This window comes from Aliivibrio fischeri, assembly GCF_009727955.1.
In the GTDB taxonomy this organism is placed as follows: Bacteria; Pseudomonadota; Gammaproteobacteria; order Enterobacterales; family Vibrionaceae; genus Aliivibrio; species Aliivibrio fischeri_A.
In genome coordinates this window covers 1-57671 of the sequence record NZ_WOBR01000005.1, presented here as the reverse complement: position 1 = coordinate 57671, position 57671 = coordinate 1, and the positions used below count along the sequence as shown (strand labels likewise).

49 protein-coding genes, 6 tRNA genes and 1 riboswitch (1 of these 56 running past the window's edge) are annotated in these 57671 nt (G+C 37.8%); of the genes, 29 read left to right on the top strand and 26 right to left on the bottom strand.

Annotated features, from left to right (window positions below):
• The 3 genes from pflB to GNP81_RS10105 form a co-directional block, all read left to right on the top strand.
• Positions 1-494 carry the final stretch of a formate C-acetyltransferase gene (pflB, locus tag GNP81_RS10115; protein ID WP_005419853.1) on the top strand. It extends 1783 nt beyond the left edge of the window, so only the last 494 of its 2277 coding nucleotides appear in the window; its start codon lies off the left edge, out of view; it ends in the stop codon at positions 492-494.
• A gap of 159 nt (positions 495-653) precedes the next feature.
• Positions 654-1391 (top strand): pyruvate formate lyase 1-activating protein, encoded by a 738-nt coding sequence (gene pflA, locus GNP81_RS10110; protein WP_155674606.1) that lies wholly within the window; start codon positions 654-656, stop codon positions 1389-1391.
• A 65-nt stretch (positions 1392-1456) separates the two neighbouring features.
• Positions 1457-2605, top strand: coding sequence for a cupin domain-containing protein (locus tag GNP81_RS10105; protein WP_196587426.1), 1149 nt, complete (start codon positions 1457-1459; stop codon positions 2603-2605).
• Positions 2606-2709: 104 nt separating this feature from the next.
• Here the strand turns inward: GNP81_RS10105 and oppF are convergent, their stop codons facing one another.
• The 5 genes from oppF to GNP81_RS10080 form a co-directional block, all read right to left on the bottom strand.
• Entirely contained in the window at positions 2710-3705 is a 996-nt protein-coding gene (gene oppF / locus GNP81_RS10100; protein WP_155674610.1) for a murein tripeptide/oligopeptide ABC transporter ATP binding protein OppF, read from the bottom strand.
• Positions 3705-4670, bottom strand: a complete 966-nt coding sequence (gene oppD, locus GNP81_RS10095; RefSeq protein ID WP_005419857.1) for an ABC transporter ATP-binding protein — start codon at positions 4668-4670, stop codon at positions 3705-3707. The genes oppF and oppD overlap by 1 nt, the downstream gene beginning before the upstream one ends.
• Positions 4671-4720: 50 nt before the next feature.
• Positions 4721-5623 carry an oligopeptide ABC transporter permease OppC gene (gene oppC, locus GNP81_RS10090; RefSeq protein WP_012533085.1) on the bottom strand — a complete coding sequence of 301 codons (903 nt, stop codon included), beginning with the start codon at positions 5621-5623 and terminating at the stop codon, positions 4721-4723.
• A 14-nt stretch (positions 5624-5637) separates the two neighbouring features.
• Entirely contained in the window at positions 5638-6558 is a 921-nt protein-coding gene (gene oppB, locus GNP81_RS10085; protein WP_005419859.1) for an oligopeptide ABC transporter permease OppB, read from the bottom strand.
• 105 nt (positions 6559-6663) lie between these two features.
• Positions 6664-8328 carry an ABC transporter substrate-binding protein gene (locus GNP81_RS10080; RefSeq protein WP_155674612.1) on the bottom strand — a complete coding sequence of 555 codons (1665 nt, stop codon included), beginning with the start codon at positions 8326-8328 and terminating at the stop codon, positions 6664-6666.
• Positions 8329-8943: 615 nt separating this feature from the next.
• Between GNP81_RS10080 and GNP81_RS10075 the strand changes: the two genes are divergently transcribed.
• Positions 8944-11481 (top strand): glycosyl hydrolase family 18 protein, encoded by a 2538-nt coding sequence (locus tag GNP81_RS10075; RefSeq protein ID WP_155674614.1) that lies wholly within the window; start codon positions 8944-8946, stop codon positions 11479-11481.
• Between the two features lie 86 nt (positions 11482-11567).
• Here the strand turns inward: GNP81_RS10075 and GNP81_RS10070 are convergent, their stop codons facing one another.
• Both GNP81_RS10070 and cysS read right to left on the bottom strand, forming a co-directional pair.
• Positions 11568-12146, bottom strand: a complete 579-nt coding sequence (locus tag GNP81_RS10070; protein ID WP_005419864.1) for a thymidine kinase — start codon at positions 12144-12146, stop codon at positions 11568-11570.
• Positions 12147-12227: 81 nt separating this feature from the next.
• Positions 12228-13613 carry a cysteine--tRNA ligase gene (cysS, locus tag GNP81_RS10065; protein WP_155674616.1) on the bottom strand — a complete coding sequence of 462 codons (1386 nt, stop codon included), beginning with the start codon at positions 13611-13613 and terminating at the stop codon, positions 12228-12230.
• Between the two features lie 148 nt (positions 13614-13761).
• On the opposite strand from cysS, the gene GNP81_RS10060 reads away from it, so the two are divergent.
• The 4 genes from GNP81_RS10060 (at position 13762) to GNP81_RS10045 (ending at position 16771) form a co-directional block, all read left to right on the top strand.
• Positions 13762-14259 carry a peptidylprolyl isomerase gene (locus tag GNP81_RS10060; protein WP_005419869.1) on the top strand — a complete coding sequence of 166 codons (498 nt, stop codon included), beginning with the start codon at positions 13762-13764 and terminating at the stop codon, positions 14257-14259.
• A 59-nt stretch (positions 14260-14318) separates the two neighbouring features.
• On the top strand, positions 14319-15044 hold the full coding sequence (gene lpxH, locus GNP81_RS10055) for a UDP-2,3-diacylglucosamine diphosphatase (protein WP_155671667.1): 726 nt from the start codon (positions 14319-14321) through the stop codon (positions 15042-15044).
• A 113-nt stretch (positions 15045-15157) separates the two neighbouring features.
• Positions 15158-16360 carry an EAL and HDOD domain-containing protein gene (locus GNP81_RS10050; RefSeq protein ID WP_155671665.1) on the top strand — a complete coding sequence of 401 codons (1203 nt, stop codon included), beginning with the start codon at positions 15158-15160 and terminating at the stop codon, positions 16358-16360.
• Positions 16361-16372: 12 nt separating this feature from the next.
• Positions 16373-16771 carry a YchJ family protein gene (locus tag GNP81_RS10045; RefSeq protein WP_063655777.1) on the top strand — a complete coding sequence of 133 codons (399 nt, stop codon included), beginning with the start codon at positions 16373-16375 and terminating at the stop codon, positions 16769-16771.
• Positions 16772-16829: 58 nt separating this feature from the next.
• Here the strand turns inward: GNP81_RS10045 and GNP81_RS10040 are convergent, their stop codons facing one another.
• A complete protein-coding gene (locus GNP81_RS10040) occupies positions 16830-18254 on the bottom strand; it encodes a sodium-dependent transporter (protein WP_026029373.1) in 1425 nt (474 codons plus the stop codon).
• Positions 18255-18560: 306 nt separating this feature from the next.
• On the opposite strand from GNP81_RS10040, the gene cls reads away from it, so the two are divergent.
• Positions 18561-20015: a cardiolipin synthase gene (cls, locus tag GNP81_RS10035; RefSeq protein WP_005419878.1), complete on the top strand. Its 1455-nt coding sequence runs from the start codon at positions 18561-18563 to the stop codon at positions 20013-20015.
• A gap of 90 nt (positions 20016-20105) precedes the next feature.
• Here the strand turns inward: cls and folE are convergent, their stop codons facing one another.
• A complete protein-coding gene (gene folE / locus GNP81_RS10030) occupies positions 20106-20759 on the bottom strand; it encodes a GTP cyclohydrolase I FolE (protein ID WP_155674618.1) in 654 nt (217 codons plus the stop codon).
• A gap of 154 nt (positions 20760-20913) precedes the next feature.
• Here folE and moeA point away from each other — a divergent pair, with 154 nt between their 5' ends.
• From moeA to GNP81_RS09985, 9 genes are all read left to right on the top strand, one after another.
• Entirely contained in the window at positions 20914-22158 is a 1245-nt protein-coding gene (gene moeA / locus GNP81_RS10025) for a molybdopterin molybdotransferase MoeA (protein WP_155671663.1), read from the top strand.
• 10 nt (positions 22159-22168) lie between these two features.
• The gene (moeB, locus tag GNP81_RS10020; protein ID WP_155674620.1) at positions 22169-22918 is read left to right on the top strand and encodes a molybdopterin-synthase adenylyltransferase MoeB; all 750 of its coding nucleotides are present in this window, start codon (positions 22169-22171) and stop codon (positions 22916-22918) included.
• A 257-nt stretch (positions 22919-23175) separates the two neighbouring features.
• A complete protein-coding gene (locus GNP81_RS10015; RefSeq protein ID WP_063644824.1) occupies positions 23176-23997 on the top strand; it encodes a phosphate ABC transporter substrate-binding protein in 822 nt (273 codons plus the stop codon).
• Between the two features lie 75 nt (positions 23998-24072).
• Positions 24073-24999, top strand: coding sequence for a phosphate ABC transporter permease subunit PstC (gene pstC, locus GNP81_RS10010; RefSeq protein WP_011262177.1), 927 nt, complete (start codon positions 24073-24075; stop codon positions 24997-24999).
• Between the two features lie 4 nt (positions 25000-25003).
• Positions 25004-25861, top strand: coding sequence for a phosphate ABC transporter permease PstA (gene pstA, locus GNP81_RS10005; RefSeq protein WP_155656697.1), 858 nt, complete (start codon positions 25004-25006; stop codon positions 25859-25861).
• A gap of 64 nt (positions 25862-25925) precedes the next feature.
• On the top strand, positions 25926-26675 hold the full coding sequence (gene pstB, locus GNP81_RS10000) for a phosphate ABC transporter ATP-binding protein PstB (protein WP_005419893.1): 750 nt from the start codon (positions 25926-25928) through the stop codon (positions 26673-26675).
• A 154-nt stretch (positions 26676-26829) separates the two neighbouring features.
• Positions 26830-27420 carry a porin family protein gene (locus tag GNP81_RS09995; RefSeq protein WP_196584573.1) on the top strand — a complete coding sequence of 197 codons (591 nt, stop codon included), beginning with the start codon at positions 26830-26832 and terminating at the stop codon, positions 27418-27420.
• 91 nt (positions 27421-27511) lie between these two features.
• Entirely contained in the window at positions 27512-28141 is a 630-nt protein-coding gene (locus GNP81_RS09990) for a YccT family protein (RefSeq protein ID WP_155674622.1), read from the top strand.
• A gap of 24 nt (positions 28142-28165) precedes the next feature.
• Positions 28166-28726 (top strand): type II secretion system protein, encoded by a 561-nt coding sequence (locus GNP81_RS09985; RefSeq protein ID WP_155674624.1) that lies wholly within the window; start codon positions 28166-28168, stop codon positions 28724-28726.
• A 43-nt stretch (positions 28727-28769) separates the two neighbouring features.
• Here GNP81_RS09985 and GNP81_RS09980 read toward each other — a convergent pair whose 3' ends face one another.
• Together GNP81_RS09980 and torS are read right to left on the bottom strand one after the other, a co-directional pair.
• Complete coding sequence (locus tag GNP81_RS09980) at positions 28770-30410, bottom strand: methyl-accepting chemotaxis protein (RefSeq protein ID WP_155671653.1); 1641 nt, start codon at positions 30408-30410, stop codon at positions 28770-28772.
• Positions 30411-30542: 132 nt separating this feature from the next.
• Positions 30543-33419: a TMAO reductase system sensor histidine kinase/response regulator TorS gene (gene torS, locus GNP81_RS09975; RefSeq protein WP_196587430.1), complete on the bottom strand. Its 2877-nt coding sequence runs from the start codon at positions 33417-33419 to the stop codon at positions 30543-30545.
• A 73-nt stretch (positions 33420-33492) separates the two neighbouring features.
• Here torS and torT point away from each other — a divergent pair, with 73 nt between their 5' ends.
• Complete coding sequence (torT, locus tag GNP81_RS09970) at positions 33493-34491, top strand: TMAO reductase system periplasmic protein TorT (RefSeq protein WP_155671649.1); 999 nt, start codon at positions 33493-33495, stop codon at positions 34489-34491.
• 96 nt (positions 34492-34587) lie between these two features.
• Positions 34588-35043 carry a methylglyoxal synthase gene (locus tag GNP81_RS09965; protein WP_005419907.1) on the top strand — a complete coding sequence of 152 codons (456 nt, stop codon included), beginning with the start codon at positions 34588-34590 and terminating at the stop codon, positions 35041-35043.
• 52 nt (positions 35044-35095) lie between these two features.
• Here the strand turns inward: GNP81_RS09965 and helD are convergent, their stop codons facing one another.
• Entirely contained in the window at positions 35096-37159 is a 2064-nt protein-coding gene (helD, locus tag GNP81_RS09960) for a DNA helicase IV (protein WP_155674629.1), read from the bottom strand.
• Positions 37160-37352: 193 nt separating this feature from the next.
• Between helD and yccS the strand changes: the two genes are divergently transcribed.
• Positions 37353-39536, top strand: coding sequence for a YccS family putative transporter (gene yccS / locus GNP81_RS09955; RefSeq protein WP_336495409.1), 2184 nt, complete (start codon positions 37353-37355; stop codon positions 39534-39536).
• A 129-nt stretch (positions 39537-39665) separates the two neighbouring features.
• Complete coding sequence (locus GNP81_RS09950; protein WP_011262188.1) at positions 39666-40163, top strand: glycine cleavage system transcriptional repressor; 498 nt, start codon at positions 39666-39668, stop codon at positions 40161-40163.
• Between the two features lie 56 nt (positions 40164-40219).
• Here the strand turns inward: GNP81_RS09950 and GNP81_RS09945 are convergent.
• From GNP81_RS09945 to torR, 9 genes are all read right to left on the bottom strand, one after another.
• A tRNA-Gly gene (locus tag GNP81_RS09945) sits at positions 40220-40295 on the bottom strand.
• Positions 40296-40327: 32 nt separating this feature from the next.
• Positions 40328-40414: transfer RNA gene (locus GNP81_RS09940), tRNA-Leu, on the bottom strand.
• Between the two features lie 77 nt (positions 40415-40491).
• Positions 40492-40567, bottom strand: a tRNA-Gly gene (locus GNP81_RS09935).
• Between the two features lie 33 nt (positions 40568-40600).
• Positions 40601-40687 (bottom strand) — tRNA-Leu (locus GNP81_RS09930).
• 112 nt (positions 40688-40799) lie between these two features.
• Positions 40800-40875, bottom strand: a tRNA-Gly gene (locus GNP81_RS09925).
• Positions 40876-40889: 14 nt separating this feature from the next.
• Positions 40890-40963, bottom strand: a tRNA-Cys gene (locus tag GNP81_RS09920).
• 127 nt (positions 40964-41090) lie between these two features.
• Positions 41091-42035 carry a 23S rRNA pseudouridine(2604) synthase RluF gene (rluF, locus tag GNP81_RS09915; protein WP_155672184.1) on the bottom strand — a complete coding sequence of 315 codons (945 nt, stop codon included), beginning with the start codon at positions 42033-42035 and terminating at the stop codon, positions 41091-41093.
• 112 nt (positions 42036-42147) lie between these two features.
• A complete protein-coding gene (locus GNP81_RS09910) occupies positions 42148-43593 on the bottom strand; it encodes a V-type ATP synthase subunit I domain-containing protein (RefSeq protein ID WP_155674568.1) in 1446 nt (481 codons plus the stop codon).
• 179 nt (positions 43594-43772) lie between these two features.
• On the bottom strand, positions 43773-44471 hold the full coding sequence (torR, locus tag GNP81_RS09905) for a two-component system response regulator TorR (RefSeq protein WP_005419814.1): 699 nt from the start codon (positions 44469-44471) through the stop codon (positions 43773-43775).
• A 237-nt stretch (positions 44472-44708) separates the two neighbouring features.
• Here torR and torD point away from each other — a divergent pair, with 237 nt between their 5' ends.
• The 3 genes from torD to tfoY all read left to right on the top strand — a co-directional run bounded on the left by torD (position 44709) and on the right by tfoY (position 47723).
• Positions 44709-45356, top strand: coding sequence for a molecular chaperone TorD (torD, locus tag GNP81_RS09900; RefSeq protein WP_155651566.1), 648 nt, complete (start codon positions 44709-44711; stop codon positions 45354-45356).
• A 280-nt stretch (positions 45357-45636) separates the two neighbouring features.
• A complete protein-coding gene (gene purR, locus GNP81_RS09895; RefSeq protein WP_012532934.1) occupies positions 45637-46650 on the top strand; it encodes an HTH-type transcriptional repressor PurR in 1014 nt (337 codons plus the stop codon).
• Between the two features lie 274 nt (positions 46651-46924).
• Positions 46925-47007, top strand: a riboswitch (cyclic di-GMP riboswitch).
• Positions 47008-47135: 128 nt separating this feature from the next.
• Complete coding sequence (gene tfoY / locus GNP81_RS09890; RefSeq protein WP_155674569.1) at positions 47136-47723, top strand: DNA transformation protein TfoY; 588 nt, start codon at positions 47136-47138, stop codon at positions 47721-47723.
• A gap of 83 nt (positions 47724-47806) precedes the next feature.
• Here the strand turns inward: tfoY and GNP81_RS09885 are convergent, their stop codons facing one another.
• A complete protein-coding gene (locus tag GNP81_RS09885) occupies positions 47807-48544 on the bottom strand; it encodes a VP0952 family biofilm-associated protein (RefSeq protein WP_155674570.1) in 738 nt (245 codons plus the stop codon).
• Positions 48545-48652: 108 nt separating this feature from the next.
• Here GNP81_RS09885 and GNP81_RS09880 point away from each other — a divergent pair, with 108 nt between their 5' ends.
• Positions 48653-48955, top strand: a complete 303-nt coding sequence (locus tag GNP81_RS09880; protein ID WP_155674571.1) for an MGMT family protein — start codon at positions 48653-48655, stop codon at positions 48953-48955.
• A 29-nt stretch (positions 48956-48984) separates the two neighbouring features.
• Here GNP81_RS09880 and GNP81_RS09875 read toward each other — a convergent pair whose 3' ends face one another.
• Complete coding sequence (locus GNP81_RS09875) at positions 48985-49491, bottom strand: YbaY family lipoprotein (RefSeq protein ID WP_155674572.1); 507 nt, start codon at positions 49489-49491, stop codon at positions 48985-48987.
• A gap of 232 nt (positions 49492-49723) precedes the next feature.
• Between GNP81_RS09875 and tesB the strand changes: the two genes are divergently transcribed.
• On the top strand, positions 49724-50587 hold the full coding sequence (gene tesB / locus GNP81_RS09870) for an acyl-CoA thioesterase II (protein WP_012534167.1): 864 nt from the start codon (positions 49724-49726) through the stop codon (positions 50585-50587).
• A 61-nt stretch (positions 50588-50648) separates the two neighbouring features.
• Here the strand turns inward: tesB and GNP81_RS09865 are convergent, their stop codons facing one another.
• Complete coding sequence (locus tag GNP81_RS09865) at positions 50649-51116, bottom strand: Lrp/AsnC family transcriptional regulator (protein WP_005419827.1); 468 nt, start codon at positions 51114-51116, stop codon at positions 50649-50651.
• Between the two features lie 119 nt (positions 51117-51235).
• Between GNP81_RS09865 and GNP81_RS09860 the strand changes: the two genes are divergently transcribed.
• Positions 51236-52300, top strand: coding sequence for a PLP-dependent cysteine synthase family protein (locus GNP81_RS09860; RefSeq protein WP_155674573.1), 1065 nt, complete (start codon positions 51236-51238; stop codon positions 52298-52300).
• A gap of 129 nt (positions 52301-52429) precedes the next feature.
• Entirely contained in the window at positions 52430-53113 is a 684-nt protein-coding gene (gene queC / locus GNP81_RS09855) for a 7-cyano-7-deazaguanine synthase QueC (protein WP_155674574.1), read from the top strand.
• A gap of 75 nt (positions 53114-53188) precedes the next feature.
• Here the strand turns inward: queC and vexH are convergent, their stop codons facing one another.
• Together vexH and GNP81_RS09845 are read right to left on the bottom strand one after the other, a co-directional pair.
• Positions 53189-56299, bottom strand: a complete 3111-nt coding sequence (vexH, locus tag GNP81_RS09850) for a vibriobactin export RND transporter permease subunit VexH (RefSeq protein WP_155658505.1) — start codon at positions 56297-56299, stop codon at positions 53189-53191.
• 2 nt (positions 56300-56301) lie between these two features.
• A complete protein-coding gene (locus tag GNP81_RS09845; protein WP_005419837.1) occupies positions 56302-57348 on the bottom strand; it encodes an efflux RND transporter periplasmic adaptor subunit in 1047 nt (348 codons plus the stop codon).
• Positions 57349-57671 lie beyond the last annotated feature (323 nt).

Here is a 57671-nt window from a genome sequence, read left to right as displayed (position 1 = left end):
ACGCTATCCCAACTCAATCTATCCTTACTATTACATCTAACGTTGTATACGGTAAGAAAACTGGTAATACTCCAGATGGTCGTCAAGCAGGTGCTCCTTTTGCTCCTGGTGCTAACCCAATGCACGGCCGTGATGAGAAAGGTGCTGTAGCATCTCTAACTTCAGTAGGTAAACTACCGTTTGCTGATGCACAAGATGGTATCTCTTACACATTCTCTATCGTACCTAACGCTCTAGGTAAAGACGATGACAACCGTCGTTCTAACCTTGCTGGCCTAATGGATGGTTACTTCCACCACGAAGCAAACATCGAAGGCGGTCAACACTTGAACGTTAACGTTCTTAACCGTGAAACTCTAGAAGACGCAGTTAAGCACCCAGAGAACTACCCACAACTAACTATCCGTGTATCGGGTTACGCTGTGCGTTTTAACTCTCTAACTACTGAACAACAAAAAGACGTAATCGCACGTACTTTCACTGAATCACTATAATTCAGCGTTAATTAAGTAGAATTAAGCCCTACCATTTTGGTGGGGCTTTTTTATTACCTTAAATTAAAGTTTCTCTCCCCTTTCTCTTCTTCATTACTACTTAATTGACCGCTTTTGTAATAAAATAACCGCATAATTATAGTTCGGAGAAATGTCGTCATGTCTGTAGGTCGTATTCACTCTTTTGAAACATGTGGAACTGTTGATGGTCCTGGTATTCGCTTTATTGTTTTCTTACAAGGCTGCTTAATGCGTTGTATGTATTGCCACAATCGTGATACTTGGGATACACATGATGGTAAAGAAGTGACCGTTGCTGAATTGATTGAAGAAGCAAAAAGCTACCGTCACTTTATGAAAGCTTCAGGAGGCGGTATTACCTGTTCAGGCGGTGAAGCAATGCTACAACCTGAATTTGTACGTGATTTTTTCCGTGCAGCTCAAGCAGAAGGCATCCATACTTGTTTAGATACCAATGGGTATATTCGTAAACACACTGATGTAATTGATGAAGTCTTGGAAGCATCAGATCTTGTTATGCTTGATCTAAAACAGATGAAAGATTATATCCATAAAGAATTCATCGGTGTATCAAATACTCGAGTTCTTGATTTTGCACGTTACCTTCATAAGATTGGTCAAAAAACATGGATCCGTTACGTTATTGTTCCGGGCTATACTGATGATGAAGAATCAGCACACCTTCTAGGTAATTTTATTAAAGATATGGATAACATTGAAAAAATAGAATTACTTCCATATCACAAATTAGGTGCTCATAAATGGGAAGCATTAGGTCATGACTACCCTCTTGAGGGCGTAAACCCTCCATCAAAAGAAACGATGGAAAAAATGGTCGAAATCCTAAGCCAATATCACAACAACGTAAAATATTAATTACGTCGTTCCCTTTTTAAGCAACACAAATGCCCGATCTTCGGGCATTTTTATTGGAAAAAATAATGTATCAATTAAGTTTTTCGCTACAAGAATTCCTATCTGAATATTGGCAAAAAAAACCTGTGATTATCAAAGGTGGATTTGAGAACTTTCAAGATCCTGTTACTCCAGAAGAACTAGCAGGACTTACCTTAGAAAACGATGTCGATTCTCGATTCATTTCTAATGCTAATAACGAATGGAAAGCAGAACACGGCCCTTTATCTGAAGAGCTCTATGAAACACTTGGCGAAACCAATTGGTCTATTATCGTTCAAGCAGCTAACCATTGGCACGAAGGTGCAGCAGCATTGTTTACACCTTTTAAACAAATACCAAATTGGTTATTTGATGACATCATGATCAGCTACTCAGTACCTCATGGCGGTGTTGGTCCACATATTGATCAATATGATGTGTTTATCATTCAAGGTCAGGGAAAGCGCCATTGGCGTGTTGGCGATATCGGAGAATATCAAGAAGAGCATAGACATTCTGCATTGAAACAAATTACTGGATTTGAACCGATTATCGATCAAATTCTCGAGCCCGGTGACATTCTTTATATCCCACCAGGCTTCCCGCATGATGGCTATGCCTTAGAGCCATCTATGAGTTATTCAGCAGGTTTTCGTTCACCAAAAGAACAAGAGTTAATCAGCAATTTTGCTGACTTCATTATTGAAAATGAAAAAGGCGATGTTCATTACCATAATCCAGATCTTCCTGCACAAATTCACGGTAGTGAAATTACAACAAAAAGCTTTGAAGACTTAAAAGCTATGATGTTAAGTGCAATGTCAGATGAGCAAACACTAAAGCAGTTTATGGGAGAGTACTTAAGCAATTCTCGTCATCATTTAAATATCATTCCAGATTCAGAAAAATGGACAACTGAAGAGCTGCTTAGTTACTTACAATCAGGTCAAGTATTAACTAAAGTGGCAGGCGTTCGTTCGTTTTACCATGAAGTGGAATCATGTAAAGAAAACATGACTCTTTTTATTGATGGTGAAAGTTATGTTTTCCCATTAAAAATAAAAAATGACGTGATTCGTTTATGTGAATCTAGTGAGGTTACTTTTCAAGATATTGAAAACCTCTTAATGAATCCTCACTCCGTCGCTAATTTATTGCAACTGGTCAATATCGGTTATTTTTACGCGGAATAGAGACAAAAAAAGCGCGATATAAATTGCCTATCGCGCTTAAGCCTGTCACAGGCTGAATTAAAATACATTTTTTAACCCATCATAAATATTATGATGGGTTTTTATTAGATATCTGCTACCGCCAAACACGATACCGCGTGTACATCATTACCTTTTAATTCAGGCTTTGTTTCTGCACATGCATCTGTTGCTTGAGGACAACGTGTACGGAACACACATCCAGATGGTGGATTAATTGGAGATGGTAAATCCCCTTCTAGCATTTCAATCGTTTTTGCTCTTTCTAGCTTTGGATCAGGAATAGGAACTGCTGACATCAAGGCTTTTGTATAAGGATGCTTAGGATTACTAAATAACGCATCAGATTCACCAAGTTCCACTTCGTTACCTAAATACATCACTAATACACGATCTGAAATATGCTTCACAACCGATAAATCGTGAGCAATAAAGACTAAACTTAAGCCAAGCTCTTTTTGCAACTCTTTAAGTAAGTTTACTACCTGTGCTTGAATCGATACATCTAGAGCAGATACAGGCTCATCACAGATGATCATCTTTGGTTTTAGAATAAGCGCTCGTGCAATACCAATACGTTGACATTGTCCGCCAGAGAATTCATGAGGGTAACGGTTGATTACATTAGGTAATAATCCAACTTTAGCCATCATCTCTTTAACTCTATCCTTCACCTCTTCTTTCGTTAGCTTTGGATAAAATGTTTGTAATGGCTCAGCAATGATATCACCGACTGTCATACGAGGATTCAATGATGCTAAAGGATCTTGGAATATCATTTGTATTTCTTTGCGTTTTTGACGAAGTGGTTCGTCTTCTAATTTGGTTAGGTCTTCACCCAACCAAACTACTTCACCATCTGTCGCCTCAACTAAACCAATAATTGCACGAGCAAATGTTGATTTACCGCAACCAGATTCACCAACAACCCCCAGTGTTTCACCTTCGTATAGGCGAACATTAACACCATCAACGGCTTTTAAGTTTGCAGGTTTAGCCCAAGGCCATACTGATTTTGCTGCAATGCTAAAATGCACTTTAAGATTCTTTACATCTAGAATTAATTTTTTATCTACTGACATTACCACGTCTCCTGATCAGAAAAACAAGCACGTAAACGATCTTGACCAAATGGCAATAAGATCGGAGCTTCTTGCTTACAACGGTCCATAACACGATGACATCGTTCTTGATAAGGACAGCCCGTAGGTAAACGAAGTAAATTAGGCGGATTACCTGGAATAGTCGGTAATATTTCACCTTCTGTATCTAAACGAGGAATCGCTTTTAATAGACCCTCAGCATAAGGATGACTTGGTTCGTAAAATATTTCATTTACTGTACCGTATTCCATAGTACGACCAGCATACATAACAAGCACTTTGTCACAAGAACCAGCGACAACACCAAGATCGTGAGTAATCATGATAATTGCTGTATTAAATTCACTTTTCAGCTCATTCAATAATTCCATAATTTGCGCTTGTACCGTTACGTCTAATGCTGTGGTTGGCTCATCAGCAATAAGGAGCTTCGGACGACAAAGCAGTGCCATTGCAATCATCACACGCTGGCGCATACCACCGGAAAATTCATGTGGATACATAGTGATACGTTTACGAGCTTCTGGAATTTTAACTGCCTCTAACATTCGAACAGACTCTTCAAATGCTTCCGCTTTACCCATGCCTTTATGCAGCATAAGCACTTCCATTAATTGCTCACTTACTTTCATGTATGGGTTAAGTGACGTCATTGGATCTTGGAAGATCATCGCCATCTGTTCAGCACGAATACTATTTAGCTCTTTTTCTGGAAGATTGAGGATTTCTTTTCCTTCGAACTTTGCGCTACCAGTAATAATACCGTTTTTAGCCAATAAACCCATTAAGGCAAATACAGTTTGTGATTTACCTGAACCCGATTCACCAACAATACCTAGCGTCTCACCTTGTTTTAGTGAGAAGTTTAAATCATTTACTGCCGTTACATTACCATCCTGTGTGGTGAATTCTACGCGCAGATCTTTTACATCTAATAAACTCATAATTCTTTCCTGCTTAAATTTGTTTAATAATTAACTGCCCACACAGAGGATTATCTGTCTTTTGGATCCAGCGCATCACGTAAACCATCACCTACATAGTTAAAGCAGAACAAGGTAACGACCATAAATAAAGCTGGGAAAGTTAACTGCCAAATAGCCACTTCCATTGTTTGAGAGCCTTCTTGAAGTAAAGCACCCCAACTTGTCATCGGTTCTTGAACACCTAGACCAAGGAAAGATAGGAAAGATTCAGTTAGGATCATACTTGGGATAAGTAATGTCGAATAAACAGCAACAATACCTAGTACGTTTGGCACGATATGGCGAGTGATGATACCCCACTTACTCACACCACATACGTGTGCTGCTTCAATAAACTCTTTACTACGTAAGCTCAATGTTTGACCACGAACAATACGAGCCATATCAAGCCAAGCAATAGCACCAATAGCCACAAAGATAAGTACGATATTACGCCCAAAAAATGTCACTAATACGATAACCAAAAACATAAAAGGTACGGCGTATAGAATTTCAATAAAACGCATCATGACTCGGTCAACTTTGCCGCCAACAAAGCCTGATGTTGCACCATAAAGCGTACCAATAAGTACGGCAACTAATGCTCCTAAAATACCAACCATCAATGAGATTCGTCCACCGACTAAAGTACGAACAAATAAATCACGACCTAAGCTATCCGTTCCAAATAAGTGTGCCATACTTGGGCCTTGGTGTAGCGCATACCAATCTGTATCATCATAAGCATATTGACTGAACATCGGCAGAAAAATCACAGCCAACGTCATCAAAGTAAGGATAAACAAACTGATCATTGCCGCTTTGTTTCGCATAAATCGGATTCGAGCGTCTTGCCATAAACTGCGACCCTCTATCTCCAAGCTCTCAGAGAATTTTTCGATCGCTTCTAAATTTTCTTTTTTCGTTAACATGCGTCCATTCCCTATTAATAACGAATTTTCGGGTCGATAATTGCTAGTAATACATCAACAATTGCGTTGAATAAGATAAATAGGAAACCAATCAAAATGGTTACCCCCATTACTAACGAATAATCACGGTTAAATGCTGCATTGACAAAAAGCTTACCAATTCCCGGTAGACCAAAAATCGTTTCAATAACAACAGAACCTGTAATAATGCCGACAAATGCTGGCCCCATATAAGAAACAACAGGCAACATCGCAGGCTTTAGTGCATGTTTAATAATAATGTAACGATAACTTAATCCCTTCGCACGAGCGGTTCGAATAAAGTTACTGTTTAATGTTTCAATCATGCTGCCACGAGTAATACGTGCAAAAGTAGCAACATAAAGAAATGACATACCTAGAATGGGTAAGAACATGTATTTAAATGAACCATCATGCCAACCACCAGCAGGAAACCAGCCAAGCTCAATAGAAAAGAGATAAATAAGTGCAGGAGCCAATACAAAGGATGGCATAACCACCCCCACCATGGCGGTGGACATAATCGTATAATCAAGCCATGTATTTTGCCTTAATGCAGCTAAGGTACCGACAGTAACACCAAGTATCACAGTGAAAATAAACGCAAAAAAACCAACTTTAGCTGACACTGGTAATGCCGCTTCAACCAATTCGTTTACTGTATAATCTTGATATTTAAATGAAGGACCGAAATCACCTTGTAAAATATTACCAAGATAAGTCGTATATTGTTCGAATACCGGTTTATCTAAACCGTATTTTGCATTGATATTCGCCATAACTTCCGGTGGAAGTGGACGTTCTGTTGAAAATGGATTGCCAGGGGCGAATCTCATTAAGAAAAAAGAAATGGTGATCAAAACCAACATTGTTGGAATTGCTTCAAGTATCCGTTTGATAATGAATTGAAACATAATTCACTCTTCCAGTCTGTGACAAAAAATATTAAAAGATGGATCTAGTCACTACACGCTATCCTGCGTGTAGTGACATTTTTTATAGTTTTATTTTGCTAATAATTACTTAGCTTTGATATATAGGTCTTTCGAGTAGATTTTTTCTTCCGCATTGCCCGTTGGGAAGCCACCTACTTGTGGGGATAGTAAACGTGATTTAACATATTGATAGATTGGAGCAATTGGCATATCTTTAGCTAGAAGTTTCTCAGCTTCTAAATAGATAGCATTACGCTCTTCTTCAGAAGTTGATGCTAATGCTTTTTCAATTAATGCATCATACTCTGCACTACCATAGTGTTGACCACCAGTCGTGTTCTTACTTACCATTAATGTTAGGAAAGCTGACGCTTCATTATAATCGCCACACCAACCCGCACGAGCGACTTCAAACTGACCTTGATCTTTAGAATCTAGGTATGTTTTCCACTCTTGGTTTTCTAAAACAACTTCTAGACCCAGTGTCTTTTTCCACATTGAACCCGCTGCAACAGCGATCTTCTTATGGTTTTCAGACGTGTTGTATAGCAGTGTAAATTTAAGTGGATTCTCAGGACCAAAGCCCGCTTCTGTTAATAAACGTTTTGCTTCTGCATTACGCTCATCTTGAGTCATTTTGCCATAAGCAGGAAGTTCAGGATTGAAGCCAGCAGTAATTTCAGGTGTTAAGAAATAAGCTGGTTTTTGGCCTTGGCCTAGAATTACATCTGAAACAATAGAACGATCAATAGCGTAAGAGATCGCTTTACGCACACGAACATCATCAAACGGCTTTTTCTTAGTATTAAACGAGTAATAATAAGTACATAAGCTACCTACAACAGAAACTGAATCAGGCTCTTCTTTTTGTAGACGTTTAAAGTGCTCAACTGGAAGTTCATTAGTAAAGTCTAACTCTCCAGATAAGAAGCGGTTCATTTCTGAAACCTGATTTTCGATAGGTAAGAACGTAACCTTAGTTAATTTAGTATCTTTGTTGTCCCAGTAATGCTCATTACGAACAAGCTCTAAACGTTCATTTACAACCCAGTTATTAACAACGAATGCACCATTACCTACAAAGTTGCCAGGTTTAGTCCATTGATCTCCAAATTTTTCAATTGTTGCTTTATGAACAGGCTTCACTGTCGTGTGACCCATCATTTTTACAAAATAAGGAACAGCAGTATCAAGTTGAACTTCTAGAGTATGTGCATCAATCGCTTTAACACCAAGTTCACTCTTATCTTTTTTACCTGCAACAATGTCTTTTGCATTTGCCATCTTAGTATATTCCATATACCAAGAGTATGGTGATGCTGTCATTGGATCGACTGCTCTTTGGAAACTGTATACAAAATCATCAGCAGTTACAGGATCACCATTTGACCATTTAGCATCTTTACGTAAATGGAATACAAATTTTTTGTTATCTGTTGTTTCCCAACTTTCAGCAACACCTGGGATCGTATTACCGTCAGCATCTTGGTTTACAAGACCTTCTAATAGATCGCGGATAACGTGAGATTCAGGAACACCTTGAGATTTATGAGGATCTAAAGTCGCAACCTCAGTACCATTACCACGAACCAACTCTTGTACATCGGCATATACGACTTCAGTTGATTCAGGTTTTTCAGCAGGTTTCGTTTGTTTGACAGGTTGCTCTGCGGTTTTATCTCCACAGCCAGCAAGTGCTAGTGACAGGCCACCAAGCAAAATCGCTTGTGTAATTTTATTCTTATACATGCATTAACTCCAATACATTCAATTTGCATCCATGACATCCTTCGGGCAAAACGACTCGCCAATCATTTAAATCTAAAAAACGTTAAATACGCCTAAAAAAGATTAAATCCTTCGAAGAATTGTGGGCAACATTATCAATCATTGAAGTAATTTGCCACATTTTTGTCACAAAACACCCGATAATTTTTAAAATCATCACAAATAACCGAATAATTAACCAGATTATTTATCCTTTGTGGATTGAACGAATAGAAAGCTTAATAAAGGTAGAATCCCCTACTATTTTGTCTAGTTTCTCATCAATAAACCAAATATTAAACCAACAATTCCATAACAAAAAAATATAATATCGATGACATTTTAAACAAAAAAACCTTAAACACTAAATTCAAAGCGCAAATAAACATCTATTTTTATAAAGCAATAAAAAAATGACATTCTTTAGGGCTATAAAACATTCTTTTTTTGTAATTGCATTTAAAACATGTGAATACCTAAGGTTGATGCCAAACTAAACACTTCTTCTGGCAATTTATAAATTATAAACAAAGATAATATGGATGCTGTTATTTCAGCAGTAATCCAATTTGGATTAATTTATCAAGGATGTTATTTATGTTTAAAAAGAAACTTGGACTGTGCTCTGCTGCAGTTACTCTTGCTCTTTCTGCTCCTACTTTTGCCGCACCTCCGGGGCAAGCGATCATCTCTTGGATGGAAACCGACTTTTCAATTATTGAGATCGACCAAGCAGCCACCTCATACAAAAGTCTGGTAACCGTAAAAGATTTTGCTGAAGTTCCTGTTACATGGGATCGCTGGTCTGGTGAGCCTGCTGAAAAATGGCGTGTGCTATTAAATGGTGTTGTTGTGCATGAAGAAGCGGTTTCTCCAGCAGCTTCACAAAAAGCATCAACAACTCTACAAGTTCGTCAAGGTGGTCAGTATGAAATGACAGTGCAACTTTGTAATGGTTCTGGTGCAGCAGAAGAATGTAGTACAAGTGATCCAAAATCAATTGTTGTAGCAGATACGGATGGTAGTCACTTAGATCCTTTACCAATGAATATTGACCCTGCAAATGGTAATTACACTACACCTGCAGGTATGGTTTCAGGTGCCTATTTTGTTGAATGGGGTGTTTATGGTCGCAAATTTGCTGTTGACCAAATTCCAGCACAAAACCTTACTCACATTCTTTATGGTTTCATTCCAATCTGTGGCCCTAACCCATCATTAGGTGAGATTGAAAATGGAAACAGCCTAGCAGCTCTTAACCGTGCTTGTGCTGGCACTCCTGATTATGAAGTTGTTATTCATGATCCATGGGCAGCAATTCAAATGCCACAACCTCAATCTGGTCACGTTCATAGTACTCCTTATAAAGGGACTTACGGCCAAATGATGGCACTTAAGCAACGTTATCCAGACCTAAAAATTGTTCCATCAATTGGTGGCTGGACATTATCTGACCCTTTCTACAATTTTGTTGATAAATCAAAACGAGACATTTTCGTTGCTTCAGTTAAAAAATTTCTTAAAACATGGAAGTTTTATGATGGTGTAGACATTGATTGGGAATTCCCTGGTGGTGATGGTGCAAGTGCAACCGGTGGTGATCCGGTGAATGACGGCCCTGCTTATGTTGCATTAATGCAAGAGCTAAGAGCAATGCTTGATGAATTAAGTGCTGAAACAGGAAAAACCTATGAGTTAACATCAGCAATTGGTGCTGGTTATGACAAAATTGAAGATGTTGACTACGCTGCTGCATCACAATACATGGACTATATCTTTGCAATGACATACGACTTCTACGGCGGTTGGAATAACGTTGTAGGTCACCAAACTGCACTAAATTGTGGCTCACATATGTCTCAAGGCGAATGTGATGGTACAGGGCTTGATGATAAAGGCGAACCAAGAAAAGGACCAGCATACACAATAACTAACGCGATTGACCTGTTATTAGCTCAAGGTGTTGACGCTAAGAAACTCGTTGTTGGCGCCGCTATGTATGCTCGAGGTTGGACTGGCGTTACACGTGAAAGTATGACAGATCCAACAAACCCTATGACAGGTGTTGGTAATGGTAAAGTAGCAGGTTCATGGGAAGCTGGCGTTATCGATTATAAAGATGTAGTAACTCGCTACGTGAATAAAGCAGGTGTTGAAGTTGGTTATGATGAAATAGCTCAAGCGGCTTACGCTTATGATCCAAGCAATGGTGATCTTGTTACTTACGATAATAAGAAATCAGTATTAGCTAAAGGTGAATATGTTCGTTCATTGGGCTTAGGTGGTCTATTTGCATGGGAAATCGATGCCGATAATGGTGACATTCTAAATGCAATGCAAGAAGGTCTTGCTGGCGACGGTACGGTTACACCTCCTGCAAACAAAAAACCTGTAGCGAATGCAGGGGTAGATGTTTCAGTTATAGCTCCTGCTTCTGTACAACTTGATGGTTCATTATCATCAGACAGCGACGGTTCTATTGTTTCTTATGCATGGACACAAGTTTCTGGGCCAAATGTAACATTAGGTGGCGCAGACTCTGTTAACCCAAGCTTTGCTACAGATACTTTTACTCAATCTGAAACACTTCAATTCACACTAACAGTAACAGACGATAAAGGTGCTACTGCATCTGATTCAGTCGCTGTATCAGTAACCGTTGAAGGAACAGAACCAGTAAATACTCCACCAGTAGCTGTTATTGTTGCTCCAACATCAGTAAACAAAGGTGATGTTGTTACACTTGATGCATCAACATCTACTGATGCAGACAATGATCCATTAACCTACTCATGGGTAATCCCTACAGGTGTTGATGCTACTGTTGTTGGCTCAAAAGTAACCTTTACAGCAGGGTCTTACACCGTTGATACGCCTTTTACTTTCTCTGTAACAGCAAACGATGGTCAAGCATCAGACACTGCAAATGTTACTGTTACTGTCCTTAAAGATGCTGGTGAACCACCAGTAACTTGTGATAACGCATGGGATGCTTCAACAGTCTATACTGGTGGTGACCAAGTTTCTCAAGCAGGTAAGGTATGGGAAGCGAAATGGTGGACAAAAGGTGATGAACCATCAAAATCTGGCGAATGGGGAGTATGGAAAGAAGTAGGTATTTCTACTTGTAACTAATCCTTTTCATTTAAAATAAAAAGGCCAAGTTCATTTAGTTGAACTTGGCCTTTCATTTCAAACCGTACAAGCTAATTAAATAAACTCTATTTACCTAACGCTTCTTTGTAATGACGTCGACAAACAGAAACATACAGCTCATTACCACCGATAGCCACTTGATCGCCATCAGCAATTGCTACACCATGTTCATCCGTACGAATCACCATGTTTGCTTTGCGGCCACAGTGACAAATAGTTTTCAATTCAACCAGTTTATCAGCCCAAGAAAGTAAATACTTACTGCCTTCAAATAACTCACCTAAAAAGTCAGTTCGCAATCCGTAACAAAGCGCTGGAATATTTAATTTATCAACAACTTCAGTGAGCTGATATACTTGTTCTTTCGTTAAAAACTGACATTCATCAATTAAAACACAGTGAAGTTTTTCTGCTTCATGCAGATCTTTAATTGCATCGAACACATTAGTTTCTTTATTAAATAAATGCGCTTCTGCGTGTAAACCAATTCGAGAACTAACTTTACCAACACCATAACGGTCATCAATCGCTGCTGTGAAAATAGCAGGATTCATACCGCGCTCTTGATAGTTAAATGATGATTGAAGAAGTGTTGTTGATTTCCCCGCATTCATTGCAGAGTAATAAAAATACATTTGTGCCACAAATGTGTCCTCTATTAAAGTTTAAAAATTTGGTAATAAAAAAGGCTGGAAATACCAGCCCTTTATATAAAACTGTTTGTATTACTTACGGCGCCACGTTGTTCCTTCAGGGCCATCTTCTAATACAATATTTAATGCAGCAATCGCATCTCGAGCAGCATCTGCTGCTGCCCAATCTTTTGCTGCACGAGCATCATTACGCGCTTTAATTAATGCTTCGATTTCCGCAACATCATCATTGCCGCTTCCACCTTGCAAGAATGCTTCAGGCTCTTGTGATAATAAACCTAATACATCAGCTAGTTCACGCATTAATGCACCTAATTTAGATGCAGTGTCTATATTTTCAGTTTTAAGACGGTTCACTTCGCGAGCCATTTCAAATAATACTGAATACGCTTCTGGTGTATTAAAGTCATCATTCATCGCTGTAGAGAAGCGACCAACAAACTCTTCACCACCAGCAGGAGTCACTGATAGATCAAGACCACGTAGCGATGTGTATAAACGCTCTAATGATGCACGAGCTTGATTTAGATTCTCTTCACTGTAGTTTAATTGACTACGATAGTGACCCGACATTAAGAAATAACGAACCGTTTCTGAATCGTAATGAGCAAGAACGTCGCGAATGGTAAAGAAATTACCTAATGATTTAGACATTTTCTCACGATCAACCATTACCATTCCGCTATGCATCCATGTATTTACATATTGCGTATCATGCGCACAGCAAGATTGTGCAATTTCATTTTCGTGGTGTGGGAACATTAAATCAGAACCACCACCATGAATATCAAAATGATCACCTAAAATAGATGAGTTCATCGCAGAGCATTCAATATGCCAACCTGGACGGCCTGGGCCCCATGGAGATTCCCATGTTGGTTCACCTGGTTTTGACATTTTCCATAAAACAAAATCCATACCGCTACGTTTTACGCTTGCTTCTTCTAATGTAACACGAGAGCCCGCTTGAAGTTGTTCAAGATCTTGACGAGAAAGACGACCATATTCATCGTATTTTTTCACTTCGAACATTACATCGCCATTCGATGCAACATAAGCAAAGCCACGCTCAATTAATCGCTCAACTAATGCAATGATTTCTTTAATGTACTCTGTTGCACGAGGTTCCACATCTGGGCGCTTCATGTTTAACGCATCAAAATCTGCGTGCATGTCAGCAATCAAACGCTCAGTTAATGCATCACATGTTTCACCATTTTCAGCGGCACGTTTAATGATTTTGTCATCAATATCGGTGATGTTACGAACAAAAGTTAAATCGTAACCAAGAAAACGTAAATAACGAGAAATCACATCAAAAGAGACAAATGTACGACCGTGGCCGATATGACACAAATCGTAAATGGTAACCCCACACACATACATACCGACTTTACCTTCGGTAATTGGTTTAAATTCTTCTTTTTGACGTGTAAGTGAGTTATATATTTTCAACATGCTCTTTTTTTACTCATTATTTGTTTAAAGGATATATATAAGCTATTAGACCTATATTAAGTGCTGATAGCAAGAAAATTCCCTGTAGATTCTGATTAATCTTAGGTAAAATCAAATTCTATTTAAATACAATTACAAAGGTAATTCCATGATCATCCTACATACATCATTTGGTGACATCACAGTTAAACTTCATGAAGACAAAGCACCAGCAACTTGTGCTAACTTCCTACAATACTGTAAAGATGGTTTCTACGACAACACTCTTTTCCACCGTGTAATTGATGGTTTTATGGTTCAAGGTGGCGGCATGACTTCAGGTCTTGAAGAAAAAACTGGCCGTGCAACTATCAAAAACGAAGCAAACAATGGCCTAAGTAACAAAGTAGGTACATTAGCAATGGCTCGTACTATGGAACCGCATTCTGCAAGTTCTCAATTCTTCATCAACGTTAACGACAACAAATTCCTAGATTTCAAATCTGAATCTCTAGATGGTTGGGGTTACTGTGTATTTGCTGAAGTTGTTGAAGGCATGGACGTAGTAAACAAAATCAAAGGTGTTGCTACGGGTAACTACGGTTACGTACACCAAGATGTTCCTGTTGAAGAAGTATTCATCACAGGCACAACAATCACAGAATAATTCTGTTTTTTGCCAGCTTTATTCAAAGCTGGCATTTTCTCATTACCAATAAAGAATTTATGACTATCTTATTTATTTCTGATCTTCACTTATCCCCTCTTCGCCCTGACATCACAGACTGTTTTATTGATTTTATGCAGAATGAAGCCATTCATGCTGAAAAACTCTATGTATTAGGTGATTTATTTGAGTTTTGGATTGGTGATGATGATAATTCTCCATTTAATGTTTCAATCAAAAATGAGTTTAAGGCATTAACGGAAAAAGGAGTCGAATGTTACTTTATTCAAGGTAATAGAGATTTCCTGCTTAATAAACGCTTTTGTAAAGAAACAGGAGTTGAACTTTTAGACGATCACACGGTTATCGAACTTGATGGTGAAAAAGTTCTTATTATGCACGGTGATACCTTGTGCATTGATGATATAAAATACCAAGAATTTAGAGCTAAAGTGCACAAGCCATGGCTTCAATGGGTCTTCAACCGAATTCCACTTTTCATTCGCCAGCGTATAGTAAAAAACGTTCAGGATAAGATTAAAGAGAAAAAACAAACTAAAACTCTGTGCATCATGGATGTTACTCAAAGTGAAGTTGAACGTGTAATGCAAGAAGAAGGTGTTCAACGTCTTATTCATGGACATACTCACAGGCCAGATACACATACCTTTATGAGCAATAATAAAGAGATGACTCGCATTGTATTAGGTGACTGGTATAGCCAAGGTTCAATTCTTGAGTATTCAGATAAAATCTACTCACTTCACAAAAAAGAGTTTAAATAATTATTTTTAATCGTTTGCCTTTAAATGTCTCAAACAAGAAACATAGTTTTTTTACTGTAAAGCGTTTATTATGAGCGCAGTTCCGATTCAACACGCTGTAGAGAAAAGTTGTTATGTACACATATGTTGCTCGTCAACCAATCTTAGACCTAAGTAAAAATACGATTGGTTACGAATTATTATTTCGAGACGGTCCAAAAAACACTTTTCCACTTGTTGAAGCAGAAGAAGCAACGAGCCGACTTTTATCCGATCATTTTTTAAGCTCATACTGCAATGCAACAAATGATAAATTAGGCTTTGTTAATTTCCCTCAACAAAGCTTATTAAATCTAGTTCCTACGCTTTTTAATCCAGATAATTTAGTAGTTGAAATACTAGAAGACTGCATTCCAAGTCCTGAATTATTACTAGCAATTAAACGTCTTGCGAAGCTAGGTTACAAACTTGCTCTTGATGATTTTGAGCCAAACCCAGATTGGACCCCTTTTCTACCGTACATTGATATCATCAAGTTTGATATGCGTACAATGCCAATTCTAAAAGCAAAGCTATTCATTCGTCATTGTGAGAAATACAATATTAAGTTTTTAGCTGAGAAAGTAGAAACTTACGAAGAATTTGAGCAGGCAAAAGAAGCTGGCTTTACTTATTTCCAAGGCTATTTTTTCAGTAAACCTGAAATGCTTCAGCAACGAGCAATTCAACCAAATCAACTTGCGATTATTCAGTTATACCAAGAAATCTCTGCACCTAGTGTCGATTTCAATACCGTAGAAAAATACATCACTCAAGATGTTTCACTTTCTTATAAACTGCTGCGATTTGTTAATTCATCTTCTATTATTGACAAGCCAATCACCTCTTTTAAGCAAGCATTAGTCTATTTGGGTGAAACTAAACTTCGTCAATTTGTATCATTAGTAGCAGTTGCTCATGCAACTCAGCACAAACCACAATCTCTATACACGTTATCAATCCACCGTGCTAGATTGTGTGAGTTAATCGTAACTAAAACTGATATTGAATTAGAACCTAGCCAAGCTTTTTTAGTTGGACTGTTTTCTTTACTTGAGCCTTTACTAGATCAACCGCTTGAAACACTGATTCAGCATTTACCTATTTCTATTGAAATAAAACAAGCGCTCACTGAACGTAAAGGATTATTAGGAAAGCTGATATTAGCCATCGAGAGCTATGAAAAAGCAGATTGGAGCGTCGTTGCCGAATGTTGTCGATCTCTAAATATTACAGAAAAAGAATTTACCGCTTGTTATAAAGAATCTGCCAAATGGGTAGATGAGATAGCAAAATAGAGGCGTCTGAATATGTCAAAATCAAATCATTGCCCTTGCGGTACAAAAAAAAATTATTCTGTTTGTTGTGAGCCTATTCATAACAATCATTCATTAGCGATAACTCCTGAACTGTTAATGCGTTCTCGTTACAGTGCTCATGTGAAAGAATTAGTGCAATATATTATTGATACCTACCACCCTTCTTGTAATGCGGAAGAGTTTAGAGAAGGTATTATTGACTCTGTAGAGTTAGATTGGCGTAAACTTAAAGTTATCGCTTCTTCATTATCAAAAGAAAATGCTAATGAGGGTTTTGTGACATTTAAAGCGACCTATTCAGAAGGTGGCCAACTGCATCAATTAAAAGAATGCTCTCGCTTTGTCAAAGAAGATGGAAAATGGTTCTATATTGATGGTGATGTGGAGTAATAATTAAAAAACGAGAGCCTTTTGCTCTCGTTTTTATTTTAAGTACTAATTTCTTAAATTAGAATTTTTTCGATATTAACGCAGCACCTGCAATAATACCTACACCAAGCAACATAATAGCTCCCTTGCCGCTATCAAATCCTGATGAAATCCCCATAAAGGCAACAATTGCGATTGCTACAGGGATGATAAACTTAACTAAAACATACCATAGACCAAACAATGGGAACTTAACTTCACCACCGTTTGTGATCTCATCTTCTAGATCTTCACGTTTCAATCTCCAACCTGCGAAGATACATACCAACATACCGCCGACCGCTAAGAAGATCTTATCTGTTAACAAGTCAAAAATATCAAAAGCACCAGTATCAAATAATGTTGGTCCTACGCCACCTAAAGATAGAGAAGCAAAAATACATAGAACAGCCATTACCGAACTTGCTGTAATCACCGCTTTAACACGTGATAACCCTTTTTCATCAATTAAGTAAGACACAACAACTTCTAATAAAGAAACAGAAGATGTCAGTGCAGCAACACTTAAACCAATAAAGAACATAAGAGCTAAAAGAAGACCGATAATTCCACCCATTTCAGCAAATAGCTGAGGTACCACAACAAATACAAGACCCGGCCCTGCTGTTGGAGCCATACCAAATGCAAACATTGCTGGGAACATTGCTACACCTGCAAGGATTGCGACGCCAGTATCCATTGCAGTAACCATTGCTGTTGTTTGTACTAGATTTTCTTTTTTCTTCAAATAAGAACCGTACGTCATCATACAACCCATACCCAAAGATAATGAGAAAAAGGCTTGGCCTAAAGCAGCCAAAATAACGTTACTATCAATTTTTGAAAAGTCAGGACTAAATAAAAACTCAAGGCCCGCCATTGAACCTGGAAGCATTAACCCTTTTACTGAAACAATAATCAGGATAATGAAAAGCAGTGGCATTAATATTTTACCTGCTTTCTCGATACCGCCAGAAATACCTTTCATTACAATGACGATATTTAAAAACAGATAAAAAGCCATCCACATTAATGGTTGAATTGGATCAGAAATAAATCCACCAAAACTATCGCCAATCGCTTCTGGAGCACTTAATAAACCTGTACCAACTTTAGCGATGTAAGCAATCGCCCACCCACCGACTACAGGGTAGAACCCCATGATCAATAGACCACTTGTTACACCGATAACACCAGCGAAGGTCCAACGGCGATCTGTAGATTTAAAAGCACCTACTGCTGATTTTTGTGTTCGACGACCAATAGCAAACTCAGTCAGCATCACACTAAAACCAATAAAAATGACGAAGAACAGATAGATAGCAACAAATGCACCACCACCATTATCTCCTGCTGTATATGGAAATTTCCAAATATTACCCAAACCAACAGCTGATCCTGCTGCTGCCATGACAAACCCTAATTTTGAACCCCAATTGTCGCGGGGCTTTGTAGAAGCGCTCATACCCACGTCTATCTCCAAACTATCCATGCTGTGTTAATAAATTTACGCCAAAAAAGTTGTGTACATATTTTTGTACATTCTAAAAATTTGGAATGGCGTACCATCAATTGCAAGTAAAACAGTTTAAGAATAAAATTGGAACCCCACAGTTGCATTTTTTTAACATATGACACCTTTTTGTGCCTTATATGTTTACAATTTCATCAATAATTTTTATTTTGTAAATTTTTGCATTCCTATCTACTCTTTTCTTATCACTCCTGATTTAATAGAGATCCTCTTACTTTTTTCACTGATAGAGCGCTAATGGATAAATTTTATCAAGCACTTACAATTGTTAGCTTCGTTTTATATTGGCTTCTTGTAGCCGGCGTAACAATTCGTGTTGTTTTCAAACCAAGACCCGTAGGCGTATCATTAGCTTGGCTTATGATTATTTACATTCTTCCTGTTATTGGGGTCATGGCTTATTTTTTAATTGGTGAGCTTAACTTAGGTCGAACTCGTGGTGAACGTGCACGCGCTATGTTTACGCCTTATGAACAATGGTTCGCACAAATTCATCATTGCCAATATCATCAACCACACTCGATTTCTCATCGTATCTCAGCAATTCATAATTTATGCTCTAACCGTCTCGGTATTCCGGCATTAAGTGGCGATACACTCTCGTTATTAAATACGCCTTCAGAAATCCTTAATGCGATTATTTCTGATATAGAAAAAGCCGAACATGAAATAAATATGGAGTTTTATATTTGGCATCACGGTGGATTGGCAGACAGCGTTGCCAGTGCGTTAATTGGGGCTGCAAAACGAGGCGTAACTGTAAATGTCCTTCTTGATTCTGCTGGTAGTATGGATTTCTTTAAAAGCCACTGGCCTAAATTACTCAAACAATCCGGTGTCAACATTGTAGAAGCACTAAGCGTAAGTCCATTTCGTATGTTCTTTCGACGCTTAGATTTACGCTTACATCGAAAAATTGTTGTGATTGATAACCGTATCGCTTATACCGGCTCAATGAACCTAGTTGATCCGCAATACTTCAAACAAAACTCTGGTGTTGGCCAATGGATTGACGTAATGGTTCGCCTTACAGGGCCTAATGTCGCTATTTTAAATACAATTCATGCGTGGGATTGGGAAGTTGAAACGGGTATTCGCGAGCTGCCTCATTTGCCAGAATGCCCTGCGTCTATTGACCCATTTAATCACACGACCCAAGTAGTCCCTTCTGGTCCTGGTATGCCAGATGACATTATTCAGCAAGTACTTATTACTGCCATTTGCCAAGCAAGAAAATCCATCACCATCACCACACCTTATTTTGTGCCAAGTGAAATTTTATTGCACACCTTAAGAACCACTGCACACCGCGGTGTTGAAGTAAAACTAATATTGCCTAAGAAAAATGACTCATTAATGGTGAACTGGGCATCAAAATCTTTTTTTGAAACCCTCTTAAAAGCCGGAGTTCAAATACATGAATTTAATGGTGGCTTATTACATACAAAATCAGTCGTGATTGATGAAAGCCATTGCATTATTGGAACCGTAAACCTAGATATGCGTAGCTTCTGGCTCAACTTTGAAGTAAGTTTGATCGTCGATGATCCTGAATTTACAAAACAATTATCATGGGTTTTAGATGGCTACCTAGAACAATCAACTCAAGTCTGTTTTGATACATGGCGTCACAGAAGCTGGGGAAATCGCTTTACCGAGCGATTCTTCTCCATGTTCAGCCCGTTACTCTAAAAGCACATAAAAAAAGCCAGTGACTTCTTTACAAAGGTCACTGGCTTTTTAGTGCTTATTTTATTGTGGTATTTAATAAGATGGCTTTACTTAGCGAATTCCGCTTAAAAACTCATGTCTTGTCGCTGGGTTTCTCTTAAAGATCCCACCAAGTGCAGTCGTTGTTGTACTGCTTGTTGCATCCATTACACCACGAGATTTAACGCAATAGTGCGTCGCTTCCATGGTAATCGCTACATCGTCACTACCTAATAAGCTTTGTAAAGCCACAAGTATTTGCTGAGTCATGCGTTCTTGTACTTGTGGACGTTGAGCGAAGAATCGAACAATGCGGTTAATTTTAGATAATCCGATGATCTTTCCACGAGGAATATAAGCAACCGTCGCTTTACCATCAATCGTAACTAAGTGATGCTCACAAGTACTGGTTAGCGTAATATCATTCACACGCACCATTTCATCACAGTTCATCTTATTTTCAATCACTGTAATTTTAGGGAAATTCGCATAATCTAGCCCAGAGAAAATCTCATCCACATACATTTTAGCAATACGGTGCGGCGTTTCTTCTAAACTATCATCACTAAGATCAAGACTTAATAGTGTTAGGATCTCGCGCATATGCTCTTCAATGCGCTCTTTTTTCTCTTCTCGACTAACACCGTTTTCTTTCATTGGCGTCTCAAGACCACGTGCAACAAGGGCATCACGCACTAATATGGCTGATTCACTAAGCGATGACATCGTATACTCCAAAATTCCATAATCAATTGAACTTCGCTAAGGATACCTCCTCTATCAAATAAATACACCCTGATTTTATTAGGTCTATTAGATGTTAAAGGGCAAAATATGGTAATGTTCAGTCATTATTACGATTAATGTAGAGAGTACCCTAATGGATTGCTGCGCAACTCAAGGTTTAATTCCAGTAGAAACCGCTTTAGAAACCTTATTATCTCAAGTTTCTCCGGTATCAAAGACCCATTCTTTAGCCCTTGCTGATGCCATTGGCTTCGTGTTAGCTGAAGATATTCGTTCTCCTATTAATGTTCCTCCATTTGCTAATTCGGCAATGGACGGTTATGCCGTACGAATTGCTGATTTAGAACAATCTTTAACATTACCCGTTGCTGGTAAATCTTTTGCAGGCATTCCTTTTGAAGGTGAATGGCAGCCACAAACCACTGTTCGTATTATGACTGGCGCTAAAATCCCTGAGGGTTGCGATGCGGTTATTATGCAAGAGCTAACCACTGAAACAGATACAGGTATTACCTTCGAATTAAACCTTGCTGATGTAAAACCGCAAGCAAACATCCGTCCGATTGGCGACGATGTTTCTCAAGGCCAAACTGTGCTAGCTAAAGGTCACCGTTTAACACCACGTGATATCCCGTTAATTGCATCATTAGGTATTAATGATATTCCGGTAGTAAATAAGCCAAAAGTCGCTTTCTTTTCTACTGGTGATGAACTTAAGCCCCTTGGTCAACCATTAGAAGATGGTCAAATCTACGACAGTAATCGCTACGGTATTAAAGTATTAATTGAACGTTTTGGTTGCGAAGCGATCGATCTTGGTATTATCCCTGACTGCCCTGAAACACTAAAAGAAGTGTTCTTAAAAGCAGATAAAGAAGCCGATGTGGTAATTACTTCTGGCGGTGTAAGTGTTGGCGAGGCGGATTATACTAAAGACATTCTAGATGAATTAGGTCAAATCGGCTTTTGGAAATTAGCCATTAAACCGGGCAAACCTTTTGCTTTTGGTCAATTACCAAACTCTTACTTCTGCGGTTTACCTGGAAACCCAGTATCGGCAATGTTAACCATGTATGTGCTTGTACAACCAATGCTTGCAAAGCTTGCGGGCCATACAAAGTGGGAAGCGCCAAAATCAATTCCTGCAAAAGCAACATCTACATTTAAAAAACACCCTGGCCGTACTGACTACCAACGTGGCATTTATTCTATTAATGCACAAGGCCAATTTGAGGTATCGACGACCGGTAATCAAGGTTCTGGAGCCTTCAGTTCAATGAGTATTGCCAATTGTTTTGTTGTATTAGAGCGTGAGCGTGGCCGCGTTGAATCTGGTGAAACAGTTAACATCGAACTGTTCAACGCATCACTATACTAAGAGCTTATTCATGAGTGAATTAACTGATAATGAAATGCTTCGCTATAACCGTCAGATCATCTTACGTAATTTTGATTTTGATGGCCAAGAAGCATTAAAAGCAAGCTCCATACTGATCATTGGTGCAGGTGGACTAGGTTGCGCTTCAAGTCAATATTTAGCAGCAGCGGGTGTTGGTACTCTAACACTTGTTGATGATGACACGGTTGAACTTTCAAACCTACAGCGTCAAGTATTGCACTGCAATGAAAGTATCGGTGTAAAGAAAGTCGTGTCAGCTAAAATGGCGTTAAATAGAATTAACCCTAATTGCCACATCAATACCGTAGATAAGCGTTTATCTGATGATGAGTTACGCTCATTAATTGCATCTCATGATCTAGTACTTGATGGTACTGATAATGTTGATACACGTAACCAATTAAACCGCTTATGTCACGAGTCTAAGACGCCATTAGTTTCTGGTGCAGCTATTCGTATGGAAGGCCAAGTAAGTGTATATACGTATCAAGATGATGAACCTTGCTACCAATGCTTGAGCAGTTTATTTGGTCAACAAGCATTGACCTGTGTCGAAGCTGGAGTGATGTCTCCTGTTGTCGGCATTATTGGTTCCGTCCAAGCATTAGAAGCAATAAAAGTATTAACTAACTATGGTCAACCTTTAATCAGCAAACTTCTTATTCTTGATGCCCTATCGATGAATTGGCGAGAAATGAAGTTGGCTAAAATGCCTAATTGCTCTGTTTGTAGCCACTAAAAACACGTTTAATTATTTATTTTTAGGCGATAAACCCATAAGGTTTATCGCCTTTTTTGTATGTAAAAAAATAGAAATTATTCAATAAAAACAATTACAAAAATAAAATATCATCCTCTTAATTCTAAAAATCAGTCCTCAAATTTCTCCCCATGTAATACACATTTAAGAAAAGTGAAATATAACTGTCACATAACTTTCCTAAAGTGACCTCGTCAACTTAATTACGGCATGAATGCCAGACAAAGGAAATGAAAATGAAAAAGTCAGTAATCGGCGCACTAGCAATTATTAGTTCAGTAGTAGCAGCACCAACTTTAGCAAAGGAAACCATTTCTGCTGTTGGTTCAAGCAGTGTAACTCCACTTATGGAAGTGTTTTCTGAAACATACATGAAAGACCATTCAAACGTATTTATCGAAGTTCAAGGCCCGGGCTCTTCTGCTGGTGTTAAAGCGGCAAAAAATGGTTCTGCTGATTTAGGCATGTCTTCTCGTAACTTAAAATCAGATGAGAAAGATCCTGCGCTTAAAGAGCTTATTGTTGCTCACGACGGCATCGCTGTTGTTGTAAACCCAAATAACAAGCTTAAAGGTTTAACATCAGAGCAAGTAACGGCTATCTATAAAGGTGAAGTTAAAAACTGGAAAGAAGTGGGTGGCGCAGACAAGCCTGTTGTTGTAATTACTCGTGATACGGCATCTGGTACTCGTGGCGCATTTGAAGACATCATGAGCCTGAAGAAAAAAGTATCAGGCATGAAAGTATCAGCGATTTCACAACGAGCTCAAGTTGCTAACGGCAACGGTGCTCTAAAAACAATGGTAGCAAGTAACCCATACGCAATTGGTTACATCTCTTTAGGTACTGTTGATAGCTCTGTACACGCACTAGCAATTGATAACGTAGAACCAAGTGTTGCTGACATCAAAAACGGCACTTACAAAGTATCTCGTCCATTCCTTGTTCTATACAAAGAAGGCAAACCATCAGCTGAAGCTCAAAAATTCCTTGATTGGATGACAGCTGAAACCGCTCAAAACCTTGTTGAAAAGAAAGGCTACATCTCAGTTAACTAATTTCTACCCTATTGCCTGACCTGCGAAGGTTGGGCATTTTTCCATTTCGAATTTTTCGACATGTGAGTATTTATTATGACCATCGCAATGAATAATCAAAGCACAGAAAATCAAGTAAAACCATCTAACAATCCACTACGAGAAAAAAAGCGCGTGGATTGGAGAGAACGTATTTTTCACGGTTTATTTTTAAGTTGTGCTGTTATTGGTATTGTTTCACTAGCGACTATCGCTTACTTCATCATTAAAGAAAGTATCCCTGCATTTCAACAAGCTGGCGTAAGCGGAATTGTATTGGGCCAAGATTGGCTGCCGCCAGCATTATATGGTGTATTCACCATGATCGTCGCGTCAATTGTATCGACTTTTGGTGCGGTATTAGTTGGTGTTCCTGTTGGGATTTTAACGGCTATTTTTATTGCAGAAATAGCTCCGAAACAAGTCGCTGATATTATTCGACCTGCCGTTGAACTATTAGCTGGCATCCCATCGGTTGTATACGGCTTCTTTGGCTTAGTTATCATCGTTCCATTAATTCAAGACATATTCCAAGTTCCTGCAGGTAATACCATTCTTGCTGGTATTATCGTTCTTGGTGTAATGATCCTTCCAACGGTAATCACCGTATCAGAAACGTCTATTCGTGCTGTACCGTCAACATACCGAGAAGGTTCACTGGCACTTGGCGCTTCTAAAATATTCACTATTTTCCGAATTCTGCTTCCTGCTGCTCGTTCAGGTATCATGACTGGCGTTATTCTTGGTATCGCTCGTGCGTTAGGCGAAACCATGGCAATCATCATGGTAATGGGTAACGCCCCAGCCATGCCTGAAGGAATTTTAGATTCAGCACGAACATTAACCGCAAACATCGCAATTGAAATGTCATACGCAAGTGGCATTCACGCCAACGCTCTGTACGCGACCGGCGTAGTATTGCTTGTATTTATCATGTCTCTTAATGGCATTCTTCTTTACTTAAACCGTGAAACGGCGAAATAAGATCATGAATAAATTAAAAAAACAGCGTCAAATTAAAGACCAGATTGCTTCAGGCTTCATTTGGTTATCTGCTGCGATTACTGTCGGCTTCCTATTTTGGATCATCTGGTACATCCTTTCGAATGGCATGCAACACGTAAGCTGGTCATTCATTACAGATAACTACACTCGAACAGGTGAAGAACACGGTATCTTCCCTATGATAGTTTCAACGTTATACATGGTACTTGCTTCAATTGCTGTTGCTGCCCCGCTTGGGATCATGACGGCAATTTACCTAACCGAATATGCAAAGGTAGGCAGTAAACTGGTTAAAGTGATTCGCTTTTGTACTGAATCGTTAGCGGGTATTCCATCGATTATCTTTGGTTTATTCGGTATGACTTTCTTTGTTGGTATTCTAGGTCTTGGATTCTCTATCCTATCTGGCGCTCTGACACTGAGTATTTTGATACTACCAGTAATAATTCGTACAACAGAAGAAGCGTTAATGGCTGTGCCTCAAACGTTTCGTGAAGGTTCATACGGACTTGGCGCATCAAAAATTTATACGATTTGGCGCTTAATTTTACCAAGTGCAATGCCAGGTATTTTAACTTCCGTTATTTTAAGTATTGGTCGTGTTATCGGTGAATCTGCGCCTGTATTTTTAACGGCTGGCATGGTTGCACGTATTCCCGATTCATTACTGGATTCAGGTCGTACGCTAACCGTTCACCTTTATAAGCTAACCACTGAATTATTTACTATCGACGAGTGGAACCAAGCTTACGGAACTGCAACCGTACTTATCGTTCTTGTTCTTGTCATTAATATGCTAACCAAGCTATTGGCTCGAAAAATTAATAAAGCATCTTACTAAAATATAACGTTATCAAATTGAATCAGTGGCACGACAATAAGTTGCGGCTGATAAGGAAAATACAATGAACAAATTTAATATTGAAAATTTAGATCTTTTTTACGGACAAAACCAAGCACTTAAAAACATCAACTTACCAATTCCAGCAAAACAAGTAACGGCACTAATCGGCCCTTCTGGCTGTGGTAAATCAACATTGTTACGTTGTTTAAACCGAATGAATGATTTGATTGAAGGCGTAAAAATCACGGGACTTGTTAACCTTGATGGTAACGATATTTACGGAAACATTGATGTAGCAGATCTTCGTATCAAAGTCGGCATGGTATTCCAAAAAGCAAACCCATTCCCAATGAGCATTTATGAAAACGTTGCTTATGGCCTAAAAGCTCAAGGCGTAAAAGATAAGAAAGTGTTAGATGCCGTCGTCGAAAAATCATTACGTGGTGCTGCACTATGGGATGAAGTGAAAGATCGTCTTAAATCTCACGCTTTTGGTCTGTCTGGTGGTCAACAACAGCGTCTTTGTATTGCTCGTACTATTGCAATGGAACCAGATGTTATCCTAATGGACGAACCAACCTCTGCTCTTGACCCAATTGCAACGCATAAAGTGGAAGAGTTAATGGAAACACTCAAAAAAGATTACACCATAGTTATCGTAACCCACTCAATGCAGCAAGCTCGTCGTATTTCAGATAAAACAGCCTTCTTCCTAATGGGTGAACTTGTTGAGCATGATGACACACAAATCATTTTCTCTAATCCAAAAGATGACCGTACACAAGGTTATGTAAACGGTGACTTTGGTTAATTAATTTAAAGAATAATAACAAAGCGATGGAAACTCTTGCCCCTCTAGTTAGGGGCTTTTTTGTTAAAATATGTAATAAACCTGTTATTTTATTAGACTTATTATATCAAATATGAATAATAACCATAACTACATTGAAATTACGGATAATTATATGAAGTTATTGAGTTTTCTATTATTTATTTTCTTTTCTATTTCAGCTCACGCTGACAAGTCAGGGTATTACATAACGACTAACCTAGAAAATTCTTCTGTTACTTTTCTTGGCGTTCAGACCGATCTCGATCAGGGTTATAACATTAAAGGAGGTTATGACTTTCCGATTAGTGACACCTTTTATATGTCTGTTGAATTAGAATACAACAACATGGGAGCCTTCGATTACGATTGGGCTGATGATAACGAATTTGCTAAAAGTCATATTGATGCGCACTTCTTCGGTGCTAATTTAAAATACCGAGCTTATGTTTTTGACTCCGATTTTTTCATCACTAGTATGTTTGGTTACGGTTATTATTATTTAGATATGGATGTTAATTTCTATCTAGAAGATGGCGGAAAAGGCTATATCGCAAATGGCTCTCAAAGCCGCAGTGCTCTAGGCTTATCTTATGGTTTTGAAGCCGGTTACGATTTTACTGAGCATCTTGCCCTAACTGTCGGTCACAATATTGCTAGAGCTATCATGGATGGTATTGGTTACGATTTTGGTACTTCATACATAGGCTTAAGTTATAAATTCTAACTTTCTACCGACATAACAAGTTGTTTGGATCATTTCATTCCGTTTAAAATATGAGTACACTTGTTTTAATTATTACAACAGGTGTACTCCTATGAAAATACAATCTATTTTTGCTGCTAGCTTCTGTCTTCTTTCATCTATTTCAGCACATGCCGCTATTCAATTAACAGTGCCAGACGAAGTTGAACTACTTCTTGTTGATAACCAAGAAGTAAAGCTTGAGAGCTCATTCTTTTCTACTACATCAACACTTGATTTAGAAAATGGTAAACACCAAATTGTTTTTAGATATAACCCTGTATTCAAACAAGGTAAAGATAATATCATTGTATCAAGCGACATCATCGTCTCGACATTTTCTGCAGAAGATAAAGAAATAAGCTTTAAGTTCCCAACCTATAACTCTCCTGAAAAAGCCAAAGCATTTAATCGTAATCTAAATTGGGAGTTAATAGATAAAAATAATAATAATATTCCTTTTGTTCAGTCACAATTGATCTACAACGGAATGCAAGTTGGTCGAAATATTCAATTCGAAGTCGCAAAATTTAATACCACAGAGCACCCTGCAGCCTTTAAAGAAGGTATGCTTACAGTCACTCATAAAGAAATTAAAAATGAGCAAGGCGAAAATACAGCGGAACAAATGCTACATTATTGGTATGAGAAAGCCGATCAAGCTACAAAAGAACGCTTCTTAAAATCAATTACTGATAAGTAAATTTATCCACATCAAAGGAATTGTATGGGTAAAAATGGACTTGGATTTACCTTAATCGAACTCGTTATTGCGATTACTGTTACGGCAGTAATTGCAATTATCGCTATTCCAAAATTTTTTAGCTACACCTCAGAATCCTACATTGCTCAAGCTGAAGGGATTGCTCAAAATTTTGAACAAAGTGTTCGATTAACCCAATATCGCTGGATTGCTAATGGTAATTTACAGTCAGGAAATGATGTTCAAGGTTTTGCTAATGATCAGCTTGATGTAAACCTGAATGGCTTTCCTATTGGCATTAATAAAAATAATCCAATGGCACAGCCAAATAACATTGGTAGAGGTAAGAAAGGGTGTAATGATCTTTGGAATACACTATTAATTGATCCACCTAGTGTCTCTCATAAGAAAAAGACCGACTCTGATTTTCTATCAATACGCTATAGCAGTGAAGACAGTAGTTTTCAGGATGCTTGCTACTACATAAATAAGCATTACCAATACACTGCAGACCCACTCACTTCTGGCATTGTTATTTCATATAACTCAACAACAGGCAAAGTCACTGTAATAACGCATTTATAAAAAGGCTTATCTACAAGGATAACCCTTTCATTTACAGTTAGTATTACACTCTAAATTGTGACACCAATTGATCTAATCGCTCACATTGCTCGGATAATAAAGCACAAGCGCTTTCTGATTGGTTTACCATTTCAACCATTTGACCGCTGTTGTCAGTAATTCGTTGAACGTTATTGTTAACATCTTCGCTCACTTGACTTTGTTGATTAGCAGCCGTTGCAATATGTGTATTCATATCGTTCATAACAATAATGGCATTGGTAATTTGAGCTAATGATTGAGATGCTTGGTTAGCTAACTCTATTGTCTCGACACCACTCTGATTACTCGCATTAATTGCCTGAACCGCTTCTTTTGCACCAAGTTGCAGGCGTTCAATCATTTTTTGAATTTCACCAGTACTATCTTGAGTCTTGCTTGCTAACGCTCTTACTTCATCAGCAACAACAGCAAAACCTCGCCCTTGTTCGCCCGCTCGAGCAGCTTCAATTGCCGCATTAAGTGCTAACAAGTTAGTTTGTTCAGCAATGCCTTTAATCACATCTAAAATAGAAGCAATATTTGCAACGTCAGTATCTAGCGTTTGAATCACTTTTCCTGCTTGATTTATCTCATCCGCTAAGCTCTGAATTGAACCAACCGTTTGTTGAAGAATATTATCAGTAACCTCAGCTTCCGCTGTCGCTCCTTGACTCGCTTCTGCAGCGTCATTCGCATTTTCATTAACAGTAGCACTTGTTACTTGCATTTCATGTACTGCTGCTGCAACTACTTCACTCTCTTGTTGCTGATTCATCGAGAATTGAGCTACGTTTTGAGTTTGAGTTTTAATGCTTTCCATTTCAACACGAACGGCATTAGATGACACAATTACCTCTTGTACTGTGCCGTGAATTTTAGAAATAAATTGATTGAATGCTTGAGCTAGTTTTCCTAGCTCATCAGTAGAATCAACACTAATACGTTTTGATAAATCGCCTTCACCAGAAGCAACATCTGACATTGCACTTTCAAGTGAACGAATTGGTTTTACAATCCAATTAATCGATAGCCAAAGTGCTAACATAGCAACAATAATCGCACTCATCGCACCGACTTGAGAAACCAGTTTCCCAGACTCTATACCTGTTTGACTCTGTTCTCTTAACTTAACTTGTTCAGCCATAATTAAACGACTGATTGATTTTAATTGTTTTCTAATGACTTTAAATTGTTTCTCTAACTCTGCACTGTTTTGCGCATAATAAGCTTGAGCAGTCTCAGGTCGCTCAAATAACGGTTCATAAAGTTGAATCCATCTTTGGGTTGCCGTTACCAAAACAGTCAATTCTGATGCAGTATTCGTAGGCAGAATATGGTTGTCATATAAGTCTTGTACTTTTTTCATTCTAGGAACCGCTTTATACGCATTATCTTTAAATTCAAAAGTATGATGATCAATATCCGCTTGAGACTTTGACAACATAAGGCCTTGAGTTGCAGCGACAACTTGATAAAGATCGCGATAGGCATCTTCTAGGCTATCGTTAACCGGTTCAACTAACTCAACAAGCGTGTGATTCATTTCAGTCTGTTTATTTAAATTCACAATATTCAAAACAGAAATAACACTAAATAATAAAACAATAGCAATAATCGGCATTGCTATTTTGTAACTGATTGATAAACGTCCAATTAGCTTCATAACCTCTCCTAAGGCAAACCAGCACTAATATTTTTTGGATATTATCAAATAAAATTAAAAACAGAATTATAAATAATGTGAATACATGAAAGAGATTTCATTCACATTCATTTTATATGTGCAATTTATTTCCTATTCAAAAAAAGCATCCAATGCCAAAATAGCGGCGCCATAAGCCTGACTTATTTCGTCATTTCTACACAAAGATATATCGTTATTTTTTCCATACTGCTCATATTGGTGACATAATGTATGTAGCTGTATTAATCCCATACTACCTGCAGAACCTTTTAGTTTATGAGCTAATTGATTCACTTGATAACAATCTTGATTTGAAATTGCCGTTTGTAATTCCTCTAAATTTACTTTAGAAGATTCTTTAAACACACCGACAATTTTGCGCATTCGGTCTTCACCTAATACGTTAATATCACCTTGTAACACTTTTTCATTTAGTATCATTTCATTTTCCTCTGTTTCTAATCCAGCTTCGGTATCTAGTTGTAAACTTGGAATAACGACAGGTGCTTTCAAATTTAATTTCCCATCATTTAAGATGCGATTTAATGTATTTACTAATTGATTTTCAACCAGTGGTTTTGCTAAAAAGCCATTAAATCCGGCAGAAAGATAACTCTCTACATCCTCATGAAAAACATGAGCAGAAACCGCTAACATTGGAAGTTCATCTTGATGACCACCTTTTGTTGCATAAATTTCTCTTAAACGTTTTTGTAAGGTTACACCATCAGTATCAGGCAAATTAATGTCTAATAAGAGTAAATCAAATTGATGATTTTCAATGGCTTCTTCAGCTTTTTTGCCCGTATCAACTGCAATAACATGGTGACCTAATCGTTCTAAGAAACCGATAACAACCATCTGATTAACTGGATTATCTTCCACTAAAAGAATATTAACAGGAGTTATGTCTATTGTTGCTTTATCATCACTCAATGACTCAACAGGCTGACCTTCATCAAGCTCAAGTGAGAACCAAAATGTACTACCTTGTCCCTCGATTGATTCGACACCAATCTCGCCATCCATTGCTTCAATTAGACGTTGACTAATGGCTAGGCCTAAGCCTGTTCCACCACTGACTTTCATGCCCTCTTCAGCTTGAGTGAATACATCAAATAAAGTATCTATTTCATGTTCAGCAATCCCAACACCGGTATCAATTACTTCAAATAAAAGCGTCGTATCCAAAATAAGGCTTAACTGAATTGTTACGCTACCTGTATGAGTAAACTTAATTGCATTGCCCACAAAGTTATTTAATACCTGACGAATACGTGAACAATCGCCTATCCACCACTCAGGGGTATCAACTGGAGCATTCACTGATAAAGTAATGCCTTTTTGCTGTGCTCTAGAACTGAATAAATGATGAACATCCGTGATCATTGATTGAACACTAAAGTTCTTCTTACGTATAGATAAATGCCCAGCCTCAATTTTTGAGTAATCAAGAATATCATTTAATAAATCTAATAGATTTTCACCACTACGATTAATAATATCGACATATTGCTTTTGTTGAGCGGTTAAACCGCTACCACGAAGTAGCTCACCGGTACCAAGCACACCATTTAAAGGCGTTCGAATTTCATGGCTCATAGTTGCAAGGAAAGCCGATTTGGCTCTGTTGGCTTGCTCAGCAAGATCCCTTGCTTTATCGTGGTTAATAATCTCGACATTAAGTCGTTCATTACTCGACTTAAGCTCTTGAGTTCGTTGTGCTATTTGTAACTCTAAGCTGTCTTTATATTCTTTAAGTTCTTGAGCTGTATCTCTAGCAATAAGGATTGAACGCCCCATGCGAGCTAACTCATCGTCACCGGTTGTATCCAATTCGATATTTAATTGACCATTAGCTACATTAGTGATCGCTTCTTCATATTGGTTTAATCGTGTAATCACACGTGCATAAACATAACGCCACATAATGTAGATAACGAGACATAAACCAAGCATGGTTATTGATATCAATAGCTGTTGTACGACTTTCAATACAAAGTTAACATCAGCGACCGCTTGTTGAGTTACGTCATTTGCCTGTTCGAGTAATTGTGAAATAGTTAAATTAAGCTCTTGAAATTTATGAACGTTTTCATCACCTAACAACTTTAGCTTTTGATTTATATTAACCAGCTGAATTAATTCATTAAATAAACGCTCACTCTTTGTTAAATCATTAGCTAGACCAAGCATTTGCTTTGTACGACTTGGATCTTCTACCGCTTGTACCCTACGAGTTATAATGGTCATATCACGAGTAAAATCTTGTCGTAATTTCTCTACTTTTTTGATGTTATGACTGTTTCTTGCATCATCTATCGTATTGACCACTTTAAAGGTAAGTAAGCGTAATTCATGCAAACGCTCTGCTAAATCTAAATCCGTTTCCACTAGGGTATCTAATGCTTTATAAACCGCTTCTTTTTCGCCATTTTCAACTAAGTCATATATTTTCACGACATTAGCTATCGTAACGGTATTTGAATTTAATACTTGCGAGCGTGATAACTCCTCCAAACGAAGAGCGGTTTCTGTTAACTTCTGACTCTTCTCTTGAATCGTTCGATGCAGGACTACTTTCTCACCAACGCTTTCACCCATCGTTGCCAAATTATCGACGATGTCTTGAACTTGAAGATCTAAACGAGCTAATAACGCTTTATCAAATGGATAAACACCTAAACCTTTTAAACGGTGATAAAGGCTTTCTATCGACTCAAACAGATCTTTGCCGTATTTTTTTCTATCGTCTTCAGAGTCAACTTGCGAGAGTAATTGAGATGTTGAAATGATCTTTGTACTTAAATCTGAAATGTAACGAGCTTCAATAACAGCTGGTATTGCCGAATCAATTACCGTTCTTTCTGTTTTTTCTACGTATGAAAAACCAAGAACACCAACAACCGATCCAAATGCCATAAGCGCAATCATCACCATAAATGTGATAAGCAGCTTGCGACCGATCCCTGTAGAAGCAAATAACATAATATTGAAACACTTTGGAAAAAGAAGTAATACGGGTATCATATCACCAACCTAAAGCCAGTGCGAAGATACCATGAAGCTTACTTTTCATCTTATATACATTATTTTATTCTCTGTCTTTTTATCGCCTCTTGCTCACGCAAAAACGCCTTGGAAGTTGTGTGCTATCTACCCACATCTAAAAGACTCTTACTGGCTATCCGTTAACTATGGAATGGTAAAAGAAGCTAAAGTTCAACATGTTGAGTTAACCGTCTATGAATCTGGTGGTTACCCTAATGTTGAACGACAGACTCAACAAATCGAACAATGTGTATTAAATGGTTCTGATGCGATCATTTTGGGTACCGTTGATCCTATGGCTTTTCAAGATAACCTTATTACGCTTACAAAAGGGATACCTGTTTTTGCTACTGTAAATCAGTTAATTAGTTCCTATCCTCCTGCCACCCCAGTTCATCATGGTGAAGTCGGTGTTGATTGGTATGAAATGGGCTATAAAACTGGTGAGTTTTTAGCAAAAAGGCATCCAAAGGATTCTGGCATCACTTATATTGGCTGGCTTCCAGGCCCTAAAACTAGAGGTGGGACAAAACCCGTTACTCAAGGTTTTAATGACGCTATTAAAGACAGCGATATTATCGTCAGTGCAACATATTGGGGTGATAACAGTAAAGAATTACAGCGCAACTTAATTCAAGATGCTTTGCAAACAGAAAAATTGGATTATTTGGTTGGGGGTGCTGTCGCAATTGAGGTGGCAATAAGTGAAGTCGCAAGCCGAAAAATGCAAAATCAAGTGGGTTTAGTCTCAACTTACTTAAGTCATGCTGTATATCGCGGTTTATTACGTAATCGCGTGTTATTCTCCCCAACAGATAAAATGGTGTTACAGGGACAACTGAGTATTCAACAAGCGGTAAGTTATCTTAATAAGCACCCGCTACCTTTTCAGTTATCACCAAAAATTGAAGCATTAACGCCACAGCATTTACCAAAAAAAGTTCTTGAAGAGTCACTCTCACCAGCTGAGTATCGCCCTACTTTTTTCGTATCAGCTGAAAAACAATAATTGAAACAACGCTTATATATTGTCATAAAATTGAGGTATAGACGTTGTACCCTCTATAAATTGTACCCTGCTATCAAATAGGAATAAGGAATATCAATGAATAAAACAACAAGGGTCATGCCTGCACATAAACACATTGCATTAGTTGCTCATGATAATTACAAACCAGAATTATTACGTTGGGTAAAAGAAAATAAAGACGCCTTACAAGGTCATTTTCTTTATGCGACGGGAACAACTGGCCGCATTCTAAGTAAAGAAACAGGCTTAGCAATAAAGAGTTTATTGAGCGGTCCTATGGGGGGAGATCAGCAACTTGGAGCCCTTATCTCTGAAGGAAAAATCGATATGATGATTTTCTTTTGGGATCCTCTAAATGCCGTACCACATGATCCTGATGTAAAAGCACTTCTACGCATTGCAACAGTATGGAATGTTCCAGTAGCAATGAACCGTGCAAGTGCCAAATTTATGATTTCTGCTCCGCAAATGGAAGAAGAAGTATCAATAGAGATTCCTGATTATGATGCTTATTTAGCTGAACGAGTTTAGCCTAATAAAAAATAGCCGCTATTTTCTAGCGGCTGTTTTTATTGTCTTTAAATTATTCAATTATCACTGGATAGTCTTTATCCACGATCTCTTGTACAAATGGAGATGGCTTACCATGATAAACAATCCATACTTTTTTCTTTGCACGAGTTAAAGCTACATAGAATAATCGTCGTTCTTCAGCATATGGAAAACTTTCTGCATGAGGAAGTAAAGCCGCATCCAACGACTCTGCTCGCTCTTTCATCGGAAATTGTCCATCCGTCATCTCTACAATAAAGACATAATCCGCTTCTGTTCCTTTGCTGGCATGGCACGTATTATATTCTAAATTCAAGCCTGGATAGAACTTAACCCATTCATCAAAGCTATCAGGTTTATGATTATGATTACGACCAAGAATCACCACTTTTTCACCATCACGAATGTTTTTAGATAATGATAAAAGCTCTTTTTCTATTGATTGATGTTCAATCACTTTTACTGCTTTTCTTTTTTTCTTGATAAAACTATTTAGCTCTTTTTTGAGCTGCATAGGGTTCTCTTGAACAAAGCGGTTTGCAACGGCCCCTATTTGGTCATTAAAGCGGTAAGTTGTCGATAAATGAGCAATTTGCGTTGATTGAAAACGATTTTCAAACCCTGTAGTTAACGAAACATCTGCACCAGCAAAACGGTATATTGCCTGCCAATCATCACCAACAGCAAATAACGTAGCCTTAGTCTGCTGTTTATTTTCAGTGTGACAAATGGCTTCAATTAAATCTAAACGTTGCGGTGAGATATCTTGATACTCATCAACCATTACAAATGACCAAGGCAGTTCATACTTGTTATCAGCAATATATGCTTTAGCCTTAGTTATCATTGATTCATAATCAATAGCGTCTTCGTGTTTCAGCGTTCTTTCATACGCCTTAAAGAATGGCCAAACAATATTCAATTCACTTTTTAAACGCTGCACATCGGGATGAAATTCAATCTTTTCAACAATGCTTTTCTTATCTAATTGCAAGCTATTTAATTGGCAAATTTGTTTATAAAGCCACTCTTGTAACTTTTCATTGTGCGATTCTTCTCTTAAGTCAACATCACCACGTAAATAAGCAATTGGCCATTTCTTAAGGTGCTTCTTCCAACGGTTCATCGCTGTGGCATTTTTCCATTCGGAATCCAAAACATGAACGAACCACTCTTTACGTGCTTTCACATCAGTAACTAAGCATGATAACTTTGGCTGTTGGTATTCAACATGACGAATAATATCTAAGCCCAATTGATGAAAAGTAGCGACTTTAACTCGTTGGCCTATTTCAAAACCGAGTTTATCAATAATTCGCCCTGACATTTCTTGTGCAGCTTGACGACCAAAAGCCAATAATAAAATTTCATCGGCTTGAGCTTGTCCACTTTGAATTAAATAATTTACACGGGCAACCAATACACTCGTTTTACCTGAACCAGCCCCCGCTAAAACTAAGGTGTGGTCTTCATTTAATAGCAAAGCACTTTGCTGAGATTCATTTAGCGGCTGTGATTCACACTCAGAAAAGAACGTTTTCCATTCTACTTTTTGCTCTTCTAACCAATTATCATTCAAGACTTTTAATTGTTCTTCTGGCTCAGTAAGCCAATCAATAACAGGAGCAATGCAGTCCGGTTGAAGCTGTTCAGCTAAAGGAATGGAAATCTTCGTCTGCTCGAAAAGATCATATAACTTTTCGACCATCATTAAGGCTTCTGTTTGCTTTAAAAAGCGCTTATTTGCACTAAAATTTTCTATTAATTCAATCATCTGTGGTTGCAGCTGATTTAACATCAATACTTTTGATTCTTTCCAATCAGCATAAGCATTTAACACTGCATTAATTATGGCATCACATTCTTCCCATGGAAGTCCAGATACTCGCCATGCTACTTGTTCATTGCGATTATAAAAACAAAGCGCTCCCCAAATAAGGCCTCTTTCAAAAGTCACTTTTCCGCTCCATTTATCAAAAGGAACAGATACTTGATATTTATGTGAGGTAAACAACAGCTGCTCTTGCTCTAATTCAAGTTGATAAAAGTCACCTTGAACTAACCACTGAGCGAAAGGGGTTGCTTTGATCTGCATGATTCAATACTACCTAATTAATATGACACTATGAGAGTGTTTCATTTCACGAATTTGCTGAAGAGGTCATAGGATATCAGGTTCTTTTTTTGTTGTCTCAGATCAGTATTAAGACAATGATTCAGATTTAGACTCTTTCTTCTCTGTATGACTTTGTTATGATAGGTTTTTTCCCTAAGCAGAAAGTAATATCGTGACTTATCGCCAGATTTTTCGCCAATATTGGGCCAATAAAACCATCAATTATAGTATCAGGGTATTGCTCGCTCTTGTCGGTGCTGTTATCCCCTGTTGGTACCTTGAGCAAAATACAGCGATTACTCCACTCATTCTTGGGATTATTGCGGCCGCATTAGCTGAAACTGACGATAAACTATCAGGAAGACTCAAAGCCTTATTCTTCACTTTCATCTGTTTTGCCATTGCCGCTTTCTCCATTGAGATTCTCTTTCATACACCAATTTTATTTGCGATTGGCTTATTTTGCTCAACCATTGCATTTATTATGCTTGGAGCTCTAGGGCCTCGCTATGCTAGCATTGCTTTTGGCTCACTGCTTATCGCTATTTATACCATGCTAGGTGCTGCCGAAAGTCCAAACCTTTGGTATCAGCCAACCCTTTTACTAGGGGGTGCAGCTTGGTATTACACTATCTCGTTAACATGGCAAATATTTTGGCCATTGCAGCCAGTTCAACAAAACCTAGCAACTGTATTTGAAACCATGGCTACGTACTTAAATAGTAAAAGTGAATTATTCCATCCTGTAACCAATCTAGTCCCACAACCTTACCGCCTTCAAGAAGCCAAAAATAACGCTCAAATGGTGACAGCACTTAATAATAGTAAAGCATCGTTATTAACAAGAGCGAAACGTGGCCATGTGGTAGGTGCTAGCGATAAGTTTTTAAAAATATATTTTATTGCACAAGACATTCATGAACGTGTAAGTTCTAGTCATTATCGCTATCAAGATTTAGCCAATACGTTTAATCGCAGTGATATTTTATTCCGCTTTAAGCATTTACTGCATAGCCAATCATTAGCATGTAAAGAAGTTGCTCGTTGCTTATCTCTCGGTTTACCTTACCAACATGATAACGCTTCTATTTTTGCTTTAGATGAATTACAACAATCACTTATTGCATTAAAAGAGCAACAAAAACCAGAATGGCGATTATCTCTTATTCAATTGGATTACCTGTTTAATAACTTAGCAACGGTTGAGCGTCAATTTGCTAATATTAGTAATCCAGAAAGAGCATTAGAAACAGAAGAAGACACTGTTTTAGCAGATCAAGGAGCTCACACTCCTAAGGCCATGTGGCAACGATTAAGAGCAAACCTAACTCCCGATTCTGTATTGTTCCGTCATGCTGTTCGTATGGCGTTAGCCTTAACTGTTGGGTATGGCATTATTCAAGCTTTTAATCTTGAACGTGGATATTGGATCCTTTTAACCACCCTATTTGTCTGCCAACCAAACTACAGTGCAACAAAAGAAAAACTTGTTGCTCGAGTTGCTGGGACTCTAATTGGCTTATTAGCAGGCACCACCCTACTGGTTCTATTCCCATCTTTAGATAGCCAACTCGTATTAATGGTTATTTCTGGCGTATTGTTCTTTGCCTTTCGTCTTGCTAACTATGGATTTGCGACTGCCTTTATTACAATGCTTGTTTTGTTCTGCTTTAACCAATTGGGTGAAGGCTACGCAGTTATTCTACCAAGATTAGGGGATACTCTCGTTGGCTGTGCTCTTGCGGTATTAGCGGTAACTTATATCCTTCCCGATTGGCAAGCAAAACGTCTAGATAAGGTTATGTCTGATACGGTGCATGCTCATCAAGATTATTTATCAAATATCATTTCTCAATATCGAGCAGGAAAAAAAGATTCTCTTCAGTATCGTTTATCACGCCGTGAAGCTCATAATAGTGAGGCAGCACTTAGCTCGGCGATCAGTAACATGTTGATTGAACCCGGTAAATATCAAACAGCTGTCGATGAATCCTTCCGCTTTTTATGTCTGTGTCATGCGATGTTAAGCTATATCTCTGCACTTGGGGCTCATCGCATGCGTTTAAAAGATGAAGAAACACATCAATTAGTTGCTGAATCACATCGTATTATTCATGCGCATTTAAATCAGATTCAATGCCAATTAAATAATACTGATTGCAACGATAAGCTAAATACCGTTAAAGAAGAGAGTATAGAAAAACGCCTTTCAGAATGGCGTGATGAAGATGAAAATTCGATTAGAATGGTATTACAACAATTGCATTTAATTCACCAAATATTGCCTGAAATGCACACTTTATCTGCTTCATTAAGTGAGCAAATTCATAAAATGAAAACAAATGCTAAAGTTTGAAGTCGATCTGTTATTCCGGTCGAATAATTGATGTTTCTCAATTATTTTTAACGCAAGACGCCTACACTATTATTAAAGGGAGTTCATATTTGGACTCCTTAATTACCAATAATAATTGGAGGCGCCATTATGAAAAGTATATTTATTGCTGCTTTTGTTGGAATATCAAGCCCTGATCTTATCAAACGCCTAGCGTCCGTTACTCATGAAGAAGGTGGTAAATGGCTAGTGAGTAAAATCCATTATCTAGATACACATATTTCTGCCGTAATTAAAATTGAAGTCCCTTCCGAACACAAACAAGCAGTCCAAGATTATTTTTTATCTCAAGATGATCTAATGGTGACCTTTAGTGATGTTATTGATACCACTGTTCAAGATACACACAGTAAATTAAAAGTCGACTCTGAAGATAGAGCAGGTATTGTTAACGATATTAGCAATATTCTTCAAAATGAAGGTATTGAGCTAATCGATATGGACAGCCACCGTATTGGTGTTCCAGCTAGCGGTACGAGTGTATTTACTGCAACTCTTAGTCTCAAACTTCCGGCCGCCGCAAACATTAATGATCTTGCGGCTGAAATTGAATCCTTAAGCGAAGACATGGTCGTCACTGTTATTTAATTTACTATATCGCAAACGTAAAAAAGCCCGTTCATTTCTGAACGGGCTTTCTTGTTTGGAGCGACACACGAGGTTCGAACTCGTGACCTCAACCTTGGCAAGGTTGCGCTCTACCAGCTGAGCTAGTGTCGCATTTGCTGCTCTTTCGAGTCAGACTTTAAAGATGGTGCCCCGGGCCGGACTTGAACCGGCACAGCGCGAACGCCGAGGGATTTTAAATCCCTTGTGTCTACCAATTCCACCACCAGGGCACGCAATTTCTTGCGATGCCGATTACTGAAAAGTAAAACACCATCTGTAATTATCGCTAATGCAATAATTTTTAATTTGGAGCGACACACGAGGTTCGAACTCGTGACCTCAACCTTGGCAAGGTTGCGCTCTACCAGCTGAGCTAGTGTCGCATTTGCTGCTCTTTCGAGTCAGACTTTAATAGATGGTGCCCCGGGCCGGACTTGAACCGGCACAGCGCGAACGCCGAGGGATTTTAAATCCCTTGTGTCTACCAATTCCACCACCAGGGCACGCAATTTCTTGCGATGCCGATTACTGAAAAGTAAAACACCATCTGTAATTACCGCTATTGCAGTAATTTTTAATTTGTAGAAAAAAGCTAACGCTTTTCACTTTAAAATTTGGAGCGACACACGAGGTTCGAACTCGTGACCTCAACCTTGGCAAGGTTGCGCTCTACCAGCTGAGCTAGTGTCGCATCGTATAAAGAAATGGAGGCGCCTCCCGGAATCGAACCGAGGTCCACGGATTTGCAATCCGCTGCATAGCCACTCTGCCAAGGCGCCATTCTTTTACGGGGCTTAATGTAACCGATTTAAAAAAAGAGTCAAATAAAAAATAGCATTTAACTCTCCGTTTGTAGACTTTATCGCCAAAATGCCGATAAATCAGCTAACATGTTGAAAAAACGGTCTATTTTGGTCGCCATACTTTAATTTCAGATTGTGGCTTACCTTGCTCTTTACGATCATTTTTACGCTTAGGTGCCGATTTGCTAAAACGCCCTTCTTTGGCTTTTTCACGACGATTTTCTTTAAACGTATTATTTGAATGATGATTTCTTCCTGAACTCGCTTTTTTCAATACACGAACCTTACCATCAATTTCTTTTACTTTGCGAGACGCTTCTTCTGTCTTACTTGATGTACCAATCATTCCGTTTAGCTGATCCATCTCAGCTTGACTTAAATAACGCCATTCTCCAGAAGCAAGCTTACCTAGATCAATATTCATAATACGAACACGTTTTAATTTGAATACTTCATAATCTAAGTACTCACACATTCTACGAATTTGACGATTCAATCCTTGAGTTAACGTAATTCGAAAAACAAAGCGAGATTCTTGCTTAATCTTACATGGCAAAGTTACCGTATCTAGGATCGGCACACCCGCGGACATTTTTTGTAAAAACTCATCAGTAATAGGCTTATCAACACGAACCACATATTCTTTTTCATGAGCGTTACCCGCTCGCAGGATCTTATTTACAATATCGCCATCATTGGTTAAGAATATTAAACCATCCGACGGTTTATCCAATCGACCAATAGGAAAAATACGCTGCTCATGATTAATGTAATCAACAATATTACCTTCAACATGTCGTTCTGTAGTACAAGTAATTCCAACAGGCTTATTAAAAGCAATATAAATGCGATCCTGTTTCTCTTTTAACGGCTTCCCATCAACCAAAACTTCATCGCCATCAGCTACTTTCGTTCCCATCTCAGGGATCTTGCCATTAATCGTAATACGTTGTTGATCGATAAGTTTATCGGCTTCTCTTCGTGAGCAATATCCCGTATCACTAATAAATTTATTCAGACGGGTTAATTTAGGTTCTGGTGATGTCATGATGTACCTCAAAAAAGTGAACAGCCGCAGTGTATCAGAAACGAATAAATATCCAATAAAAAAGCACCCTAAACCAATGCTTAGAGTGCTTTACTACAACGTAAATAAATAATTATTTCGTTTCAATATCAGTGTCAGTTGTCTTTACCTGCTCACTAGTCTCATTTGCTGTTGTCTCTATTGCAGCAGACTCAACTTTAGGATCAGAACTTTCTACTGCTGCAATTTCGGCATTGTCAGTGTTAGTCTCTGCAACTTTTTCTTTCACAGGAGCTTGTGTCTGAGTTGCTTCAAGAGCTTGAGACGTCTGCTGTTCAGCGTCAGGTTGTATCTCATTAATCTCTTTATTTACGGTTGCCTTTTCTGCGTCTTCTTTTGCTTTATATGTTGCAATTACGCTGTTCAAGTTATTTATTAAATTATCATTTCGTTCTAATTGTTGCGTTAATACTAGAACTTGTTTTTGAACATTTGCTCGTGCATCTGTTTGCTTCTCAATCGTACCGTTTAATGTTTCGATTTCTGAATTTAACTCTTTAATCTTCTTCTCTAAATCAGCTGTATTATTTATAGCATGCATTTGTTGTACAGCAGATAAGATCTCTGTTGTTTGCATACGTAATGGCTGATCACGGTAATCATCACCATTTATTGCTTGTGAAATCGACAACAATTTATTTTCAAACTCTAAAACCGATTGTTCAAATTGACCATTCTTTACTGCTTTTAATAGTTTAACTTCAGCAGCCATATTTTTTAGGTGATCTAATTGAAAACGAGTTTTAGCAACTACATCGGCAATTAAATCTTGATCTCTATTATTTGCTTGAACCGCTTTTTTCGTTTTATCCAGTTCTGCTTTTGTTTGTCCATAACTAATAGGTGCAATGGCTTTAAAACCTTTTTGCGTCAATTGAGAAAATTCTTTTTCTAATGGCTTAACATGAATTGTTAATGAGGTATCAATCTCAATCACTTTTGCTTTTGTTAGAAACTCAGCTTGTTCAGTTTGAGCTTCAGCAATGTCTTCTTCAATTACAGTTACAAACAAAGCTTTATATTGATTGTATAGGCTAGAGAAGTCTTGCGGATAATATTTTGCAACATCTATAGATTGCATATAGTTCATTTGCGCAATGGCATCAGACAAAACTGTATCAGCTTTATTCTTATACGTTTTTAATTTATCTAACTGTAAATTAGCACTCTTAATTAATGCGATATATTTTGCGGAATAAGAACCTGAAGAGAACATCGAATACTCTTCATTTATTAATGCAGGCTCTTGCTCTACTTCAAGATAAATTTCTTTTGCTTCATTCCATTCATCCATCATTAGGCTATATGAATCTTCTGAGTAAATTTTAAACTCAGCGGCTGAATCAAATACCGTTTTATCAAGATTATATTGTTTCTGTAGCGCCTCAAATGTTGAAACTACAGGCGTATTTATTTCTGATGTTTGTTCTACTGATGTTGTCTCTTCGTTTGTACTTTGACAACCAACCACGCTCATCAATGCTGAAGCAACCACTGCTATTTTGAAATATTGTTTCATCCTAAATCCACATCTTTATTATTAGACACTTGTCTTATTTATTGGAAGGGCGATATTACTATAACATTTCAATTTAATCAGCATTACGTATGTAAAAAAACAAAACATAAAAATCAGGCATAAAAAAACCGCTCATAGTATGAGCGGCCAAATCAAAAAATTAACTATATCAAGTAAAATTAGTCACCTGCGAACATGTAACCTTCACCGTGAACAGTAACAAAGATTTGTGGGTTTTTAGGATCCACTTCCATCTTTGCTCTCATACGTCTAATTAATACGTCAATTGTTCTATCGTTTGGTGCATCAACACGATGGCTGATCATATTTAAAATACGTTCACGAGATAAAACGGTATTAGGATAAGAAGACAACGCAACTAACAATTCATATTCGGCTTTAGTTAACTTAACTGGTTCACCGTTATTTGATAATGCTCTACGTTGAATATCAAATGTCCATTCACCAAAACGAACAACGTTAGACTCATCTAACTCAACTGGCTCGTTTGCAAGTGACATACGCCAAAATAGATTTTTAACGCGTACAAGTAATTCACGTAACTCAACTGGTTTCGTTACGTAATCGTCAGCACCCATCTCTAGGCCAACGATTCGATCAATACTATCTGTACGTCCTGTTACTAAAATAATACCAATATTGGATTGGCTACGTAATTCACGCGCCAACAATAAACCGTCCTCTCCTGGTAGGTTTATATCAAGCATAATTAAATCAACTTTTTGTTCAGCTAAAATAGAACGCATTTCTGCACCTGTTTCAGCCTCGCTCACTTGATATCCCTCGGCTTCAAAGTAGCCTACAAGTTTAGAGCGAGTTACCACTTCGTCTTCAACAACTAAAATGTGATAGCTCATAATCTTCTCTTTATTTTTGGTTATTTGGATAGTTCTTATCTTATTCTATTCATAATCTGTAATAATGCCAATTCTCAATTGATATTTCTGTATTTTATTTGATTCAAAACAATTATTAATAAAAATTGAGCTTTAACCTTTACAAACATCTTTATACACCCTGTTAATGATAGGTGCTATTCCTTTTCATACTTATCCAGTACAATTTAGGAATAATTTTTTTGGAGCATAAGATAAATGAACGAACTTACTGCGTTTAATGAGCAACGCGCTGAAATATACTGGTGGCTATCTAGCCTACTATCAGCAGAATTAACGACAGAACAACTTGAGCAATATGGCAGTTTTGAAGTACGTACTTTTCTATCTAATTTAGCTGAAACACCTGAGCTAAGTGATTCAGTCAATGCATTAATTGAAAAACTAAATGCAGTACAAGGTCGTGAAGATGCACAGCTTGAGCTTTCTGCTGATTTTTGTGATGCGTTTTTAGGTTCAGATAAAAGTAGCGCTCTTCCTTACGCATCTATGTATCTTGATAAATCAGGTTTACTTAACGCAAAACCGGCTCAAGATATGCGTGAATGGCTGACTAAATACAATATTGCACAAAAAGCTGAATTTAATGAGCCAGCTGACCACATTGCCATTGAATTAGATTTTTTAGGTAATTTAATTGTGATGACAAATCAGCAAACTTCTGAAGATGAATTTGAAGCTTATATGAATGCTCAACTCACCTTTATTAATGAGCAACTGTTAAGCTGGACACCTCGATTTAATGAAATTTGCATCGAAAGAGATAAATTTGGTTTCTATGCTGCAGTAACAGGCTTACTTGTTACATTCCTAAAGCTAGATGTGAAATTTCTTGCTGGCGAATAATATAAGATAATTGCTTTTATTATTTATGTTAAATAATATGTGATATAAATCAAAAGCAATATCAAAATTTATTAAATCAGTAATTGTTTGCACTATGCTTTAAAGATAAAATGTGATCGCAAACGATAAAATTTGTATTGAAATGAAAACCGCATTTTACGCGGTTTTTTTCATTTTTAACCAGGGCCTATTTATCTTCCATCAGTTCTTCTAGTTTAGAGCTACACCTTTTTTTGTTGGAAAATAAATAGCCCCTTATTACCTATTATAAGGTTTATATATGGCTACTATTAAAGATGTGGCGAAGCTGGCAGCAGTTTCAACAACCACCGTTTCTCACGTTATAAATAAAACTCGCTTTGTTGCTGAAGCAACACAAAAACGTGTTTGGGAAGCAGTTGAAGAATTAAACTATGCTCCAAGTGCGGTAGCACGTAGCTTAAAATGTAATACAACACGTACTATTGGTATGTTAGTAACACAATCATTTAACCCATTTTTTGCAGAAGTTATGCACGGTGTTGAAAACTATTGTTACAAGCAAGGTTACACACTATTTATGTGTAATACCGAAGGCGATCTAGAAAAACAAAAACACTATTTGAGAATGTTGGCAGAAAAACGAGTAGATGGCCTACTTGTAATGTGTTCAGATTTAAATGAACAATTACTGACATTGCTTGAAAAAAACACCGAACTTCCAATGGTTATTATGGACTGGGGTCCTGATAGCCCACGGACAGACAAAATCATTGATAATTCAGAAGAAGGCGGTTATTTAGCAACTAAGCACCTTATTGAAAATGGCCACACTCATATTGCATGCATTACAGGCCAAGCAGATAAAGTAACATGTAAAGAACGCGTTCGTGGTTTTGAAAGGGCGCATGCTGATGCCAATTTATCGTTTAACCCCGAGTGGATTCTAGAAGGTGACTTTGAGTGCGCATCTGCATCTAAAGCGGTTGATAAAATTCTTTCTATTGAAGAAAGTAAACGCCCTACTGCACTATTCTGTTTTAACGACATTATGGCATTAGCTGCAATTAGTAAGATTCAACAATCAGGTTTACGTGTACCTGAAGATATTTCTGTTATTGGCTATGATAATATTGAATTGTCTGCATATTTCTCACCACCATTAACAACGATCCATCAACCTAAACGCCGTGTAGGTAAAACAGCAGTTGAGATTTTGTTAGAACGAATTAAAGATAAAGATCATGAAAGACGTGTATTCGAAATGCAACCAGAGGTTGTTACACGTAGCAGTGTTTTAAACCGTCTTAAATAATCTTGCTCATAATTTGAGATTCAAAAAAAAGTCATACTTTATAAGTGTGGCTTTTTTTATCACTGCCTATTCTTTGCTTAATTCTCAATAATAAAAAACCTATAAACACTAGCTATCGTTCTCTGAATTTTTATAAATATCAAGATTAAAAGTATTAAATAAGAGAAAAGTTGAACCGGCTTAACAAATTTAGATGAAATATTTTGGAACAGAGATCACATTTATTGATTTTCTGTCCCAACATTTCTTATTGATTGCTATATCATCAAACATGTCACGAACAGGGCAAACTACATGAAAATGTAGGACGCAAAGCTTCCGGCCTAAGTATTTATATAAGGTAGCGGGGTTGCCGACGGCAAGTGGTCGATTCTATCCCTTGTTAATTTTTACGTTAAAATAACAATACTTAGCTTTCAACTTGCTACTATTTCCTCGGGCTCAGTTGTTTAGTGACATAGACTTACTAACCGAGAATTATTGCAATGGATAAACCAGTATTAAAAGACTCACTTCGTCTACTATCTTCACTAGGAAAGATCACTTCTCGCTCTATGTTTGGGGGATTTGGAATCTTCATTGACGACACCATGTTTGCTCTTGTAGTTCAAGATAAGCTTCATTTAAGAGCAAGTGACGAAACAATTAATTTATTTAAAGAACAAGGCTTTGAACCATACGTTTATAAAAAACGTGGATTCCCAGTTGTGACAAAATATTTTGCTATATCTCCTGAATGTTGGAATGAACCAGATTCAATTTTGATTCAAGCGGTTGTTGCTTTAGATGTAGCGAAAAAAGATAAAGAAAAACAAAAATCGGCAGGTCCTTCTCGTATTAAAGATTTACCTAATTTACGACTTGCAACAGAAAGAATGCTGAAGAAAGCTGGAATTACAACAGTTGAAGAACTGAAAAACACTGGCTCTGTTAACGCTTATAAAGCAATACAACAAACACATTCAAGTTCAGTAAGTGATGAATTATTATGGTCTTTAGAAGGGGCTATAAAAGGAATGCACTGGTCTGTAATTTCTGCCGAAACACGTAATGAATTAAGAAAACAGTTATAGTTAATCACGTTTTTTGACTCGTTTACTTTATTATGTTGTATTCTAATAACAATGGAATACAACATAATCTGCAGCATTTAAATCTAATCTACTGACTCTTCATCTACCTGCATCATAAAATCAGTAACCCAACCAATTAACAATATCATCAACCAAGAAATCATAATTGAGTTTGGTACTTCAAATTTTGGTGAAATAATTAACGTAGAAAACCCAATAACGGGTAAAAGCCAAGATAACATCGGTAGCCAATTTCTATATTTTGATCTTCCCACACTTTGCAAACACACAATCAATCCAGTAATCGACAATGCTACCAAGGCTGCATGTTGTAAACCTCCAATCCATAAAGGAATAACAAGAACTAATGGCCACCACGCATTTCGATTAACAGGTTTCCAGCTTCTTGCCGCAATCCAAACTAATATGACACTTACAATTTGAGTCAATGTAGCCCATGCACTTCCAGTTAACTTTCCTTCATATTGTAAAGCCATAATTCCAGCTTGCATCGCAACAACGACGGCAGCAATAAATACGATTAAATGTATACTTTTACGATGCGAGAAAATAACCATTAATAATGGAAATAATGTCCAAACCGAAATAGACAATGGCATTGGTTGATGTTGTAGCGTAAAACCAAATAAAGATAAACCGCTTAACAGAACCCAAGTTGCAACCCCTCCCTGAGGTATTAACCATAAAATAGGTATAGCTAAAGCTAATAATGGTAGCTCTCCCCCACTAATACCAAATGCTAAAACACCAACAATAACTAAAACAAAACTTAATATGATCGATAACACTGCTAGAAACATCGCTTTCCCTCCATGGATCAGAGTTGTTCACTTTGTTATTATTTCAGTGTAGCGTTATTAATCATCTTTATCACTGACCCACTTCACTTTTTTATTAAGGGTTTGTTTATGAACGAATTCACGCAGAGCATTTATTTGAACTTAACCCAAGTTCCATTCGGACGAATTATCAGCTATGGGCAACTAGCTAAACTAGCTGGTTATCCAAATCATTCAAGACATGTAGGTAAAACACTATCTCGTCTTCCTGAAGATACTTCTTTACCATGGTTTAGAGTTGTGAGTTCACAGGGGAAAATTTCATTATCAGGAGATAATTTTATTCGTCAGCGTAAGGCGTTAGAAAAGGAAGGATTAACAATAAGGGATGATGGAAAAATTCTAAATTTCAAGCAAGTAATAATGCAATAATGGCACTATTACTTGCTTAAATAGATCGATTACTGACGAACACCTTTCAGTAGTAGATCTTGGTTTAGTGTTGCAGCTTCATCAGTAATAACTGCGTAATTAGTGTCAGTAGTAAAACGTAGTTTACCATCAACTTTAATTGTTGCACGTACTGCATAGCGATGATTAGCTATAATATCTGCCGTATTGAACTCTAAATCGTAAGCGAATGGAGATGAGTTTTCACCTACTTCAAACGTTTGTTCTGTAATTGTTTTTGATGGTGCGTCAGCTAAAGAAATATCAGCTAAAGTAACAGTTACAACCGCATTTGCAGGTAATGCAATACGCTCACGGTAACCTACTGTACCAGTTACTGATTGTGTCGTTGCCGCTTCAACTACTGGTGCTACTTCTGTTTCAACAACATCAACTTGTTCAACGACTTCTTGTTGAGGTGCTACTGTTGTTTCTTTTTCTGATTTATCAGATGAATTGCAACCGACCATTGTTAATCCTGTAACGACTGATAAAGCTACTAATAATGACTTTTTCATTTTATTCTCTCTAATTTAATTGCCATTCAAAACCACGCTGAATATAGACTGATTATTTATATCTGTCTCTCTATTCTCGATATCTTTGACACAAAACTGACTCAATAAGCTTATTATTACAGTGATTTGATATAAACTTATCTTTAATTAACATTATATTTAACTTATTGAACTCAATCTGAATATCTTTAAAATAGAGTTATTATTTGAGAGTGATCATACAGGCCAAAAAATGAACCAACCACTTAACGAATTACTTAACTTGCTACAGCTAGAGCAATTAGAGCAAGGTCTTTTCCGAGGACAAAGCGAACATTTAGGTCTACCACAAGTTTATGGTGGTCAAGTTATTGGGCAAGCACTTTCAGCAGCTCGCTATACGGTTGATAATGATAGAACTGTTCATTCATTTCATAGCTACTTTCTTTACCCTGGTGATCCTGAAAAAGCCATTATCTATGATGTTGAAAACTTACGCGATGGCAGAAGCTTCAGTACCCGCCGTGTAAAAGCGATTCAAAATGGTCGCCCTATTTTCTATTTGACGGCCTCTTATCATGGTGATGAACCAGGCTTTGAGCACCAATCACACATGCCTGAAATTGCAGGTCCTGAAAACTTTGCATCAGAAACACAATTAGCAGAAGCGATCAAACACGTTTTACCACCAGCGGTACAAAAAATATTCTGTGGCGAAAAACCAATCGAAGTTCGTCCAGTAAATATTGTTAATCCGCTTGCTCCTAAAAAAGCGGCACCTACACAACATTTATGGATCAAAGCCAACGGTGAGTTACCAGATAATCAATTAATTCATCAATACTTATTAGCTTATGCGTCTGATTGGGGCTTTTTACCAACCGCACTTCATCCACATGAAGTAAGTTTATTAACACCGAATTTCCAAGTAGCTACGATTGATCACTCAATGTGGTTCCATCGTCCATTTAAAATGGATGAATGGTTGCTTTATTCAATTGAAAGCACAAATGCAAGTGGCTCACGTGGGCTAGTGAGAGGGGAAATATTCAATCAAAAAGGTCAACTTGTTGCTTCTGCAATGCAAGAAGGCGTGATGAGAATGAAGAAAAAATAAACATTCGTATTTTTTCTATCGGTCAGGCAATCGTTGCCTGACCTATTTTTTAAATACAAAATTATAACGGTAATTCAGTCGTGTATTTCAACGGTTCCATAGCAAATGTGCTGGTTACATTTGATATGTCATCAATACTATTAACCAACTTCTTATAAAACCCATCAAAAGCTTTCATATCTTCAGCAAGTACTTTCATCATATAGTCGTATTCTCCTGCCATTCGATAAAATTCCATGACTTCAGGAAAATCTGATACCGTATCAACAAATCGGTTATACCATTCTTGTGAGTGATTAGACGTTTTAATCAACACAAACGCATTAAAGCTCAAGCCTAACTTTTCAGGATTAAGTAATGCCACTTTCTTTTCAATAATGCCTTCTTCTTCAAGTCTTTTTAATCGTTTCCAACACGGCGTTGTGGTTAAATTCACGGCATCAGCTAACTCTTGTAACGAAACAGTGCAATCTTTTTGCAATAATGAAAGTAAAGTTGTATCGACCTTATCTAGCTCATGCTTCCCCATAAAAACCTCAACGTAGAAAATTTTTCTATTTTATTACCTATAAGCAGTAAATATAGCAAAGTTTTTCTCATCAAACAGCGATAAATTATTCACATAGTCACTTTTAAAGGAAAATCATTATGTGTACCGATCATAATTGGATAAATAACGCTATTCGTAAAATTGAAGCAGATTACCAACGCTCTGCTGATACGCATCTTATTAAACTTGATTTACCTATGCTTGAAGGTATCGATGTATACCTAAAAGATGAAAGTACACATCCAACAGGTTCCCTTAAACACCGTTTAGCACGATCTCTATTTCTTTATGCTATTTCTAACGGTTGGATTGGTCCAAACACGCCAATCATTGAATCATCGTCTGGTAGCACAGCCGTATCAGAAGCTTATTTTGCTCGCTTATTAGGCTTGCCATTCATTGCCGTTGTTCCTCGAAAAACAGCAGCAAAGAAAATTGAGATGATTAAGTTTTATGGCGGCCAAGCGCACTTTGTAGAACGTTCTGATGAGATCTACGCTGAATCTCGCCGTCTGGCAGAAGAATTGAATGGTCATTACATGGATCAATTTACCTATGCTGAACGTGCCACTGATTGGCGTGGTAACAACAACATTGCGGATAGTATTTTCCGTCAAATGAAATTAGAAGACCATCCAGAGCCAACATGGGTTGTCATGAACCCGGGCACAGGTGGTACTTCAGCAACGATCGGGCGCTTTATTCGTTATCAAAAATACAATACAAAGCTGTGTGTTGTTGACCCTGAAAATTCCGTTTTTCATGATTTCTATAAAACAGGCAATAAAGAACTGACATTAGATACTGGTAGTAAGATTGAAGGCATTGGGCGTCCTCGTGTTGAACCAAGTTTTATTCCTGGGGTTATTGATGAAATGCGTACTATCCCAGATGTTGCTAGTGTTGCAACTGCTCGTTGGTTAGAAGGTATTCTTGGACGTAAAGCTGGCGCATCTACAGGTACTAACCTATTTGGTGCATTACAATTAGCTTGTGAAATGCAACAACGTGGAGAGAAAGGTTCTATCGTCACTCTGCTATGTGACAGTGGTGAGCGATATCTTGATACCTACTATAACGATGAATGGGTTGCTAATAATATTGGTGATTTAACACCAATTCTTTCTCTATTGGCTAATTTTGAGAAAACAGGTCAACTGTAAAACAAATTTATAATAATAACGTCAGTTTGGCTTAATACCATTTATTGGTATTAACCGCAAAGCCATCGATTCTCGGTGGCTTTTTTATTACAATACCAACAAATAACTCTACTGAGATTTCTAATTATTATGTCGACTGCAATCGTTGTATTTAGTGGCGGACAAGATTCCACCACCTGTTTAATTCAAGCATTAACTCAATATGATCATGTTCATTGTATTACTTTTGATTATGGCCAACGTCATAATCAAGAAATTGAAGTAGCGAAAAAAGTCGCGATTGAACTTGGTGCAGCTTCTCATAAAATCATGGATGTAGGCTTATTAAATGAATTAGCCGTGAGTTCACTTACTCGTGACAACATTCCTGTTTCTCATGAACTTCAAGAAAATGGCTTGCCAAACTCTTTCGTCCCAGGTCGTAATATTCTCTTTTTAACGCTTGCTGGTATCTATGCGTATCAATTAGGCGCAGAAGCGGTCATTACAGGTGTCTGTGAGACAGATTTCTCAGGTTATCCAGATTGTCGCGATGAGTTCGTAAAATCCATTAACCAATCTCTTGTTCTTGGTATGGATCGTCAGCTAGAAATTAAAACACCACTCATGTGGTTAAATAAAGCCGAGACATGGGCTCTTGCTGATAAATATGGCAAATTAGATTATGTTCGTAATCATACTCTAACCTGTTATAACGGTGTGATTGGCGATGGTTGTGGTGATTGCCCATCGTGTGATTTACGAAAAAATGGCCTAGATGCTTACCTAGAAAATAAAGAATCAGTAATGGCTGATTTAGAATCTAAACTCTAAACATTTTTATCCCTTGAAAAACAATAAGGCCACCACTGTTAAGTGATGGCCTTTTTATTTACTTAAAAACCAGTATTAATGGGATATTCGCCCTTTAATATCATGATCTAATTCTTTATTTAGTAGATCTTCAACATAACCTGGAGAATGCGTTCCACCCGAGATTAAGCGATACATTGCAGGAATAACAAATAAGGTTACTAAGGTCGCAAATGCCATACCAAAGAAGATAACCGTACCAACCGCGACTCGGCTTTCATAACCAGCACCGGTTGATACAATTAATGGAATCGCACCTGCAAGTGTTGTAAATGCGGTCATTAGAATAGGTCGTAAACGTCGAGCGGAAGCATCAACAATCGCCTGTTCAAGCTCAACGCCTTTATCTCGTAGTTGGTTAGCGAACTCAACGATTAAAATACCGTTTTTAGTCACCATACCAATCAACATGATCATACCGATCTGACTATAAATATTCAGACCTTGATTCATTAGCAACAAACCTAAGAAACCACCAAATACTCCCATTGGCACCGTAAACATAACAACCAACGGGTTAATAAAGCTTTCAAACTGTGCCGCCAGTACCAAATAAGCCACTAATAGAGCTAAGCCAAAAACAACAAGAATACTGGATTGATTCTCTTTAAAATCTTTAGATTCGCCAGTATAACCAACCGAAATATCGCTTGGTAATATCTCAATCGCTTTCGCATCCAGATAATTTAATGCATCGCCTAAAGTTGCACCATCCTTCAAGTTAGCACTTAAGGTAATCGATTTTTGCTTATTGATATGTGATAAACGAATCGCTGATGCAACTTCATTAATCTTCGTGACCGTATCAAGTGTCACTAAATCACCCGATGATGTTCGCATATAAATCTGACTTAAATCAGCCGCATTATTAAAACTGTTTTCATCGCCGCGAAGATAAACATCATATTCTTCCCCACGTTCAACAAATGTGGTTTCACTTTTACCACCGAGCATGATTTCAAGCGTATCTGAAATATCAGAGATCTTAATACCTAATTCAGCGGCACGATGACGATCAACAGATACCACTAATTCAGGTGTTTTTTCCGAATAGTTAATATCAGCACCTTCCATCAATGGGCTATTATTGGCCTCTGTTTTTAGTATCTCGCCCCATTTTTGTAGTTCACTATAATCTGAGCCACCCAATACAAATTGAACAGGTTCACTTGAACCACCTCGGAAACCAGGCATCATTGGGAATACACGCACATCAGGTATATCCGCAAGCGCTTTTCGAATTACACCCAACCCTTGTTGAGCCGTTAAGTCACGATCTTCCCAATCTTCTAAGATCATAATAACAAAACCCGTTTGATCTCCTGCGTTACCGCCAAATGCTGGCGATTGAATACTGAATGATTTCAAAAAGCCTTTACCCAATAACGGCATCAAACGCTCTTCAACAATATCCATATTCGAACTCATGCGGTTGTAGCTGGTTGCATCTGCCCCTCGAACAAAAGCAAACAATACGCCACGGTCTTCCTGTGGTGTTAATTGAGATGGTACGTACTGCATCAAGCCATAACTACCACCAATACACGCAAGGATAATAACAGGAGCCAGTAAACGCCATGCTACCGCTTTCGATACCGCCTTACGGTAACTACGCTCTAATGCTGAGAAAACTTTATCGATAAATAGGTTGAAACGGTTCGGTTTCACATTTGCTTTTAAAATCTTACTGCCTAAAACAGGAGTCAATGTTAACGCGATCAATGAAGAGAACAGAACTGACATAGCAAGCAATACTGAAAATTCAGTAAACAGCAAACCAACCATTCCATCCATAAATGAAATTGGTAAGAACACCATAACAAGCACTAAGGTCGTCGCAATAACGGCAAAACCTACTTCTCTCGCCCCTTTATAAGCAGCAAGTAATGGTGACTCTCCTTTTTCTAAATGATGGAAAATATTTTCAACCACTACGATGGCATCATCCACCACCAAGCCAATGGATAAAATCAACGCCATCAAGGTGATTAAGTTAATAGAGAAACCAAAATAGTAAGCTGCAATAAATGATGATATTAACGAAACAGGTACCGTTACCGCAGGGATCAAAGTTGCACGAGCCTGTCCAATAAAGATATACAGAACCAGAATAACCAATCCACCAGTGATAAATAGTGTGCTATATACCTCTGCAATTGAACGCTCAATAAATACCGTTGAGTCATAATCAATGGCTAAACGAGTCCCTTTTGGTAAAAATTGCTGGATCTTAGCAACTTCTTCATGAACTAAATTCGCAACATCCAATGGGTTAGCATCTGATTGAGGAACTATCCCCATACTAACGTTTACTACGCCATCACTTTTAAATGTTGAGTTTTCATTTTCTGCACCGATAAATACATCAGCAACATCTTTTAAATAAATAGGTGTTCCATCACTGGCCGTTTTCACCACCAAGTAATTAAAGTCTTCCGCCTTATTATATAAACGCTCAGTTCTAACCGACATGACAATGGCATCATTTCTAACTTCACCACCAGGGCTTTCAATATTTTCAGAACGAAGTGCCGCCGTAATGTCTGATGCCGTTACGCCACGTCCGGCCATTAAATCCGGTTGTAGCTTCACATACATCACTTTATAAAGGCCACCAGAGACATCAACAGAACTCACACCAGTAATTAAGCTAAAACGGTCAACCAATACACGCTCGATGTAATCAGTTAACTCAGTTCTGTCCATTACACTTGAGCTTAAATTAATATAAAGAGAGGCTTCACCACTGCCGTTATTTTTAAATACAATGGGATCATCCGCTTCATCAGGTAAGCTACGTTGTGCACGTGCAACTGCATCACGAATATCACTCACGCCTGTATTTAAGTCATACCCTAAATCAAAAGTGATCATGATACGAGACATACTATTTCGCGTAGTAGACTCGATTTCATCAATCCCACTGATACCAGAAAGTTGGTCTTCTAATACCGTTGTAATTTGGCTTTCAATAATGGTTGCAGAGGCCCCTTCATAACGAGTACTAATCGAAACAACTGGGCTTTCAATATCAGGCATTTCACGAACAGCCAATTTACTGAACGACACCGCACCAAAGACACACAACAGCAAACTTAACACAATGGCAACGACAGGCCTTTTTACTGAAACATCAGATAACCACATGATTACTGTACCTCAGTTTTATTTTGTTCAAGTTGTTTAACCGTCACACCATCACGCATGTTCACTAAACCTTGAACTACAATTTCATCACCTACATTTAAACCACTAGCGATGACAACACGGTTTTCAACACGAGCGCCTAAAGTAACTTCGGTGCGAATTGCTTTGTTATCTTCACCTATTACATAGACATAACGCTTAGTACCTGAATACTCTAAAGCTTGAACTGGAATAATTGGTGCATTGATAGCTGGAAAATCTAACGTTGCTGCCATCAACATTCCCGGCTTCATTTTTAGATCTTTATTAGGGAATTCAATACGAACTCGTAAGTTCAACGTCTCTGCATTAATTCGCGAATCAACACCTATTAATTTTCCTGAAAATACCGAGTTTTCCCACGCTTGACTCGTTGCTTCTACATTCATCCCCACAGAAAGCATTGATAGGTAACGTTCAGGTACCTGCAAGTCAAGCTGCATAACAGATAAATTATCTAAGGTTAGCAGCTCTGTACCGGCACTCACCATTTTGCCTCGGCTAAAATCAATAAAGCCAACCGTACCAGCAAAAGGAGCTGAAATATGAAGATCAGATAAATCTGCATTTGCTGCATCTAAACGAGCTTGAGCAATATCAACACTGGCTTTTTGCCCATCAATCTCTGTTTGCGTAATGGCATTCTTTTTCGCTAAACGCTGAAATTCAGTTAATTTACGTTTTTCGTCATTTAAATAAGCACGAGCCTCTTTAATCGCTGCAATCGCCTTATCATCATTAAGCTGGACAACTAACTGCCCTTTTCTTACGTTTTGATTTGCTTTAACCGCAATACGCTCAATCTTTCCTGCAACCTCAGGAGAGATCACAACAGACTCAGAAGCTTTTAGTTTTCCGATTAATGACAATGATTGAGATATTTCATGAGTTGCCACTTCTTCAGAAAGAACAGCAACCGACTGATTTCCTCTTGTTTTCTTAGCATAAGAAGGAGTTGATAAAGTGCATGCTAATAAAACGACTAGAGCGATAGACTTAGTTTTATTCATATTGATACTTATAATCTAAATGATGGAATTAATTTCTGGTCATAGTTTACCAAGGGAAACACCTTTTGTTCGTCAATGAATGTAAAGATGACGAAATAAACTGTAAAAACAACCGCTTCTATATGACTGATATTGAGTTATTTTGTTTCGATATGGCGAATTTTACTCCTTTTTGACGAAAAACCCATCATTCAAACCAAAAATCAAAGAAAAGTGCTTTACAGAAAAACGAAGTTTGCTATTATTCGCTCCGCACTTGGCAAGGTCGTTGGGAAAACTCTCGCTAAGTATAAAAATTCTCGTTGGAGGGGTTCCCGAGTGGC

Coding starts and splice junctions, on each gene's coding strand:
- GNP81_RS09965 (WP_005419907.1), top strand. CDS start 34,588: ATGAATAAAACAACAAGGGTCATGCCTGCACATAAACACATTGCATTA.
- rluF (WP_155672184.1), bottom strand. CDS start 42,035: ATGACATCACCAGAACCTAAATTAACCCGTCTGAATAAATTTATTAGT.
- helD (WP_155674629.1), bottom strand. CDS start 37,159: ATGCAGATCAAAGCAACCCCTTTCGCTCAGTGGTTAGTTCAAGGTGAC.
- folE (WP_155674618.1), bottom strand. CDS start 20,759: ATGTCATCGCTTAGTGAATCAGCCATATTAGTGCGTGATGCCCTTGTT.
- GNP81_RS10045 (WP_063655777.1), top strand. CDS start 16,373: ATGTCAAAATCAAATCATTGCCCTTGCGGTACAAAAAAAAATTATTCT.
- GNP81_RS10060 (WP_005419869.1), top strand. CDS start 13,762: ATGATCATCCTACATACATCATTTGGTGACATCACAGTTAAACTTCAT.
- queC (WP_155674574.1), top strand. CDS start 52,430: ATGTCGACTGCAATCGTTGTATTTAGTGGCGGACAAGATTCCACCACC.
- oppC (WP_012533085.1), bottom strand. CDS start 5,623: ATGTTAACGAAAAAAGAAAATTTAGAAGCGATCGAAAAATTCTCTGAG.
- GNP81_RS10075 (WP_155674614.1), top strand. CDS start 8,944: ATGTTTAAAAAGAAACTTGGACTGTGCTCTGCTGCAGTTACTCTTGCT.
- GNP81_RS09860 (WP_155674573.1), top strand. CDS start 51,236: ATGTGTACCGATCATAATTGGATAAATAACGCTATTCGTAAAATTGAA.
- GNP81_RS09950 (WP_011262188.1), top strand. CDS start 39,666: ATGAAAAGTATATTTATTGCTGCTTTTGTTGGAATATCAAGCCCTGAT.
- pstA (WP_155656697.1), top strand. CDS start 25,004: ATGAATAAATTAAAAAAACAGCGTCAAATTAAAGACCAGATTGCTTCA.
- GNP81_RS09990 (WP_155674622.1), top strand. CDS start 27,512: ATGAAAATACAATCTATTTTTGCTGCTAGCTTCTGTCTTCTTTCATCT.
- vexH (WP_155658505.1), bottom strand. CDS start 56,299: ATGTGGTTATCTGATGTTTCAGTAAAAAGGCCTGTCGTTGCCATTGTG.
- tesB (WP_012534167.1), top strand. CDS start 49,724: ATGAACCAACCACTTAACGAATTACTTAACTTGCTACAGCTAGAGCAA.
- oppF (WP_155674610.1), bottom strand. CDS start 3,705: ATGTCAGTAGATAAAAAATTAATTCTAGATGTAAAGAATCTTAAAGTG.
- lpxH (WP_155671667.1), top strand. CDS start 14,319: ATGACTATCTTATTTATTTCTGATCTTCACTTATCCCCTCTTCGCCCT.
- GNP81_RS09995 (WP_196584573.1), top strand. CDS start 26,830: ATGAAGTTATTGAGTTTTCTATTATTTATTTTCTTTTCTATTTCAGCT.
- GNP81_RS10040 (WP_026029373.1), bottom strand. CDS start 18,254: ATGAGCGCTTCTACAAAGCCCCGCGACAATTGGGGTTCAAAATTAGGG.
- GNP81_RS09910 (WP_155674568.1), bottom strand. CDS start 43,593: ATGAAACAATATTTCAAAATAGCAGTGGTTGCTTCAGCATTGATGAGC.
- torD (WP_155651566.1), top strand. CDS start 44,709: ATGAACGAACTTACTGCGTTTAATGAGCAACGCGCTGAAATATACTGG.
- GNP81_RS09985 (WP_155674624.1), top strand. CDS start 28,166: ATGGGTAAAAATGGACTTGGATTTACCTTAATCGAACTCGTTATTGCG.
- moeA (WP_155671663.1), top strand. CDS start 20,914: ATGGATTGCTGCGCAACTCAAGGTTTAATTCCAGTAGAAACCGCTTTA.
- oppD (WP_005419857.1), bottom strand. CDS start 4,670: ATGAGTTTATTAGATGTAAAAGATCTGCGCGTAGAATTCACCACACAG.
- torR (WP_005419814.1), bottom strand. CDS start 44,471: ATGAGCTATCACATTTTAGTTGTTGAAGACGAAGTGGTAACTCGCTCT.
- GNP81_RS10015 (WP_063644824.1), top strand. CDS start 23,176: ATGAAAAAGTCAGTAATCGGCGCACTAGCAATTATTAGTTCAGTAGTA.
- torS (WP_196587430.1), bottom strand. CDS start 33,419: ATGTTATTTGCTTCTACAGGGATCGGTCGCAAGCTGCTTATCACATTT.
- torT (WP_155671649.1), top strand. CDS start 33,493: ATGAAGCTTACTTTTCATCTTATATACATTATTTTATTCTCTGTCTTT.
- GNP81_RS10105 (WP_196587426.1), top strand. CDS start 1,457: ATGTATCAATTAAGTTTTTCGCTACAAGAATTCCTATCTGAATATTGG.
- GNP81_RS09880 (WP_155674571.1), top strand. CDS start 48,653: ATGAACGAATTCACGCAGAGCATTTATTTGAACTTAACCCAAGTTCCA.
- GNP81_RS09865 (WP_005419827.1), bottom strand. CDS start 51,116: ATGGGGAAGCATGAGCTAGATAAGGTCGATACAACTTTACTTTCATTA.
- GNP81_RS10050 (WP_155671665.1), top strand. CDS start 15,158: ATGTACACATATGTTGCTCGTCAACCAATCTTAGACCTAAGTAAAAAT.
- GNP81_RS09845 (WP_005419837.1), bottom strand. CDS start 57,348: ATGAATAAAACTAAGTCTATCGCTCTAGTCGTTTTATTAGCATGCACT.
- GNP81_RS09875 (WP_155674572.1), bottom strand. CDS start 49,491: ATGAAAAAGTCATTATTAGTAGCTTTATCAGTCGTTACAGGATTAACA.
- pflA (WP_155674606.1), top strand. CDS start 654: ATGTCTGTAGGTCGTATTCACTCTTTTGAAACATGTGGAACTGTTGAT.
- purR (WP_012532934.1), top strand. CDS start 45,637: ATGGCTACTATTAAAGATGTGGCGAAGCTGGCAGCAGTTTCAACAACC.
- oppB (WP_005419859.1), bottom strand. CDS start 6,558: ATGTTTCAATTCATTATCAAACGGATACTTGAAGCAATTCCAACAATG.
- moeB (WP_155674620.1), top strand. CDS start 22,169: ATGAGTGAATTAACTGATAATGAAATGCTTCGCTATAACCGTCAGATC.
- GNP81_RS10080 (WP_155674612.1), bottom strand. CDS start 8,328: ATGTATAAGAATAAAATTACACAAGCGATTTTGCTTGGTGGCCTGTCA.
- cysS (WP_155674616.1), bottom strand. CDS start 13,613: ATGTTGAAAATATATAACTCACTTACACGTCAAAAAGAAGAATTTAAA.
- GNP81_RS09980 (WP_155671653.1), bottom strand. CDS start 30,410: ATGAAGCTAATTGGACGTTTATCAATCAGTTACAAAATAGCAATGCCG.
- pstB (WP_005419893.1), top strand. CDS start 25,926: ATGAACAAATTTAATATTGAAAATTTAGATCTTTTTTACGGACAAAAC.
- cls (WP_005419878.1), top strand. CDS start 18,561: ATGGATAAATTTTATCAAGCACTTACAATTGTTAGCTTCGTTTTATAT.
- tfoY (WP_155674569.1), top strand. CDS start 47,136: ATGGATAAACCAGTATTAAAAGACTCACTTCGTCTACTATCTTCACTA.
- GNP81_RS09885 (WP_155674570.1), bottom strand. CDS start 48,544: ATGTTTCTAGCAGTGTTATCGATCATATTAAGTTTTGTTTTAGTTATT.
- pstC (WP_011262177.1), top strand. CDS start 24,073: ATGACCATCGCAATGAATAATCAAAGCACAGAAAATCAAGTAAAACCA.